Source organism: Vibrio sp. MMG023 (assembly GCF_021654215.1).
Lineage (GTDB): Bacteria > Pseudomonadota > Gammaproteobacteria > Enterobacterales > Vibrionaceae > Vibrio > Vibrio jasicida.
On record NZ_JAKFZP010000014.1, the window covers coordinates 1 to 54,210 of the forward strand.

The window sequence follows — 54,210 nt, forward strand, 5'->3', positions numbered from 1 at the left end:
AATTCAAGCGCTCACTTATCCATCAAATGCGTTATATCTGCATATTTCTTCGTCACATTTGAGACATATCACAGCAATTGGTTGGAAAAACACCAACCATATACGTAAGATCCATGTGTCTACTTTGTTAATAGACAGACAATTTCTTTATCATCTATATGTAGTAATCAAAATGACGTCTAAAAAAAATCTGACCTTGTGTGCTGGGTTAGCGGTTATCGGGGGAGTTATCTTCTCTCAATTACCGGTTCCACCAGCCTTGAGCTTTGTTATTGGTGTTGTCGCTACTGCTTTTCTGTTTTCACTTTCTAGCAAGACACCTGTTATTCAACCTTCTGATTCCGATCCTTCGACCAAAACGCTGTATGTCGGCAACTTGCCTTATAAAGCAAATGAGAGTCACGTTCGTGATTTGTTTGCGGAGTATGGGCAGGTTTATGCGGTGCGCTTAATGAAAGACAAACGCACCGGTAAAAGAAGAGGGTTTGGTTTTGTCGTGATGGCCGCGGCTGATGCCAAACCTGCTATCGCGAAACTCAATGAAAAGGAATATATGGAGCGAACTCTGAAAGTTCGAATTGCTAACGACCCTAAACATCCGGATGGCGGTAAACTTGAACAGGATTAAAACCTAGTTCTGCCAGACAGATATTCAGTGCATCTTCTTGCCAAGGAGGTGCACTGGCATAAATTTTCTTGCTCCCTTCCTCTTTACTCTCTTGCTTCATATCACTCATGAGTAACGCTTTTACTCGACGAGCAATCGCTTCACCAGAATCAACTAGCGTGACTTCTCCACCTAACGCTTGATTGATTTCATCTTTAATCAAAGGAAAGTGAGTACAGCCAAGTACTGCAACATCCACTTTATTGCGTAGCGGTAGAAGAATGCTTTCGAGTTCTACTAAAGAGATACTTTCCCCGCGCAGCTTTTCTTCCGCCATATCCACTAAGCGAGTAGAACCTAACAATTCAACAGGTTTTCCTTGAGCAAAATCACGAATTAGCTCATGAGTATACTGACGAGTGACGGTCGCTGGCGTAGCAATGAGCCCGACACCTAGAGAGGCAAGTAAAGAAGCAGGCTTTATTGCTGGGACCACTCCAACCACTGGAATGGATAGATTAGCGCGCAAGGAAGGCAGCACAATGGTACTTGCCGTATTGCACGCAATAACCACGATATCGGCTTGATGCTCTTCCACCAATGCCGCCACTAGCTGATTGACACGAGTGATCAGTACATCTTGATCGAGCTCGCCATATGGATAAGCTTCGTTGTCGAATAGATACAAGTAATCCATGTGTGGAAGAAGTCGGTGGATTTCTTGAAAGACCGATAGCCCTCCAACACCGGAGTCAAACACTAGGACTTTTTTCTTACTTGATGCTCGCACGAGTCTTACCTGCAAATTAGAGACTCGGCGATCATACTGGTTAGATTTGTTTTGGCAATGCTTTGGCTTGGTATCTTTGATGGCTGAATCGCTCCCCTATTTCCACTTCAAGCTTAGTCAATTCTATATGTCCTTGAAATGATGGCGTTGATGTCACCAATGTATGGAATTCACCATTTTCCCCGCAGGGGTCAATATGACCGGGTAATGACTCAATCAGCGCTTTGTCATACCAACGTCCACACCACTCCGACGGTAATACTTCTCCATCGGTGGTGATTAGCATGGTTTGAATACCACGCTCGACAATTTCAAATGCCAATGCCTTGCTCTCTTCCCCCAGTAATGGGAATACACATTCCCAACCGGCAGGCTCAATATAGCTACGTCGATAATCAGCTATACCATTGCAGAACATATCACCAAACGCGACAGCTTCTACATTCAGTCCACTATTTTCCAATGCATGAACGATGGTCGATTGATAAATGTCGTTACTCGGGAATACTTCAGGCAGCTCGATGGTAATGAGCGAAAGACCAAGTAAGTCCGCCTGCATTTGCACAACCTCAAGTGGCGTTGCTTGGAAAGGTACTTCTTTATCAACATAAGTTGTGTACAAGCCAACCACCTGATAATGCGGATTTTCGTTTAGACGCTCTAACGTTAACGTGGAGTCTTTACCACTCGACCAGCTAATCACAACACGTTTTGCCTTTGTCATTTACTTGCCTCGTTACCGATTTACACCAGCTTCTTTGTTCACAATAAGAAAGACCGCCGATGTGGCGGTCTTGTTGGATTCGATTAGAAGCGGTAGTCCGCCGAGACAAAGTACTGACGCCCCGGCGTCGCGTAACCTGAGTACATCTCGTAATCTTTATCGAAGGCATTACTTAGCTTCGCATTAACATCCCAGTTTTGGTTCACCGCGTAAGAAGCGGTGAAGTTCCATAGGCTGTAACTCGATAATCTTGTACTGCCATTAAAACGTTCACCTTGGTAAAGGTACTGTGAGCCCAATGTCCATTGGTCAAACGTCGCGTAAGCATTCCACTTGGCACCACGCTTGGCGCGGTATGCCAGTTGAGTATCTTCTGCACCAGATTTATCGACTGGATCTTTGTAATCTAAGTAAAACTCATGAGAAACGATATCTGTATCGAATTTCACCTCTAGTTCTACACCTTTGATTTCTGCTTCGCCGACATTTTGCATGCCCGCACCTTCCCAAATTAGCATGTTCTCAATTTGGTTGTAGTAACCCGTTACCGTCCAATCAAGGATCGATACAGCTCCCGATAGTGACAGCTCGGTATTTTCTGATTCTTCAGGTTTTAGATTTGGCATTTCGTAACCTGGATAATACAAATCAACAAAGCTCGGAGCTCGGAAAGCTGTACCGTGGCTTAGCGTTAATTCATAACCTTGATAAAACGTCCAACCCGCAGCAGTTTGCCAAGTGGTGTTGTTGCCAAATTGGTTGTTTTCATCGTTACGTACGCTCGCTTCTAACGTCCATACGTCATACGCATATTGAGCAATTGCGCTAGCACCAAAATTGGTTCTTGGGTTCTTTTCTGGGTCGTAATCTTTAGCAGGTCCCCAATCACTTGGGGCAATATAACCTTTGGTTAACTTTTCTGTGCGGTAGTCCAAACCACCACCAACGCTCAGCTCTTCGTTTACGCTGTACGAGTTCAACCAAATCGCATTGAACTGCTCAATAGCAACGTGATCGCCGGTTGATTTGCTTTGACCTGATTTATGGTCATAGTTGTCTTGTTGGCCGTAAGCCAATTTCAACTCAGATGAGTACACGTCTTTGTTGTATTCCAACGACAGATCGGCGCCGACATACTCTACTTCACCAGTTTTCTTCTCGTGCTTATCAACCGTGCCCCATGCAGGATTACCATAACTACTGTTGTCGTAGTCATATTCATTATTGTAAGCACTCAGACCAACGTAGCCTGATAAGTTATCAGAGAAGTTTTGTTGGTAGCCTAGTTTTAGGTTGAGCGTTTCAAAGCCGTGCTCATCGCCATCATTCACACCCGGCAACGGCTTCACATTGAAACCATCGGTTTTCTCGTAGCCTAATACGCCCTTAAAGTGTTTACCTTCACCGACTGGCTTAGAGACAACAAACGTTCCTTTTTTATGATTGTCCGAACCATAACCTGCGGTCACACGACTTGCATCACTATCAATGTTTGCACGAGTAATAATGTTGATTACGCCAGAAATCGCTTCTGAGCCATAAATAGAAGCACGCGCACCACGAATGTAGTCGATACGTTCAATAGAATTGATTGGAAACTGATTAAAATCGACGCCGCCCATTATCGCGCGTGGCATGCGCACACCGTCGACTAAAACAAGAACTTGGGATGAGCTACCACCTCGCACATAAATAGAGGCAGATTGACCACGTCCACCGTACTGAGCAACTTCAACACTCGGTAGTGTACGGAACACATCAAACAGACTGTTTGCTTGCAGGCGCTCAATATCTTCTTTAGTTACCGTAACGGTTTGTGCGAGAACCGCACCATCAATTTGCTGGAATCGGTTTGCGGTAACCACAACCGTTTCGTCTGCAGAGGCTTCTTGGGCCTGTAAATAAAAGGTAGGTGAAAGCAGCGATGCACACGTGATCGCAAGAAACGTTTTTCTCATTGTATTGTCCTAATTCGCGTAATTCCTACCGAGCCCTACTCGTTTTAAGTAGTCCAGTGCTGTGGCTCAGTTGCTGGCAGGTATTCGGACTCAAGAGCATGGCAGTACCACCTAATTGCTCGACTTCCCACATAAACTAATGCAGTGTCTTGATGAGCGTTCGTTCTCTTTTACCGCTGCGCGTCAGTTCTGGATTCTCACCAGATTCCCATTTCAGCCATCTAGATTGCTAGATAGCACCAGCTTGGGGCAAATACTATTAAGCTATTGATTATTTGTCCAGCCAATATTAGCCCTAACAATTGTAACGTTTTGGTTCATTTGCGTATCAACTGACACAGAACACACTATCTTTAAACCAAATAGAGTACAAAACTGGACATACTGTTGAGATTGAATAAAATCTGCGCTCTAAAATTGAATGCACCATAAAAGGTAAGATCATGGCTACTCTTGATGTAAATCCACAACGCTACCAAGAACAACTGGCTGAAAAAGTCGAACGTCTCACGGATATGTTCGCGCCATACAACGTGCCAGAGCTGGAAGTGTTTGAATCACCAGAGCAGCATTACCGTATGCGTGCTGAGTTTCGTGTTTGGCATGAAGGTGAAGACCTGTACTACATCATGTTCGATCAGGAAACTCGTGAGAAATATCGAGTAGACCAATTCCCAGCAGCTAGCCGTCTGATCAACGACCTAATGCCACTCTTAGTGGATGCGATGAAAGATAATGAATCCTTGCGTCGCAAGCTGTTCCAAGTGGATTTTCTATCGACCTTAAGTGGCGAGATTCTGGTTTCACTGCTTTACCATCGCCAACTTGATGAAGAGTGGATTGAAAACGCAAAAGCACTTAAGCAACGTTTAAATGATGAAGGCTTCAACCTAAACATCATTGGTCGTGCTCGTAAGATGAAGATTGTCTTAGACCGCGACTACGTGATCGAAAAGCTGGACGTAAACGGTCAAAGCTACATTTACCAGCAGGTTGAAAATAGCTTCACACAGCCAAACGGCAAAGTAGCAGAGAAGATGCTGGAATGGGCGGTCGACTGCACTCAAGAAAGCACTGGCGACTTACTAGAGCTTTACTGTGGTAACGGTAACTTCTCTCTGGCGCTGGCACAAAACTTCGACCGCGTTCTTGCAACTGAATTGGCGAAGCCATCTGTGGTTTCTGCGCAATACAACATCGCAGCAAATGAGATTGATAACGTACAAATCCTACGTCTATCAGCAGAAGAATTTACTCAAGCAATCGAAGGTAAACGTGAATTCCGCCGCCTACAAGATGCAGGAGTGGATCTAAAGAGCTACAACTGCAACACGATTTTTGTCGATCCACCACGCTCAGGTATGGATGTCGACACTTGTAAGATGGTGCAAGGTTACGAGCGCATCATGTACATCTCTTGTAATCCTGATACTTTGAAAGAGAACTTGGACATTCTATGTGAAACGCACAACGTGACTCGTTTTGCTCTGTTTGACCAGTTCCCTTACACACACCATATGGAAGCGGGCGTTTTACTAGAACGTAAAGCGTAATCCACCAGCGTCAAATACAAAAAAAGCGAGCTCATTGGCTCGCTTTTTATTGAATTTGTTTTGCTTATTCAGCAGAAGCTTTCTTCTCCATAAAGCCCAGCTTTTTACCAACCCAAGCCAACAGAATCATTGAAACCAGAATCGCGAAGAAGTTAGAGCCGGCTTCTGGGTATTGTGCTTTGATGAAAGCAGAGTGGCCAAATGCACCAACAAAGAAACACGCCAAACCAACTAGCGGGATATCTTCTGATACAGGGTTGTTAAGGTATTCTTGGTAAAGCGCCTGTACTGCTAGCACGAGTGCAATCAAAGGGAAGATTGAGAAAGATACTTCACTCATGGTCAACCATGACAATAAAGCATCACCACACATACCTGCAACCAGTGCCAAAATCAGCGTTTTCTTTTCAGATTTATTTCCATTCGACATTATTCTATCCCGCCTTTTAATCGGTTACGTTCACGTTCTTTGCGATACCAATAGGCCCCTTTGGCTATCATTCGCAATTGCATGATCAATCGCTCGGCGAGTTCATCGCGCTCGCGTCGATCTAAATCTAAAACTTCAGCACCAGAACTGAATACCAAAGTGACTGACGCTTCTGCTTGAGTAAACGCTTCTTCTTTGGTCATGCCAGTGCTTATTAAATACTCGGTTAATTCTGCCGCAAAATGCTGGATTTCTCGAGCGACGGCAGTACGAAATTCAGAAGAAGTGCCAGAGCGCTCACGCAACAATAAGCGGAATACGTTAGGACTACTTTCAATGAATTCCATGAAGGTTTCAACCGAAGTTCGAATCACACTGCCTTCTTTGACAATACGCTGACGCGCTTGGCGCATTAGCTGGCGTAACAACAAACCGCCTTCATCTACCATGGTTAAGCCAAGCTCATCCATGTCTTTGAAGTGACGATAAAAAGAAGTTGGCGCAATTCCAGCCTCTCGGGCGACTTCTCGCAAGCTGAGATTAGAAAAGCTGCGGTCCGCACTGAGTTGATTAAATGCCGCATCGATCAGTGATCGACGTGTTTTTTCTTTTTGCTGCGCGCGGATTCCCATCGATTTCATTCTTAAACTTGCTCTTTTTCTATCGGGTACAAGAACCTCAATATAACGCATATCGACCCCACGTATAAAGTAACGTTGTCTGCCAATAAGCGGCGAGCACGTTACTACTGGCATGCATCCAATTGCAATCCTCTCCATCCAAATAGTAGACATGCAACATACCAATTCGTTCTTTTGGTTGATTCTGCGTGATCACTTCCACTCTCTAGTCGGCATAACATGTTCCTCCTAGAGTAAATGAGTTAAAATCCCGCTACAGCAATGTTAAACAAATATAACAAGGAAGACATCATGGCGCATGCTAATCACTATGACGTGATCGTAATTGGTAGTGGCCCGGGCGGAGAAGGGGCGGCAATGGGGTTAACCAAAGCAGGCCTAAATGTTGCCATCGTAGAAAAGGAAAGCAGTGTTGGTGGCGGTTGTACGCACTGGGGAACCATACCATCTAAAGCATTGCGTCACGCCGTTAGCCGAATCATTGAATTCAATAGCAACCCGCTATTCTGTCGTAATAACACCAGCCTTCATGCAACATTTTCTGACATTTTAGGCCACGCAAAATCGGTCATCGACAAGCAAACGCGACTTCGTCAGGGCTTTTATGATCGCAACTCATGTTCGTTATTATTCGGCACTGCGCGTTTTATCGATAATTACTCCATTGCCGTGATGCAAAGTGACGGGACAGAAGAAATCTATTCGGCAGATAAGTTCGTCATCGCCACGGGCTCCCGCCCTTACCAACCGAACGACGTCGACTTCTTGCACGAACGCATCTACGACAGCGACTCCATCCTGAGTCTGAAACACGACCCTCGCCACATCATCATTTACGGTGCGGGCGTGATTGGCTGTGAATACGCATCTATTTTCCGCGGTTTAGGCGTGAAGACCGACTTGATTAACACTCGCGACCGTCTGCTCTCTTTCTTAGATAACGAAGTCTCAGATGCATTGTCTTACCACTTCTGGAACAGCGGCGTGGTAATTCGTAACGATGAAACATTCGAGAAAATTGAAGGCACCGAAGATGGCGTTATCGTACATCTTCAATCGGGTAAGAAGATGAAAGCCGATTGCCTACTGTATGCTAACGGTCGAACGGGTAACACAGACAAACTCAACTTACCTGCGGTTGGACTTGAAGGTGATTCACGCGGACAACTCAAAGTAGATGGTAACTACCGTACAGAAGTGGAACACATCTACGCAGTCGGTGATGTGATTGGCTACCCTAGCCTAGCGAGTGCAGCGTATGACCAAGGTCGTTTCGTGGCACAAGCCATCACTAAAGGACAAGCTGACGGCAATCTGATTGATGACATCCCAACAGGTATCTACACCATTCCAGAAATCAGCTCAGTGGGTAAAACCGAACAAGAACTGACTGCGGCGAAAGTGCCTTACGAAGTGGGACGATCTTCGTTCAAACATCTCGCTCGTGCACAGATTGCAGGTAAAGACATCGGCAGCTTGAAAATCCTCTTCCATCGTGAAACCAAAGAGATTCTTGGTATTCACTGCTTTGGTGAGCGCGCTGCGGAAATCATCCACATCGGTCAGGCCATCATGGAACAAAAAGGTGAAGCCAATACGATTGAATACTTCGTCAATACCACCTTTAACTACCCGACGATGGCAGAAGCCTATCGCGTAGCGGCACTGAACGGTTTGAACCGATTATTCTAATTCAATTGGGTTGCCATGATCCAAAAGCTAAAACAGCAGGTCTCGACCTGCTGTTTTTTTATGTGTAACTAGACAAGAAAGCGTCCCTTGCGCCATTGATAGAAAAAGATAGCGCCGAGTCCAACCCCTCGCATTGCCATGAAACTGGTCATCGCAAACCATAGCGCATGGTTTTGCCAGCCAGAGAACAAAAAGAATATCGCGAAGAAACAGCAAGTCGCCACAAACATACTGTTTCGCATGTCTTTACCTTTGGTGGCACCAACAAAAATGCCATCAAACAGGAAGCACCACATCGATGCCAATGGCATGACCACCAGCCATGGTAAATATACCGAAGCTTGCTGCTGCACCGCGTCAATCGAAGTGATCATGGCGATCAAGTGCGATCCCGCCAAACCAAATACCGCTGTCAAACCTAAACAGATGATCAGGCTCCAAAAGAAAGTACCAATCAGCGAAGCACTGAGTTGCGCTCGGTCTTTGGCGCCAATCGCTTTGCCAACCATGGCTTCCATGGCGTAAGCGAAACCGTCCATGCCATAGGAAATCATCATCAAGAAACTCATCAATACCGCATTAGCCGCAACTACATCATCACCAAAACTCGCACCTTGAAAAGTCATAAAGCTGAACGTGGCTTGTAAACAGAGCGAGCGTAAGAAGATATCGCGATTGAGTTTTACGAACCGCCCTAGCCCATGTTGAGTATCGGTTAGCAGGCTCTTAGGAGATGGTAACTGACGTGCACGCCATGTTTTCCACACACACATCAAGCCAAACGCCATACCTGAGTAATCAGCAATCACCGACGCTAGCGCTGCACCTTCTACTTTCCAGCCCAAGCCAATCACAAACAGTAAATCGAGCGCGATGTTGGTCACGTTGGTGATGATCACCATCCACATTGGTGCTTTGGAATTTTGTGTTCCAAGCAGCCAACCCAACAAAACAAAGTTCATCAGTGCAGCAGGTGCACTCCATACGCGGATAGAGAAATATTGCATGCCGTAGTGCTTCACTTCAGCACTGGCATCACTCCAACCAAAGATCAGGTCCGCGATTGGGTTATGAGCAATAAGAAAGACCAACGCAAACAACAATGCCATTAGTGAGCCTTGCATAAGCACCAAAGCGAGTTGTTTTCGGTCTTCACCGCCATAAGACTGCGCCGCCAACCCTGTAGTCGACATACGTAAGAAACCAAGCAACCAAAACGTCACGCTGATCATGGTGCTACCAAGCGCAACACCGCCGAGATACCAAGCGTGTTCAAGGTGACCGATCACCGCAGCGTCAACCAAGCCCAATAGTGGAACAGTAATATTCGAAAGCACCATAGGGATAGCGAGCGCTAACACTTGGCGATGTACTTGAGGATTCGATAAAGGAGAGAAGATAGAGTTTGTCACAGGCACCTCGTTGTTTAGATCAGCGAGTGTACCTGAGTACTAAGGGTCTGTTGACCTTTAGAGCTTATTTTTGCAGCTATTTGTGGGTTCTTACTATTCACTCAAAAAAAGAAAAAAGTTTGAAATACAGCAACTCAGTACAGGAGAGCCACAAAGCTGCCAAAGGGTTCGAGCTGGGCGCCCCCACTAAAAGCGCTTTACTCTTTGTTGATAGGTCATTGCTTAGAGTGACTAGGCAGCTAACCTATCGTCGCGATTAAAACGCTTTTATCTCGAACAAAATTTAACCGCAAAAGGTAAACAGACCCTCGTGCCTAGCCAATTACCACTTGATGTGAACGAGGACTGGCGTGAGGCGATGCTTTAACATTGGGATTTTATTCAGCCAACGTTGCCATGCTTTCCAACGTGAACAGAATCGGTCGAATGGTGAGAAGGCTTTTACCCATTGTGCCCATGGTAACCAATGCAAGACTTGCTCTGCCGGAGCTTCAAAACCGTGAGCATAAGTGTCCGAGCCAAGTTTTTGGCCCCATTTACTTTCAGTTAGGTCGCCGGCAAGCACCATACACACTTCTGCCGAAACGAAATGACGACCCAATGTCTGAATAAAGGTCGCAACGCGCGATTCATCGCAATCGAGTAAAGCCATCTCACACAGGATCAGTACTGGTGCTTTTTCAGGAATGCGCACCTCGTCTAACCAGCTCATGTCTTCTACGCTGCCGCAACGATGCTCGTAACGTTCGTTTTTGTGGAACAATCGCTGACGCCAAACCAGATTCTCGGTGACATCCAGTTCAATCCAATGACAACGACCATTGTCCAAACGGTAGAAGCGCGTATCTAAGCCCGCACCTACGTTGATGATCCAAGCGTCTGAGTGTTGTTGAAGAAAGTGACTGACCTGCTGATCGCACAACTGAGTTAAAGTCACGTGCAGCAGCTGCTTCTGATCGACGTCGCCACTGATGCAATCTGGTGCCATTTTGCAGCTCAAGCACGCTTTTGCAGCGATCGGATCGTACACCAAGCCGTTATCGACCAAGCTTTCGCGGCTACGCAAAAACAACGGTTTCAACAGATGATTAGGTACGTGATGTTGAGGCTTGGACATGGGCATTTCCTTGCGCCGAAAAGAAAATGGTTAAATAGAACTAGATGATAATAAATCTCAATATCACTTGCAAGTTTTAACGCAACAGCCAAACGCTCTGAATCAGTGCGAGCGTAACTATGCTTGGAAGAAAAGAAATATGCTTTGAAGAAAATCAAAATGGGAAAGAAAGCGCAGAAAACATAAAGCCCAGCAGAGCGCTGGGCTTTATTAGAATGCTTGAGGTAAGAAACCTACATCCAGTCAGTGTTACGGATGATACCCACTGCTAGACCTTCGATCGTCAAGTGTTGCGATGTTAGATCAACTTGAATTGGTGAAAACTCTTCGTTCTCTGCGTGCAGAAGTACTGTAGAGCCTTTACGCTCTAGACGCTTCACTGTCACATCATCATCAACACGCGCAACCACAACTTGACCGTCGCGTACGTCTTGAGTTTTATGCACAGCCAGCAAATCGCCGTCCATGATACCGATGTCTCTCATACTTTCGCCGTTTACGCGAAGTAAGAAGTCTGCTTTGGGTTTGAACATAGCAGGATCCACTTGGTAGTGAGACTCCACATGCTCTTGAGCCAAAATCGGCTCACCAGCAGCAACTTGACCAATCAAAGGCAGACCTTGATCGTCGTTTGCAGCATCTTCAAGTAGGATTCGGATCCCGCGAGATGCGCCTGGGATAATTTCAATCGCTTGTTTACGAGCAAGCGCTTTTAGGTGTTCTTCCGCGGCATTCGCAGAACGGAAGCCAAGCTCACGCGCAATCTCTGCACGAGTTGGTGGCATTCCGGTGTCTTCGATTTTGCTTTTAATCAAATCGAAGACTTGTTGTTGGCGTGGCGTTAACGGCTTCATATGTCACCTGTCTTTTTATACAGTTAACTGTGAGTATATCCAGTAAATGAACAAATGAAAACCCAATTGGTTGTTTTTTAATTTATTTCCGACGCTTTATGAACGCCACCACAAACCTCAAGTTAACTAGCGTTTTAAACAGCAAAGATTTCCTTAGTCTAAAGAAAGCAACAACCTATGGGTTCGACTAATTTCCACTCAATAAAATTAAAAGGTTTGACCAGTTTCTGTTATCCTTGCAGCGCTTAAAATTTATCGCCTAGGCTTATTTCTATAGCCGTACCTATTTCTTTTCCTGTTGATGAAAAGGAAGCGGACACTGAAATAAGGTTAGGCTTGTTTGAATACCTATTGAGGCTGTGAACTTTATGTCTTCTGGACAATCATTTTCACGTTCATTACTAAAACTACCTTTATCGGTAATGGTAAAGGGCACCACAATTCCATCGAACCCGATTGATGATCTCAACATCGATCTAACGAAGCCAATTGTTTATGCCTTACCATTTCGTTCGAACGTGGATTTGCTGACATTACAAAAACAAGCGATGAGTCTTGGTCTACCTGACCCACTCAGTCCGCTAGAAATTAATGGCAAAACCCTTACTCGCTACGTATTTATTGCTTCACGTCCAACAGTGATGAGCAATGATAATGATGTACCGAGCGAATCAGTCTCTCTATTTACTGAACTACTTGAGCTGCACCAGCTCGATAGTGAATTAGACGTACAAATGATCCCTGCCACCGTACTTTGGGGTCGTAAGCCTGGTAAAGAAGAAAACCACAAACCGTACCTTCAACCAATGAATGGGCCACAAAAAGCGAAAGCGGTAATGGGTGCTGGTCGTGACTGTTTGGTGCGTTTTAGCCCCGTAGTATCACTGCGCTACATGGCGGATTCTCACGGTACAGACAGCGCCATTGCGCATAAGCTGGCGCGCGTGGCTCGTATTCACTTCTCTCGTCAAAAGCTTGCCGCCTCGGGGCCGAACTTGCCACAACGCCAAGTGTTGTTCGCACGTCTAATGAAATCCCCTGCGATTGAAAAAGCGATTGAAGACGAAGCACAAAGCAAAGACATCTCGATTGAAAAAGCGCGCAAAGAAGCGCACAGCATCATGGATGAAATTGCAGCGGACTTCTCGTACGGTTTGGTGAAAAACGGCGATCGTATTCTTGGCTGGTTGTGGACGAAGCTGTACCAAGGTCTGCACATCAACAACGCTTCGACCGTTCGTCGTCTAGCGCAAGATGGCCATGAGATCGTGTATGTACCATGTCACCGCAGTCACATGGACTACCTGCTGCTTTCTTACGTTTTGTACCATGAAGGTATGGTGCCGCCGCACATTGCTGCTGGTATTAACCTGAACTTCTTCCCTGCGGGCCCAATCTTCCGTCGTGGTGGTGCGTTCTTTATTCGTCGTAGCTTTAAAGGCAACAAGCTGTACTCCACGATTTTCCGTGAGTACCTATCAGAGCTGTTTGCTAAAGGCTACTCGGTTGAGTACTTCAGTGAAGGTGGTCGTTCACGTACTGGTCGTCTGCTGCAAGCAAAAACCGGTATGTTGGCAATGACGATTCAAGCCATGCTACGCGGTCTAAACCGTCCAGTAACGTTAGTGCCTGTGTACATCGGTTACGAACACGTAATGGAAGTGGGTACTTACGCCAAAGAGCTGCGTGGTTCGCGTAAAGAGAAAGAGAACGCAGGCCTTGTGTTGCGTACTCTACGTAAGCTGCGCAACTTTGGTCTTGGTTACGTGAACTTCGGTGAGCCGATTCAGCTAAACCAATACCTGAATGAACACGCTCCTGAGTGGACGAAAGACATCGATCGCATGGGCGGCAGTAAACCACAATGGATGAACCCAGTGGTGAACGGTCTGGCAAACAAGATGATGACGCACATTAACGATGCGGCTGCGACTAACGCTCTAACTCTATGTGCGACCGCGCTGTTGGCTTCTCGTCAGCGTGCATTATCTCGTGACTCTCTGATCAACCAGATTGAATGCTACCTGAAGTTACTTAAGAACAACCCATATTCAAACACTTCAACAATTCCAACAGAAACGGCTGAAGAGTTGGTGGATCACGCTATCTCACTTGATAAGTTTGTGATTGAAACCGACACCATGGGTGACATCATTTCGCTGGATCGTAGCCAGTCGATTCTGATGACTTACTACCGCAACAACATCATTCACTTGTTCGCTCTACCTTCATTGATTGCTCAGATGATCATTCGTCAGCGCAACGTGACCGTAGAAAAGATTCAAGAGAACGTTGCTCAAATCTACCCGTTCCTGAAGAAAGAGCTGTTCTTAAGCTATAAGGAAGAGGATTTGAATGAGCTTGTGGTTAAGACGTTGAACGAGTTCATTGAGCAGAAGATGGTTTGCCAAGACGGCGATAAACTGGAAATCAACCAGTCAAACAACCAATCCTTGGTATTGTTGGGCCGTACTATCACCGAAACACTGCAACGCTACTCAATTGCAATGAACCTGCTCGTTGCAGACCAAGAACTTGGCAAATCTGACCTTGAACAGAAGAGCCAAGACATTGCACAGCGTTTGGGTCGTTTACACGGTATTAACGCGCCAGAGTTCTTCGACAAAGGTGTTTTCACTGCAATGTTCAATACATTGAAAGAACAACAGTACTTAGATTGTGATGGTAACTGTGACCTCGAAAAGACACAGCAATTTGCCAAACTGCTGTTTGTTCTACTTTATCCAGAAGTGAAGCTCACCATCGAAGAGAGCATCCACCAACTTCATGCATAAATAGCAGAACCTTGATACAAACAGAAAAGGCATCCAATTGGATGCCTTTTTCATATCAGGACTGATAACAGAGCGTTTTCTGAGCGCTTACCAAAATGCGATAAACAACCCAAGAGCGACCACCATTCCAACATAATTATTGTTGAGGAAAGCTTTAAAACATAAATCGCGATCGCGATGACGAATCAAATGCTGTTGGTAAACAAACAACGAAGCGGCCACCAAAATCATCCAATAGTAACTTTGACCAAGTTCATAGTGTTGGCCTAACAACACCAACATTGCCAGCGTAATGAGCTGTAAGATCCCAACCACCAACTTATCGTGACGACCAAACAAAATCGCCGTTGATTTGATGCCAATCTTCAAATCGTCATCGCGGTCAACCATTGCATATTGGGTATCATAAGCAATAGTCCACAGTGCGTTAATCGCAAAGACAAACCATACAATCCAAGGCAGTTCACCAGTTTGTGCTGCCCATGCCATCGGGATTGCCCAGCTAAATGCTAAGCCTAAAAATAGTTGTGGTAAGTGGGTATAACGCTTCATGAATGGGTAGATGAAGGCTAAGAAGATGCCCGCAAACGAAAGTTGAATCGTTAGTGGGTTCATGGTGAGGACGAGTAAGAAAGAACTCACACCTAATACTAAAAACAGGCCAATGGCCTCTTTTGATGTCACCTTACCTGAGGGTAATGGGCGTTGCTTGGTGCGCTTTACATGGCCGTCAACCTTACGGTCAGCAAAATCATTAATCACGCATCCTGCACTGCGCATCAGAAATACGCCCAGCACAAAAACAATCAGAACGTTCCAACTAGGCATGCCTTGAGCGGCGATGACAAGCGCCCAGACTGTTGGCCACAAGAGCAATAGTGAGCCAATTGGACGATCCATTCGCATCAGTTGCCAATATGCTTTGGCTTTTTCTGCGGACATTTACACCTTCTCCTTAGCGTAAACTGGTGAATTAGGTAAGAAAACCTCGGCAACCAACATCGGCTTGTGATTCATCCACAATCGTGAGCGACGCGCCAAAAAACGGCCATGAGGTAGATTTACCCAGCCCATCTGTAATGCGTCACGCTCGACATTGTCAGCGCTAAATACTGTTAAGCCCAGCGGGATATCACCTTGCTGAGCCAAGTCATATTGCTGATCGACCAAAGTTGTACGTGGGATAAGCGTGCGTCCAATGACCCAATCCGTATTGTCTCCACATAAAATCACCTCTCTCAATAGGCAATCTTGCTCAGACAATAGCTGGCTCTCATCCTGTTTTAACGTCTTAGCAGTGACGATCTGATTATGCAGCAATTCCACCGTTAAACGTTGGCAGTGCTGACCTAAACGACGTGACAAAGAGCCCTGTTCTTCAAGCCAATGCTTGGCGAATTCGTTAGGGAATTCAAATTCTTCGGGGTTTTGCCACTCTACTTCCAATAAAGAAGTAAGATATAGTGATATCGGCTGATTCATACTAGTATTCAATTGGTGGCTTTATGCGTACAATAAAGCAACAACTTACCGTCTTATTGAAACTGTAAGTTCCGTTATTTGTTTTAGACGGTCTATTGTACCAAGACTGAAGCGATTCGAATATCGCGATCCAGAGAAAGAAAAGTTAGAAATATGTACAAACGTTATGTAGCCCAAATTATTTTCGCGCTAAGTCTGCTTATTTCAGCACCAAGTTGGGCTGAATCAGAAGAAGCTGCACCTAAGTTAGCCTACTTCACGCTAGAACCCGATTTGACCACAAACTTCTACACCAAAGGCAATAAACTGGGTTATGTGCAAGTACGTATCGACATCATGGTCATGAGCCAACAGGACCTTGCGGTTGTAGAACATCACCAACCACTGATCCGCGATGCGGTGATTGAGCTTCTAGGCAAGCAAACAGAAGATACGATTAAGTCTTTGTCTGGCCGTGAAGATCTGCGCAAAACTCTAGTGAAAGAGCTTAACGAGACCTTGCTGCCAGAGACTGGCAAAACCATCATTGCTGATTTGCTGTTTACCAAATACCTTTATCAATAGTGTGAACAGCTAAAGCTGACGAACTCATATCGATAAATGAAAGACAGATAAACAAAAGACCGCCAATTGGCGGTCTTTTTTGTTGGTATCTATAAATCAATAACTCAGGAGGCTTGTTGGTATTTCTGCTTACCGGAATCAAACAGCGCAATCGCCATACCTGAAAGCAAACCCACCAAGTGTGCCGTATTAGCAATCGCCATAAATGGCTGAACAAAACCAAGCACTAGCCACACCAACATAAAGCCAATAATAGGTTTAGGCAGTGTTAAACCGAGATGTGGGCAACGGTAACCAAGGATCCACAAGTAACCAAGCAGCGCATAAACCACACCAGATAAACCACCGAAGTTTGCCCCTTCCACATAAAACTGCCCCGCACCAGATAGTGCCGCAGAGATAAAGAAGATTTGCAGTAACTTACCAGAACTCAAACGGCGCTCGATATCCCCGCCCAATTGCCACCACCACAAGAGGTTGAACACAATATGGGTAACAGAGAAGTGCAGCAGTGCATGACTAACCCAACGCCAGAGCTGCCATTGTTGTCCTTCGAAAGCTGGGAAATGGAGCAGAGCAAACACGCCATCACCAAAACCGAACATCTGCAAAAAGTAGATAATCGTACAAACGGCCATGATCAATAAGGTCACGGGGCCCGCTTTGGCTTTCACCATGCCCATGATGCTCGGGCTGGAATAATGGAATTTACTCTTACGAGTATCGGCAACGTCCCACGAGGCGGCGCTGTATTTCGAAGCAGAGGGATTCGCTAAAAACTGCTTTAGTTCTGCTTCGACTTCAATTTCATGCTGTGCGTCCGCCAGCCAAAGTGCAAACTGCCCTTCACCTTCTGGCATCATCTGGATATCTATCTTGCGCGATGCCATGTAATCAATGAAGGCTTGCGCCATACGTGGATTATTTAACGTTACCAATCTCTTCATTAACTTCTCACTATCGGTAGTTCTGCTCGTTGCCAGGCTTCAAAGCCACCATCCACAGAGTACACCTGTTCGAAGCCTTGGTTAACCAAATATTGCGCCGCACCTTGACTACTAATGCCGTGGTAGCACATCACTAGGATTGGTTGTTCAAATTCCACATCGTTCATGAAAGGAACGATCGAATCATTAGTCAGATGAAAAGCGGACTCGGCATGCGCCACAGCAAAAGATTGTGGGTCACGAATATCAACAAGCTTTGCTTCACCTTGTTCGAGCAATGCTTGAGCGCCTTGTACATCGATATGTTGAAACTGGTCCATTTACTTTCTCTATGTCGTTTTCGTTATTGACGCCATTGTAACCTATCCAAAGCCAAACTTAGACACAGAGATAGTCAGGGCATTAAACGCTGTACATATTCGCACCGTTTGTGGATAAATCTGTGAATTGCGTTGATAAAGTGTATTTGGATCATTTGATCCACAATATGTAGTAATGATCTTGATCTAACTGTGTGTATATTCACAACTATCCCCAAACCAAAAACCGCTTCAAAGCCTTATTTTGTCCGGCTTTCGAACAGTTGATGAATAATTACTTCACAGAGTTATACACAGGTAGCACAGATAAATTAGATCGCAAACGCTGTCTATTTTTGATCGAAAATAAAAAAGCCGAGATCACATGATCTCGGCTTTCTATGAAAATCTTACTTGAGATTAGAAGCGAAAGTTAGAACTCACCAACAGCAAGTTTCAATTTCTTCATCGCGTTCTTTTCTAGCTGGCGAATACGCTCAGCAGAAACACCAAACTCATCAGCAAGGTCTTGCAGTGTTGCTTTCTCATCGTCTAACCAACGAGAACGAACAATACGTTGACTGCGCTCATCCAGACTTGCAAGCGCATGGCCTAGACGGTTATTGGTGTGTGTTTCCCAGTTTGCTGCTTCAATGTTATCGGCAACATCAGATGATTTGTCTTCTAGGTACACCATTGGTGCTGTGTACGAATTTGAACTGTCGTCATCATCCATTGGCATATCGAACGTTGAGTCCACTGCCGCTAGACGGGATTCCATTTCTCGTACTTCTGAAGGCTCAACACCTAGCTCACGTGCTACTGTTTCTACTTCACCGTTGTTAAACCAGCCTAAGCGCTTCTTAGACTTACGTAGGTTGAAGAACAGTTTACGCTGCGCTTTGGTTGTCGCAATCTTCACGATACGCCAGTTACGTAGCACGTATTCATGGATTTCTGCTTTGATCCAGTGAACAGCGAAAGACACCAAACGCACACCCACTTCTGGGTTGAAACGCTTGACCGCTTTCATAAGACCGATGTTGCCCTCTTGAACTAGGTCTGCCATTGGCAAGCCGTAGCCTGAGTAGCCACGAGCAACGTGAACAACGAATCGTAGGTGTGACAAAATCAGGCCTTTCGCCGCATCTATCTCACCGTTGTAGTGTAATCGTTCTGCCAGCCCACGCTCTTCGTCTGGTGTCAGCATTGGGTAGCTGTTTACAGAACGAATATAGCTATCAAGGCTATCTTGCGTGACTAGAGCCATCGGATACGCTTCTTTTGTCATTCAATTCCTCATCAATCTCTGATCTGGAGCATTACATTGCAATTTAGCTTGGCCATCTTGAACTCAAAATGAACAAGTTTCAAGAAGGGCGAGTAATTATCCATAAACAAATGGTCTATACAAGGGGTAAAAATTAGCTTGTGCTAATAAATTCCAAGTATAAGACCCTTATCACCTAAACTGGTTCAATTTCTTTCAAGTGACGCTGCGCTGAAAAGCGCGCGGCGATACAACCTAGCAAGCTACCAGTGATGATCAACAGTAGAGATTCATCCCAATTCAAGCCAATCAAACGAAATTGGCTATCATATAACGATGCCAATTGCTCAACTGCGTTATTCATGACAACCGTAATCAATGCCGTCACTAACCATGCAATGGTCGCCCCAAGCACACCAAACCACATGCCAGTGTATAAGTAAGGACGAAGAATGAAACTGTCGGTCGCACCAATCAGCTTCATTGTCTGAATCTCTTCTTTGTTTGCCAACACATTAAAGCGCAATGTATTGCCGACGATTAAAAATACAGCACCCAACATCAGCACTGTCAGGGTAATGACAATAATGCCAGCAAGGGTTTTTATCGCATCAAGCCGTGCCAACCAATCTTCATCTAGTCGAACATCTGTCACGTCTTGTTGCTCACGAACTTGTTTAGCAAGCGACTGAATTGCGCTTTTTTGTTCTGAATCAGGCGTAATCACCAACACGCCAGGCAAGGCATAACCACTTAATAGGCTTAGCGCTTGGTCAAACCCTGCGTACTGGCTTAAATCAGATAGACCTTGTTGCGGAGAAATATATTCCACCTCTTTTACAGAAGGCCATGTTTCAATCTGATCTTTGAGCACCATAACGCGCGCGTCAGGCATCCCTTCGACTAAGTAGGCACTCACTTGCGATGGTGATGCAACATCTTGTGCTGCACCAGCCACATTCTTACCTAACAAATACAAACAAGCTGGCATTGCTAACGCCATGGAGATAACAGCCAAGGTCAGAATGTTACCTAAAGGACGACGCCATAATGCGCCGAAAGAAGATTTAGCTTGTTTGATATGAACAGAGAAAAAACCATCGGTATTAGCACGCTTGGCACTGCGACCTTTCCCTTTCTTTTGGGTGCGCTTGTTACCTACCATAGTCTTCTACCTCACTTAGGAAGCCTTGGTTCAATTCGAAATGACGATATTGTGGGCGAGTGTTTACTAACCCGATATCGTGCGTCGCTAGGAGAATCGTCACGCCAGCACGATTAAATTCTTCGAACAATCGCAACACACGGTTGGACAGTTCTGGATCAAGGTTACCGGTTGGTTCATCCGCCACTAGCAGCGTTGGTCGATTAACGACAGCGCGTGCAATACCTACACGTTGTTGCTCACCACCTGATAGTTGACTTGGCAAGCAACGGGCTTTATCGAGCAAGCCCGTTTTATCTAGCGCCGCAGAAACACGACGTTTGATTTCATTTTCAGAAATCGATTCAATGCGCATCGGCAGCGCGACATTATCGAACACGCTGCGATCCATCAATAAGCGATGATCTTGGAAAACAATCCCGATATTGCGGCGCAAAAACGGAATGTCTTTGTTAGAAATACGTGTGATGTCATGACCATTAAAATGGATTTTGCCATCAGTAGGACGTTCTATCGCACATATCAGTTTCAGCAAGGTACTTTTACCTGCACCGGAATGCCCGCCTAAAAAAGCCATTTCTCCGCGTCGAAGGTGAAAGTCGACTTTTTGTAATGCCTGTCGCCCACCTCGGTAAGCTTTACTTACCTGCTGAAATTTGATCACCGTTGATTTCCTCTAACTCTAATTACTCTTCACGACTAAACAGAGCGTCAATGAACTCTTGAGTTTCAAATGGACGCAAGTCTTCGATACCTTCACCAACACCAATGTAGCGAATTGGAATTTCGAACTGATCAGCAAGAGCGAAGATAACGCCACCTTTCGCTGTTCCATCCAGCTTAGTCAATGTAATCCCGGTTAGAGGGGCAACATCACTGAAAAGTTTCGCTTGGCTAATGGCATTTTGCCCGGTGCCTGCGTCTAGCGTCAGCATGATCTCATGTGGTGCAGAGTCATCAATCTTCTTCATGACACGAACAATCTTACGCAGCTCTTCCATCAGGTTAGCTTTATTTTGTAGACGACCTGCGGTATCGGCAATCACCACATCGACGCCACGCGCTTTTGCCGCTTCAATCGCATCATAGATAACCGAAGCACTGTCTGCGCCAGTGTGCTGAGCAATCACAGGAACGTTGTTACGCTCGCCCCATACTTGTAGCTGTTCAACCGCTGCAGCACGGAAGGTGTCACCCGCCGCCAGCATGACTTTCTTACCTTGGCTTTGGAACTGCTTCGCCAGCTTACCGATTGTGGTTGTTTTACCGACGCCGTTAACGCCAACCATCAAGATAACGTAAGGGGTTTTGCTGCTATCAATTTCAAGTGGCTGTTCTACTTTCGCTAGAATTTCTGCCATCTCTTCTTTTAACAGGCCGTAGAGTGCTTCGCCGTCCTTCAAATCTCCGCGTGACGCTTTTTCGGTCAAGTTATTGATAATTTTCGTCGTGGTGTTCATACCCACGTCAGCGATAAGCAGCTGTTCTTCTAATTCTTCGAAAAGGTCTTCATCGATTTTTTTACCGCTGAACAAACCGAAGAAACCCGCACCAATGTTTGCCTTCGTGCGACTTAGGCTGCGCTTAAGGCGAGCAAAAAAGCTCTCCGTTGGTTTTTCTTGTTCTTGAACACGAGGCGCAACCGGTACTTGTGGTTCTTCTGCTTCTGCTTCTGCTTCTGCTAAGACAGGTTCAACCTTCTCCGGCTCTTCTTCAAGTGTGGTTTTCTCTTCTGCTTGTTCGGCAGCCTCTTCCACCGGCAGTTGCTCACCAGCTGGCGCTTCTACTGCTTCTGCTTCTTCTTTTACTGATTCATCTGTTGTCGGTTTTTGGGTCTGTTCTTCATCACCAAAACCTAGCCACGAAAGTAATCCGCGCTTCTTTTTTTCCGTCATCTGGGGCTATCCTAGATTGTGCTCTTATCTATTAATGACTCTTTTCTGACAAGATTATTATCTTTACAGAAAAGGCTAATGACAAAGTTGTGAAAACTTTCCAATTAGGTGAATCTAATCTTATTAGTGTTACACTCTGTCATCTTGAATATTCTGGGCTATATCCAAGCTCAAAGCTTGGGCGATTGGATATAGTATCACTTTATTAGCGGTCAAAAAATCTATGGTAAGACGTCGCCAGCAAAACTCATCACAAAAAAAGCCAACAACGGGCTTTGTTCGCATTATTAGTGGTTTATGGAGAGGTCGAAAACTCCCTGTTCATGATGCAGAAGGATTACGCCCAACCACGGATCGTGTGAAAGAAACCCTATTTAACTGGTTAGCGCAAGATGTGCCGCAAGCGAAATGTCTCGACCTATTCGCAGGTTCTGGTGGTTTAGGCTTTGAGTCAGCTTCTCGCCAAGCAGACAAAGTGACGATGGTGGAACTGAACCCACAAGCGTTTCAGCAATTGCAGAAAAATGTTGCCTCGTTGAATACTAGCAACATTAAAGTCGTCAACACCGACGCACTGAGCTTTTTAAAGCAACCAGGTACACCGCATCACGTAGTATTCATTGATCCGCCGTTTCGCAAAGGCTTATTGGATGAAACCGTGACCTTGCTAGAGCAAAACGGCTGGCTTGCAGAAGATGCGATGATTTATATTGAAACTGAAAAAGAGCTAAGTATTGCTGGGCTTCCTGACAACTGGCGACTGCACCGAGAGAAAACCGCAGGCCAGGTCAGTTACCGTCTGTATGAACGCACATCAGCTTAAAGCCCCAATTTAAAAGGATAGTTAAATGAAAGCATTATTGATACTGGCTAAAGCAGCCATCGCCTTCGTCTGGTTCATATTGATCCTCAACTTCTTTATGCCCTTCCCTGGCAAAGCGGCCATTGCGTTGTACATCATGACGGCTTTTCTGTTCATCATGCATGGATTGCAAATGGCAATCTTCATTGGCGCATTTGGCGACAAGATTAAGATGAGTAGTTGGGAAAAGTACTCCATTTTGATATTCGGCATCTTTGCTCTTCTCGATATTCGTCGGAAGCACATGATGTAAAAAGACAAATAAACGAAAGCCGCTCACATGAGCGGCTTTTTTTGTATTCATCAAATTGACGGAGGTTTAGCCCATGTAGCTCTTCACGCCATCGAGGAACATCTGGGTTGAGATCATCACCAACAGTAAACCCATCAAACGCTCAATCGCTTTCAGACCGCGCTCACCAAGAATACGATGGAAGAAACTGTAGAACATCAAAATGAAGAAAGTTGCACCCCAAGCGATCAACACTGCAGCAGACAGCTCCATGATTTTGTCTGGATGCTGAGAAGACAATAAAAGCAACGCTGCGATCACTGAAGGGCCAGCAATCATAGGAATCGCCATCGGCACAATAAACGGCTCTTCACCTGCAGCAAGGCCAGTAATGCTACCTGCGCTTGGAAAAATCATCTTAATCGCGATGATGAAAAGAATGATCCCGCCAGAAATACTCAGCGTTTCCGGTTGAACATGGAGGAAGCTCATGATGCTTTGTCCCGCAAAAAGGAACAGCATCAGAATCATCAAGGCAAACAGTAATTCACGGATCAGCACCTTACGGCGGCGTTTTGCATCAAGGTGTTTGAGAATGGATAACACAATCGGAAGATTTCCGAGTGGGTCCATAATAAGAAACAGCATGGTCGCTGCTGAAAGAAGATCCATGTTCTGGCCTCGACTGAAAATTTGGCGGCCAGTATAACAAAGTGATTCAGTGAAGATATGATAGAAGACGAAATGAATACTTCGCCTCCATCAACAATTTTTAGCCGCAGCTTAGTGGTTACAAACGCGTGCCATATTCACGACAAACTTACCTTCCAGTTCGCGTACTTTTTCGCGCTTTAGCAAGAATTCTAGCAATGCATCTAAGTCTAGATCATTCAGCTTACAGGTATGGAAACGCACATCTGTACCAAAGTGAGCTGCCAGCTCATCACGATCCATTGGCGTTTCTCGAAGTAGGTTAAGTAAGTTGTGAGCATGAATCTCGGTCATCATCGACTCCAGTGATTAAGTTGAATCCGTCTAGTTTACGCAAAACCTGACCGCTTACTTTGACCTAAATTAGTAAATGATAGATGCAACGATTAATGCATGAGCCAAGAAATAACTGCCACTCACCCAAACATAGGCATGTTTCATCGGTTTACGATAACCATGTATCGCATACGCCAAGGCTGAATAGATCATAACTAAGGTGCCACTAAACCCAAGCGCATTAGCAAAACTTGGTACTTGCAACCAAACTTCCCCCGCCGCCCAAGCAAGCTGAACCAACATGATGCCCATGATCACAACAGGAAAAACCATGGAATCGAGCTGTGGTAGCAATAAGAAGAACGCCACAACACTAGCAGCCAGCAGCAATGCGAGTAACCACCAAACGATTTCCCCATTGAGCTGAACCCAAAATGATTTGCTATAAAGGATTTGAGCGAGTAAGTAGCCCGCAAAGTAGAGTGGCTTGCGAGATTTAAAGGAATGCAGTGTATCGGCAAATACAGAGACCAACAGTCCACCAGCGATCCAGTAGGTAGGTACTGCAGATGCACCTTCAGTCAACGCTAAGATCAAAAGCAACAACAGAGTAAAGATTTTAAATGCCAGAGACTGCGTTGGATTGGCTTGTCTCGCCCCCAACACGGAATATAACCCTGATAGCCCTATCGCTAACCAACTCCACATGCCGTATACACCTTTCACGTAATCTCGCCGCTAGTCTAGGTAGACCAATCTTGATGTAAAGGCATTATCAGCGAAAGTTGGATCTCGCTAGCGAATCACAACATTTTGTAAACGTAACTGGCTCAATTACTGATTATCGTTTTTCTCACAATCATTGAACTGAGCTATCTGAATCTGTTTGTTATCGATAATTTCATCAGAACTCTAACCTTCAGAAATTGAAAAACAAACCATCAATTTGTTCGCTATACAACCGTTACGGGCAAATAACCAACACAAAAGTCAGATCCACCACCTCTGACCACTCAGAAAGGCAAAAATGCCTCCTCCCAACAATACAAACCGTGATTAGCCCAATAATCTGAGAGTATAAAAGTTCAATCAAAAACACATAAGTAACTGATATAAATAAGCATAGATAAGAAAAACCATCAAAACCCAACCTTAACTAGCATGGATTATAGCTACCCCCTTATCGCATTGAGATTTTCTCATCAGATAGGAAAAGTTGAGCACAATAGACGTCTACAAGAGTGACTCTCGTTAACACAAAACATAATTTTCTCAACTTTTGAGAAATTCAGCAAAAATAGCCAACCAACATCCACACTGATACAAGAAACACTATTTCATCATAACATTACTCATATTTAACACTATAAAATCAGCAACTTAAAGACAAAAAGAAGACAAAAACAACAAGTCGAACATTTAAAGAGCAGCACAAAAAACACAGTTTTATTAGTCAATTTAGGGTAAAAACACCCTAGTTAAGTGCGTTTTTTGAAAACTTTTCCGCTTTGAAGTTGATCAAAGCTCAAAAACAGTGCTATATTATTTACATCGAGTTCATCAATGATTTTAGGGGTAGTGTTATGATTTCTTCTTCTCAAAAACAAGGGCTGGTAATGATTGCAGTGGTTGTTGGTTTAATGACACTGCCAATGATGTACTAAGTTACTGTTTCCAATAAAAAAGGGACGCTTTCGCGTCCCTTTTTTATTATTCAAATTTTGCCGTCTACAGATGCTTAACTAGTATGTCCCAATGCATGTAGTAAAAACCGAGTGCAGCAAGCGTAATCAAGGCCATTAACAAAATCGCAGCTCGCCAAATAAAGCGTGAACTTCTCGGTGTGAGTTCCTTTTCACACGCATCGCATGCAGCAAGAAAACCCTTTCTGTCATCCAGTTTATAATCCTCTTCGTGGACAACTTTGTTACGGACCGTCGCAATAAAGCGCAGTTTTGCAACGACATCATGCGGTAAGCGTTCTTCACAACTGGTAATCAGTTGATGCAACCCTTTCCCTTCCGCGTGGTATTGAGTACGCAGAAGTTTTTCGATCGTTCGGGTACGCATGACTACTTTCTCAATATCTGACATCGTAACCCTCCTTACTTGACCCTTCCTGTGTCTGTCATTTCATTCTTCTACAAATTCAGAGTTTTTTCGAGTCGTTAAGTGCAAATTTCCTTTTAAATTGTGCTCTTGCACGCATATAAAATGTGAAGTGTGCCGAATAAAACCTACATCCCTTTTACTAGATCACGAATAATTTATCTCAACTCATAGTTTAATCAGGGAGTTCTGTAAAATAGATGCCAATGAAACATTGGAGGTTATCATGCCAATCTCACTTATTTTGGCTCTATTCACCCTGATTGCTCTCGGAGCTTGGGTATTCTTTCGCTTCTACAGCAAGCACTACTTTGGCGAAGACGCGCCTGAACAAAGCGCTCAAGTCACCATACTCGATAAACAAGCGATAGAAGTACCAGAAGCAGAACCTGGACAAGACGATCAGGAATATTGGATTTACGTTCAGCGCGGCTCTATTGGCCCGAAACGCGAGTTTCAAATCGGTGTGCACTATTACCACGCCTTAAACCCTGGTGATAAAGGCACACTGACTTACTGTGGCGATAAATTCCTTCACTTCGCCTTAAAACGCTAATCTAAGGTAATAGCCAACGGGTCTTGGCTGATTTAGAGAACAAGTAACTCATCGCCAAGGCCCCAGCTCCACTCAAAACGATCCAAACTGGTATTACCCAAGCTGGGTGTCCCTGATACCAACCAAACGCTTTCATTGGCCACAAGAAGATTGGGTGCAACAAATAAATTCCTAAGCTGTGCTGACTAATAAAGCTCACCACTTTTTGCACTTTAGGTGTTAGACCTTCACCAAAGTAGCGGCACAGCATAAAGATCATAGACGCTGCGAGAATCACATTCAGTGTTTTGTATGAAAACCAACGACCTACGGTATATTTATCAGCTTCTAAACTGTTGGCCACCACCATGGTAAACGTCACCGCCAACGCCACGAGCCCAAGCCCAGTAAAAATGCTGACAGTGGTGCGATTAAGAGGCACTTTCTTAAACAGCACATAGCCGAGCGGCAAATATCCCATGTAAAGCCAGTATTGATTGCTCCAAGGGCCATCAATCTTAAATAGGAACAAAGTGCTGGTCAGCAGCCAAACAGCAAGATACGCATAGAGAACGTTATCATCGCAGTTACGCACCACCCATTGGAATAACGGAATAACAAAATAGAGCGGAATAAAGTAATAGAAGAATCCGAGGTGATAGTAAGTCGCGTGATGTGGACTGTTACTCACCACTTCTTTAACCGTTTCAAAATCGAAGCCTTGTGCTGTCCAACCCGACAAGTAGGCATAAAACATCGACCAAATAAGAAAAGGTACTAATACTTTGCCTAAACGCCGTTTAACGTAGTACTTGGCATCAAAAGGTCGTGTATCACTGAGCATTAGAGCACCAGTAATCAAAATGAATACAGGTACTGCCCAGCGAGTCACGCTGTTTACCCCGACAGCCGTCAACCATTGGTCAAACGGAATCACTCCCAACTCATTACGATATGGCGCTAGCACATGAATCGCGATCACTGCGATGGCAGCGACACAACGTAATAAGTCGAAAAATAGAACCCTTTCTCTCATACCCTTACCTACTTTGAGTGACTTCACGTTTATAGCATAGGGTAATTTTCATCCAGTTAAATAGTTAACAATCTGTTTTTGCTTATTTTTAACTCAGCGATGACGCGCCAATATCATTGATTTGCAAAATAGGTAGTCACAAATCTCATTGTACAAATGAGATCAGCAGCCCTAAGCTTTCTCGGATATGAAACAGATTTAACCGATTTATTCCATTAGGATGCTGAACAGATTATTAAGAGAGGTCTTTATGAAGAAAACATTATTAGCATCACTGGTTTGTGTAGTGGCTTTAGCTGGATGTAATCAAAAGGAAGAGACCGTGGCACCAACACAATCGCAACCGGAAGCGAACCCTATCTGCAGCGCTGAAAACCTTGCTGGCGGCTGGTCACAAGGTGAAGTAACACCTGAAGCTCAGCAAGCACTCGACTTTGTACTTGGTCAGATGAACACCGCAGCTAAGCTAAAAGAGATCTTAAGCGTACGAACTCAAGTGGTGAATGGTCTTAACTACGCCATTGAATTCGAAATGGACAATGGTGAAGTATGGAACACCATCGTTTACCGCTCACTGAAAGGTGATATGGAAATGACGCAACCTGCACAACAAGGTCGTCTTTGCCCATAAGCAAGACTTGCTGATTTGCGATACTGAATCGTAAAAATAAAAATGGCTCCTAATATGGAGCCATTTTTATTTCTAAGTCGTGAACCGATTTAAGCCGTAGCCACTTTGGCCTTTGGTAGCTTGATAGAAATTAGAGTTGTTAGCGCTAAGAAAGCAAATGACACCCACAGACATGCCGCTAAACCCGCTTCTTGGTAAATCCAACCGGATAGAACCGTACCAATCAAACGTCCCATCGCATTCGCCATATAATAGAAGCCGACATCCAATGAAACACCATCGCCCTTCGCATAACTAACGATCAGGTAAGAGTGAAGAGATGAGTTCACCGCAAATACGGCGCCGAAAATCATCAAGCCCATCACAATAACAAGCTCTGGTTGCCAACCGATTTGCACGCCATAAGCAATCGCACCAGTGATGACGGCAAGGATTCCTGCCCAAATCAGAGCCGCGCTACCATCTGGCACTCGACCTTGCGCTTTGCCAGTAATACGAGGCGCAAAACCTTGAACGAACCCGTAAGCAATCACCCAAGCCGCAAGGAAGCCGCCTACCATCAGATGATCCCAACCAAACACGCTGCCAAGATAAATCGGGAGTGCAACAACAAACCACACATCACGAGCACCAAATAGGAACATACGTGCAGCGGAAAGAATGTTCACCGATTCTGACTTAGAGAAAATTTGACGGAACTTAGGTTTGCTCTTCGCCTTCCCCATATCCGCCTCTAACCAGATCAAGCTGCATACAAACACAACAGCCAGCACACTTGCCACAATGACCATCGAAGTTTGGAAACCAAACGCCGACAACAACAAACCACCAACAAAGAAACCCGCACCTTTCAGCGCATTCTTTGAGCCCGTTAAGATCGCAACCCACTTATAAAGTGCACCTTGCTGCTCGTCTGGCACCAAAGTTTTGATCGCGCTCTTGGCACTCATCTTGTTTAAATCTTTGGCAATACCTGAAATTGCCTGCGCCGCCATTACCCAAGGAATGGTCAACCAAGCATTGGGCACTGCCAACATCAGCAAGGCAAAAATCTGCATCCCTAAGCCGACGTTCATGGTTTTGTTCAAACCAAGTCGAGCACCTAGCCAGCCACCAACCAAGTTGGTCACTACGCCAAAAAATTCATAGAAAAGGAACAGCGAAGCAATGGCTAAGCTTGAGTAGCCTAAGTCATGGAAGTAAAGCACCACCAACATACGGAGTGCACCATCCGTCACGGTGAAGTTCCAATAGTTGAACGTCACCAGCATATACTGACGGATACTTTTGCTTAGTTTTGAAATCATAACGACCTCAGATGTACAGCGTTTAGAGCATTTAGATCATGATGTTCCAAATGCTCTATGACCTGAACACCAGCATTAAGCCATCTCAATACTGGCGCTAAATTGTGAAACAAGAACTGATGAGAGATCTAAATATTATTTATTAATAAACAATAATTTAAATATAAAATCAATAAACAAGAGTCACATAAATTGGTAAGCCATTACGGCATAAAGAGAGCTTTTAGATCATGATATTCCAAAAGCTCTATAAGCTGATCAAGCGTTTTGAGCCACACGCTCGATATACTCAACTTGTACTGGTTTAGTGAAAGCACCAGGACGCAGCGCTTGCACTTCACGTACGATGTCTTCTAGCGCCCAATCTTTCTCTAGCAGTAGGTGCGCAGCGAACAAACCTGTGCGACCAGAGCCACCCATACAGTGCATTGCAACCTTGCCACCTTGAGCAAGAATCGCGTGCAGTTCAGGACTCGCTTGTGACCATTTTGCCGCGAACTCTTCGCCCGGAGCACAATCATCTTCAATCTCAATTTGGAACCATTTCATGCCCAACTGTTGAGTCAATTCGCCCAACGCAGACACGTCTTTTGCTGCTAATTCAGCATTATCCAGGGCAGTCACAATCGCTTCTACGCCTTGTGCTTTTAGTTGCTCTAACGAAGCTTGCAGTTCAACACCTTTGGTACCAGGACATGGAGTCAGTACTAAAGCGCCCGTTTCTAAATCTAATTGCCATGTAGGATGAGACATCTTAAAACTCCTTATGCCATACCAACGTTACGAACCAATTCTGCAGTACGCGTCGCGTAACCCATTTCGTTATCGTACCAAGCGTAAATCTTCACCATACGAGAGCCCACTACCATGGTTGATTGCGCATCAACGATCGTTGAACGTTGGTCGCCTTTGTAATCGATAGAAACCAATGGACGCTCTTCAAAGCCAAGGATGCCTTTTAGCTCGCCTTCAGAAGCTTCTTTCAGTAGTGCGTTAACCTCTTCTGCCGTGGTATCACGTTTCACATCAAAAATGATGTCAGTAAGTGAGGCGTTTGCTAGAGGAACACGAACCGCGTGACCGTTAATCTTGTCTTTCAACTCTGGGAAGATTTCAACAATCGCTTTTGCACTGCCCGTTGTGGTTGGGATCAGGCTCATGCCACATGCACGTGCACGACGTAGGTCTTTGTGCGGCGCATCCAGAATCGTTTGTGTGTTAGTTAAATCGTGAATCGTTGTGAATGACGATTGTTCAATGCCCAGTTTCTCGTGAATCACTTTCACGACAGGTGCAATACAGTTCGTTGTACAAGACGCTGCGGTTACGATGCGGTGCTGCGCAGGGTCGAAGATGTGGTCGTTCACGCCCACTACGATGTTAGCTACGCCGTCTTCTTTTACTGGTGCGCTAACAACAACACGTTTTACGCCTTGTTCTAGGTATTTGTTTAGGAATGAGGTTTTGCGATGAACGCCCGTTGCTTCAATCACAACATCACATTGACCCCAGTTCACAGCATCGATATCACGCTCTTGTGAAGTCGTGATGCGCTTACCGTTGATCACCATGTCTGTGCCTTCAACTTGCACTGCATGGTTCCAACGACCTTGAACTGAATCGAACTCAAGTAAGTGGCCAAGAGTCGCTGCATCACCCGCTACATCGTTGATGTGTACGAACTCTAGCTCTGGCCAATCAAACGCTGCGCGTAATGCCAAACGACCAATTCGACCGAAACCGTTAATACCTACTTTAATCGTCATAATCTTCTACCTTTAAGCTTTCGCTGGTTAACAGCACGCTGCACGAGCTTTGTCTTGCAAACGTGAAATATCGTCTTGGTACTCTTGCTTTAAGCAGTTCGAGGCCACCAAGTCATCAATCAATTTTTGCATCCATCCCGGTAATTGATCTGACAGCTCGTAGTACACCCATTGCCCCTGGCGTTTATCAACTAAAATACCATTTGATCTTAGCTGAGCCAGATGGCGAGAAATCTTTGGTTGGCTTTCTTGTAGCGCATGAGCTAAATCACCAACACAAGTTTCCCCTTCACGAACCACCAGCATTAAGCAACGCACACGAGTCTCGTCGGAAAGAAGTTTGAAGAACTGATGTGGAAGCATACTTACATACCTATATATGGATATGCGTATATGGTTATTTAAAAAGAGGATGCCGTCAAGCGATCGTGCTCGACTGTAATAAAAGTTTAATATTTGATCAGATTAGGCGCCAGAAAAGGTCTGACTCCAGCGCACAGCTTCGCCAAGTTCAGACTTCACATCATCAACAGAAAGACCAAGTTGCTGGGAGAATTGCTCCACGCCAGCCCAGTCTGCACGCTCGTAGCACTCTTCAATTGCCAGTAACGCGCCGTATTCACCTTGGCGATGCAACAAAGCTTGCTGCACGGAAGGACTTAACGGCAACTGCCCAACTAAAGATTCAACAGACAAATCGAGCATGGCATCGAGAATCGACAACAAGCCAACCATAAAGCCCTGCTCGTTGAGATGCGAAAGAGGTTGATAGCGCGACATGGCTTCGCAGAATTGAGCGCGTTGCAAAGATAAGTTGTACAACTCACGCGGCTTCTTACTGGAGATATAAGACGCCACCACCAGCGAGACAAACATTTTGAGCTTCTCTTGCCCAAGGTAAATCAAAGCTTGGCGGAATGAAGTAATGGTCACTTCTAGCGTGGTCGATTGCGTGTTCACAAAACGCAGTAACTTGTACGACAGCGTGACATCTTGAGTAATGATGTTTTCAATCCGGTCGAAGTCAGGATCGGGAACACACACTTCTCTAAATAACTTAAGCGCCAGTATTTGCTCAGGGCTCACGTATTTAGTCTGCATCACTTCCGGCTTACTGAAAAAGTAACCTTGGAAGAATTTAAAGCCCGCCTCTTTGGTCGCTTCAAACTCAGCTTCGGTTTCGACCCGCTCAGCTAAGAAGTGGTATTTGGTGCGCTTTTTGGTGTGCTTCTTAACTAAATCGCACGCATTTTTCAGCCCCATCGCCATGATGTCGAGTTTCACGATATGAACGTAAGGCAGAAAGCGACGCCATTCGTCAGTCAACGTGAAATCATCGAGCGCGATCAAGTAGCCTTCACGGTACAGTTCACGAATGGCTTCAAGCAGTTCATCGGTTGGTTGGCAGGTTTCGAGTACCTCAACCACGATTTTGTTTTTCGGCAAGCTTCTTGGCAGCCGACGCAACAAACTTTGATGAGGAAAATTGATGAAGCATCGCGAAGATGCAATCAGAGGATTGGTTCCGACAGAGAGAAAGTTCTCTACTATCAATCGGTATGTCGCCCTGTTTGAATCGATGTGTACAGGATAGGCATTACTTTCACCATCACGGAACAACAACTCATATCCCAGCGTCTGTCTTTTTCGATTAAAGATAGGCTGGCGGGCGACATACGCATTTTTCATTCGAAATTATTGTGCTTTTTATAATTTGTTACTTAGCTGCCGCTAATAATGCACCACATCCCATGAACATTGAACCGAATACTTTATTAATTTTGCCCATGATCTTATCTGAGCGAATAAAGCGTCCCATTTGAGCGGCCAAACTGGTGTAACCCAGCATCACAAACGCATCAATGGTTACTGTGGTCACACCCAATACCAATAGCTGAGTCAGTTGGTCTTTCGCTGGGTCAATAAATTGTGGAAACAGTGCCACCAAGAATACGATCGATTTCGGGTTAGTCAGGTTGATAAGAATGGCTTTGTACAACAGAGAAGTACCTGACATGGTTTGGTGACTTTCGGTCGCAACCAAGCCGGATGTATCACGCCACTTTTGAATGCCAAGCCACACAAGGTAAGCTGCACCAACCCATTTGATCACAGTAAATGCCGTTGCCGATTGCGCGACTAAAGCACCAATGCCAGCGCCAACCAAAGCAATATGAATTGCCAAACCAATCTGTAAACCAACGATAGCACCCAATGACTTACGCGTGCCGTAACTCAGACCATTACTGATCGAGTTGACGGTACCAGATCCCGGAGCCAGACTAAAAACAATTGCTGTTACCACATAGGCTAACCAAACATGGGTATCCATTGCATTTCCTCAATAATTCTTCGATGATACGTCGCGGTAACAACGTATCTTTAGGTAATCGACTAATGGCTATTAACCATTCACCTTTGACTTATACTCAAGAGACTTTATTTGAGCAAGCAATAGGTGGTCCAATCGCAGCACTTTGGCGAGAACGCCAAGAAGGCTTTGTAAAAGGGACAGAGAAAAAGAAAATCTACTGGTGCAAACTCACCAATCCTGAGCACACAAAAGCCGTGCTGATCGTTAACGGTCGCATTGAAGCTTCCTGGAAATACCAAGAACTGTTCTATGACCTATATCGACAAGGTTATGACGTGTATTCGTTTGACCATCGAGGACAAGGTTTATCAGATCGCCTAATTCCAGACTCAGACATGGGTCACGTCTATGACTTTAATGATTACATTGAAGATATGGAATTGGTGCTGCAGCAGCTTGATTTAAGCGGATACCAACAGCGTTTTATCATTGCCCACTCTATGGGCGGTGCGATCGCCACGCGCTATCTGCAAACGCATCCAGAACACAACTTTGATGGTTTGATTCTGAGTTCCCCAATGTTTGGTATCAACCTACCTTGGTATCTCAGCCCTATCGCGATTCCGGTCAGCCAAATCTTAGCGGCAGTTTCGACAAAGCCTAGCTATGCTCCGGGACATAAAGCGTATTACACAAAACCGTTTGAAGATAACCCCCTTAGCCAAAGCTACGATCGTTATCATTGGTTCCGTGGTTTATACAACGACAAGCCCGAACTGCAAGTCGGGGGGCCAAGCACTCGCTGGGTTTGGCAAGGTTTAATGGCTGCCAAGCAATGTATTTTGCTGACACGCCAAATTAAAGTTCCGGTTTTATTGGTTCAGTCAGGCAATGATCGCATCGTGAGTAACGCCGCGCAGCAACGCTTTATCGATAAGCTAAGTAAGACCAACCCCAATGCCAGCCTAGTTTCGATTGCTGGTGCAGAGCACGAAATTTTGTTCGAAAAAGACCAGTATCGTAACCAAGCTCTGGACGCTGTCTTTTCCTTTATGCGTGCTCAAAGCGCATAAAATGAATTAAAGAGGAAATACGAGGTCTGCGATTTACCCTCTTTTTCCTCCTTATTTTGGCGTAAACTTCATCATGTTCCCCGCACTCGGAGCAGTACGACCTAGTCAATCTACTGCGCTCCGTGTGCAATCAACCTGTTCTACTCTATCCGAACCGTTTACGAGGGCTTCATGAGCACATCGCTACCTTGCAAAGAGATCACTAAAATCGTTGCCTCAGATCTGGATGGCACTTTACTCGCACCAAACCACCAGCTAAGCACTTACTCGAAAGAGACGCTCAAAGCGCTGCATGAACAAGGCTACACATTTGTCTTTGCAACGGGTCGCCACCACGTAGACGTCGCAAGCATTCGTCGCACGGTAGGTATTCCGGCTTACATGATCACTTCAAACGGCGCTCGTGTGCACGACCAGAATGATCAAGAGATGTACAGCCAGAACGTACCGGAAGATTTGGTGCAGCTAGTGATCGACACGATCAAAACGGATCCTGAAATACTTATCCACATGTACCAAAACGACGACTGGTTGCTGAACAAAGACGACGAACAACTGCGTGATTTCCACGAAGAGTTCACTTACAAGTTGTACGACCAAGACAATGCGCCAACTGACGGCATTGCAAAAGTGTTCTTCACCCACCCAGCGCAAGACCATGAACACCTTGTTACCTTCGAAACGAAGCTGCGTGAACAGTTTGGCGATCGACTAAACATCGCATTCTCAACACCTTGGTGTCTGGAAGTAATGAGTGCGGGTGTTTCTAAAGGTGACGCTCTAAAAGCAGTAGCAGAATCAATTGGTTTGACACTAGAAAACACCATTGCGTTTGGTGACGGCATGAACGACGTAGAAATGCTATCGATGGCGGGTAAAGGTTTGGTGATGGGCACCTCTCACGAGAAAGTGATGAAAGCACTACCAAACAATGAAGTGATCGGCAGCAACGCCGACGATGCGGTTGCACACTACCTGCAAGAGCATCTGCTATAACCTGTATTAGTTATCAACAGCGGGTTATCGACAAAATCACAAAGGGCTGCACCATGCAGCCCTTTTTCTTTTATCGCTGACTCGGCAACTTCTCTTTTCCGAGGATTGCTTGCCACTCTTCTTCGCTCACCGGCATGATCGATAAGCGATTACCGCGTTTCACCAATGGCATGTTTTCTAGCTCTGGCATCGCCTTCATGACCGACAACGGAATCAAGCGCTCAGTCTTACGCACAAACTCGATATCCACCATAATCCAACGCGGATTTTCTGGGTCAGATTTTGGGTCATAATAATCACTCTCTAGATCAAACTGGAAATGATCGGGATACGCTTCACGAGTCACTTTGGCAATACCTGCCACACCCACGTTCTTACAAGAAGAGTGGTAAATCAGTACCAAGTCGTCCAATTTGACTTGGTCACGCATCATATTACGCGCCTGATAATTACGAACTCCCTCCCAACATGAAACCTTTTGGGTTCGAAGCGTGTCAATAGAAAAGGTATCTGGTTCTGTTTTAAATAACCAATATGCCATAATGCCATCCGATGCAGATTGAGTAATGAGGAAGATATAACATGAAGGCTTTGAAAAACCCAGTGGCATTAGCCACACTGCTGGTCCTGCAAGCATGTAGCATGCAACCACAGCAGTCCGATGCAGACGCACCAACAACTCCGCCTGCGTCCTTAGATAAGCCAGAAACCATCTTACCTCAAACCTTTATGTTGCGTGGTGAAGTCGTGATTGGGCATGAAAGCCAGTACATCACACCTTGTGGCAGCGACAAACAATATTGGCTGCAACTGTCACCACAACAAATCCAACATGCAGTGGCCATCACCAACGAACCTTATCAAACCATGTATGGTGAAGTGATTGGTCACCTCAATCCACCAGGCGTCGACGGTTTTTCTGCAGATTTCGATGCTAACTTTGTGGTTGAGCAGGTGAACCTCCTCACCACAGAAAATCCGCATCGCTGCAAACAAACCAGTAAACCCACTCGCGTATTTGGTAATGAACCTTCGTGGGCTGCCAACTTTGAAGGCAATACGCTCAAGTTCCAGCAAATGGGCAAGTCGACACAAACGCTAAAAATCGACAGCAGTAAATTGCAACCTCGTCAGCGTACTTACCAACTGGATGACGGCGAACTGCGCATGACCGAGAACTTGTGTTCAGACACCATGAGCAACTCTCTCTACGGCTGGAAAGCGACACTAGCGCATGACGATAAAACCTACCAAGGCTGCGGTATGGCGGCCAACGTAGATTCAACACTCGAGTGGGTGAACACTTACGTAGCAACGTCAACCCAGTCGCAAGGGTTTGAAGTACAAATGACACTTAACAGCGACCACAGTGCCATCACCAAATACAGCTATTCAGACGGGCAACCGCCATTGATTGAACGCGGCTACTGGCAACAACTGAGCCCATCGCAAGTGCAAGTATTGATGACTCACCACCAGCAACAACGCTTAATGACCGAGCGCCTATTTACTCGCGAAGGCAACCAGCTGAAAGCAGTCAAAGAGAAAGTGGGCAATTTGGTTTATCCCATTGCCGATGGCGGTTTAGTGCTATACCCAGCAACAGTGCGTAACTCAGGTACAGAACAACCAGCAGCCGAGCGCAACTCAGGTACAGAACAACCAGCAGCCGAGCGCAACAACGATCCAATTGGTGCAGCTGATGTGCCATCCAGTGCCGAATTTAATTCAAAAGTGGATGCGGCGGTACGTAACTACTTTTTCATTAATCAAACCAACCCAAGCAATAACCAATACCGTTGGCTGACCTACGATCTGAATGGCGATGGTGATGAAGAATTACTGGTGCAACTTGATTGGTGTGGCTCTGGCGGCTGTACTCTACTCGTCTTCGAAAACTACGAGAAAGAGTGGCGCTTCAACAGCCGTGTGACGCTCGTACAAAGTCCAATTATGCTTGGTCAACAAACCTCGCACGGCTGGCGTGACCTGATTTTCAATGTCAGCGGAGGCGGTGCAACACCGGGGCAATACGTGATGCAATACACAGGCGTAAGCTACCCAATCAACCCAAGCTTGGCGCCAAAAGCGAGCAAAGAACAAGTCAGCGGTGTGCGTCTGTTCTCAGATGGCATCAGCCCTGTTCGTGATGGAGTGCGCTTGTAATGGCACAGCCTTGTCCACATTGTGGCTTCCAGTTCAACTGCATCTGTTCACTGCTGCCCAAGTTAAGCAGTGAACACTCGCTGATGCTGTTAATGCACCCTAATGAACTGACGCGCGATACCAACACTGGCAAACTGCTCGCCCAGTGCCAACTGAATGTCACTCAAGTCGTTTGGGACCGAAAAACACCACCAGCGGAGTTATTAGAAACGCTAGCGAATCCAAGCCTACTGCCAGTACTGCTATTCCCAAGTGAAGAGAGCCTGACACTTGAACAAGTGCAGCAACAAAGTAACGAGCAAAGCAGACGACCGCTGTACATCATTCTTGATGCGACTTGGCAAGAGGCGCGCAAGATGATCAATAAAAGCCGTTGGCTAGAGGGCGTCGCTATGATGGGCTTAGCCACTCAAGCCGATTCCCAATATCAACTGCGTCGCAACCAGCAAGAAGGTAATCTATGTACCTTTGAAGTGGCTGCCCAATTGCTCGGGCAACTCGGTGAAGAGCAAAACCAGAAACAGATGCTGAACTTCTTCGAGCAATACCTTCCTCGTTTCCAAGCCGAGAAAAGTGGTCACGAGTTCAAAGCCTAACATTCTTAAGAATCAAAAAAACGCAGCTCTAACGCTGCGTTTTTTATTGGATGCTGTTTCACGTGAAACAAAACTTTAGAGCTCTTAAGCTCAATTAGAGCAAAGCTACATTAAAACAAACGTGTCGGTTCACCCAAATAATAACCTTGCAGATAGTCCACCCCCATGTCCTGCGCAATGTCGCACACCTCTTTGTTGTGCACGAACTCAGCGACAGTCTTAGCGTTAAACACCTGACACAAACGCACCAACTGCGAAGCAATCTTGCGCTGCTTTTGGTCTTTGTCGATGTAGCGAATCAAACTGCCATCGAGCTTAATGACTTCCGGCTCTAACTTGAGGATCTCATCAATATTGGAGTAACCCGAACCAAAATCATCCACAATGATGCGTGCGCCTAGGCTTCTAAAGTGGCTGCACACCTCAATCATTCGTCCGTAATCTTTGATTTGCTCTGATTCCAACACTTCTAAACCAATCCGTCTTGGGTCGTTAAGTTGGGTAATGGCATGTTCAAGCAACATCAAGGTTTTATCACTGAGTAAATCCTGAGGTGACAAGTTAATTGAGAAGTCACCATGCTGGTCTTTCATGTAGTTGAGCGTTGAACGAATCATGTGACGGCTCAAACGCGTGTACAAATGCGTATCAGAAATGATGGGTAAGAAACGCCCCGGCGCAATGATGCTGCCATCCTCTTCCATGATGCGTACCAAACACTCTTGGCTCGCAGGACGATGGTTATAAGCGTGCACAATTGGCTGACTGTAGGTGATGATGTTCTGCTTGAGGATGGCGCGGCTCACACAGCTTAGCCAACCCAACTGCTCTTTTCGCACATCTTCATTGACCTCAATATCTTTGGCATTACAGATGTGCGTATTACTGCGCACCCCTGCTCTTCGTGCTTCAATGCCTTTGAGGAGCAATTCATCCGGCGATGCCGTTGGGAAATCACGACGGCTAACCAAGCCACCGCACAATGAAATCGAAAGGTAATCAATGTCTCGTAAGCCACTTGGTTCAAAGTTGGTTTGCTCGACCGCGTCAGCAAAGCGAGTAAAGTGTTGCTTGATCGCTTCACTACTGGTGTCAGCTTTAAATAAGAACGCCCACTCACCAACACCAATGCTATAAAGTTGCAGCGCAGCCGGTTTACCAAGGCGTTTACGTAGGCGATTGCTGAAGTGCATCGACAAGTCTTTCAACAGTTGGTCGCCAACGCGATAGCCGTACTTTTCGTTGATATGGCTAAAGTTAAGCAGTTTAAGTGTCAGTAAATGCTCATCGGTATCAATGCTGATCAAACGCTCTTGCAGCGCAACGCGGTTTTGTAATCCTGTACGACTATCTCGGCGAAAGCTCTGTTCTAGCTTTTTCGCTTGGCGGTCGAGTTGATAGCCCATGTGAGTATTCATGTTGTTTAGATCGCCAATCGCATTGCGAATCAGACTAAACAAGGGAGAGATAGAAGTGCTCACTTCTTGCTGTGGCATGTTAAGCGCAGTAACTTCATCCCCTTCTCGCATCGCCAAGTAAGTCAGGCTATGGTGCAAAATTTCTTGTTGGTGATTCTCGCCGTACAACTCGCCCATGCAGTAACTGCCCGACGTGTGGGAAATGTCCGTGAAGGCGCGAACTTCATCGCTGCTATCAATAAAATCAAGTCGCGATGCGCAGTTATAAATCATCACTGCTTCAGGCTGATGCATGGAAAGCTCCACCACCCCATGGCGAACTTGCTCAAGCGTTAACGAAGGATGGTTGTAACAAAACTGCACTTCATCACCCAAACACCAAGGGCGATCAAAGCTCATGCTGCCGTCGGGATGGATTTCCGTCACGGCACACACCTCTTTGCGCCCAATGGATTCTCGATAAAGTGGGAAATTCAGCAGTTGATTAAGCGTCAGGTCGTGCCCATCAGCAAGGTAATGTTTGTACACTTCCAGCGCTTTACGCTCCCCCAAACGATACAAACGCGTCCCTTTGGCGTGAGTAACCTTGTGCGGCATGCCAATCGGGTTCCACTCGGAATACGCGCTCGTCCATGTTTTCAAGGTATCGCAGTGCAAGGCAACCGCGACAACCGCTTCGTCATAAACTTGGTCTTGATGCAGAACCCAACAGCCGTCATCGATGGTTTGAGCCAAACCGCCAGAAACCTTCGGACCGTCGGCATCAAATACGCGATACACCGGATAATCACGGCGTTCGATTTGGACAGAAAAGCTAATAATGGCTTTAGAGTTATCTTGTAGCTGTAAAGCTTGCTTGAGATCGTAGCCATCGATATCTGGCGAGAAGGAATAATGCTGAACCGCAGACGTGAGCGTGGTTTGCTCAAACTCCATCACACACACTAAGCAACCATGGTTAATGATTTCACCTTCCAAGATAACGTGACGAGTGCTGTGACCTATGATGTGCGTGTTGGGTAATCTTTCGAGTATTGCCCGTGCGAGCGAGACGGCGGAGTCGCGTGATTGGGTGGATAAGAGTTGCACCAGATAACGTTTATCTGCACAACACTGAGAAGTGACTAAAAAGTCATTAAGCTGATCCACATTTTGAACCAGTTGAGAGAATGCTCGCATTTACCCTACCACTGCCGTCATCAAGCCACACCACATGAAAATGGTTTTATTATTTTACTTTGATGAGAGTAATTTACGTGGCTTTAGGCGGCTTTTCTAGGGTCAGAATTAAGATTGAATGGATTAATGCGAAAGCGATTACAAAAGCGCGAGTAACGACTGCAAGTTATTGATTTCAATGTCAGGTAACGTTCGCGTTTTTGCCTGAGTAATGACATTTTTATTCATATCATTAAACCAGCATGCGGCAAAACCCGCGAGTTTCGCGCCTTGAACATCTGTTACTAAGTGGTCACCGACATGAAGAATATGTTCACTTGGCAAATCCAGAAACCGCTGTGCTTTACTGAACATATCCGGCGCCGGCTTCGCACGACCATCCGGCCCTGCTTTCAGTACTTGTTGGAAATAAGGCGTTAGACCAATTCGATCTAAATCCACATTGCCGTTGGTGATTGCTACCAGCGGGATTTCTTGCCCCAGTTCAGCAAGTACATCGAGGCTTTGCTGTGGTACTTCAAAACGGTTACGCCAATCTAAAGCAACCTCTACTGCGGCTTGCGCTGCGGCATGGGACGCTTCGTTATCGTAACCCACTTGGGAGAAGGCTTGCTTGAGCTGCATTAAACGCCACAAAGTGACGTCACTCTTCAGCTCAGGTTGTAGCTGCACGACACGTTGCTTGAGTGCAAACCAATCGGCTTTATCCATATGAGCGACCGCCGGATGATAGTGTTGAAGCCAAGATAATAACTCACGCTCCATACGAACTATCACTGGGTAGTTGTCATAGAGAGTGTCATCAAGGTCAAACGTCATCGCCTTTACAGGCGCAATACGGCGGTAGAATTTCATGGGATTCCTTGATTAATCCGACTTGTCGTCGTTTCTCTTACGCGCTCTTGGATGCGCCTGATCATAAGCTTGCGCTAAATGTTGGAAATCCAAGTGGGTATAGATTTGGGTGGTGGAGATGTTTTCGTGCCCCAATAACTCTTGCACCGCACGTAAGTTATTGCTCGATTCCAACATGTGGGTCGCAAACGAGTGACGCAGTTTGTGCGGGCTGATGTGGCTCGCGACAGATTGCTTCTGCCCCCACTCCGCCATGCGCTTTTGCACGCTGCGATGCGAGATTCGCGTACCCAGCTTAGACACAAACAACGCTGGCTCACCCGGCGCAGCTAAATCACCACGCACACGCAACCACTTACCGACCCATTCTGTTGCCATACCAGAGAACGGGACTTTACGTTCTTTGTCGCCTTTACCAATCACACGCAACTCTCCACTGCGCAATTGAACATGACGAACATCAATGCTGACCAACTCGGCCAAACGCAGACCAGCGCCGTACATTAGCTCCATCATGGCGCGATCGCGCACCGCTAACGGGTCGTCCTCGTTAACTTCAAGCAATTGGTTTACTTCATCCACATCGAGGTTCTTTGGTAGTGGACGTTTCTTACGCGGCGCCGAAACACCTTTGGCTGGGTTCGCTGACATTTCTCCACGTAGGATCAGGAAATCGAAAAAGCTGCGTAGAGAAGATAAGCGCGTCGCTAAGCTGCTGGCTTTCATGCCTTCACGCATGCCTTTACCTGCCAATTGACGCACCCAACCCGCATCGACTTGTGACCAATCTTTCAACCCCATCTCAGCCAAGTGGTGAGCCATGGTTTCCAATTGTTGTTTGTAGTTGCGTTGGGTGTGCAGGCTAAGCCCCTTTTCGCTTCGCAAGAATTCGTAGAAGCGTTCAAGAGGCTTTTGAAGACTATTTGGCAGAGGAGTGTTGGGAGTTGTCGTCATGGTGACTTTGCCATACCAATGTTTGAGCGAGATGTGCCACTACTAAGGATAGGTGACGCAAAAACAAGGTGTCCATATCTGGTTGGAAGTGACCGCCATCCTCGCTAGAAAATGCCAGTACGCCAAGCGTCTGCTTTTTCACGAGTGGCAACACCACATAGGAACCCATTTCTGGAACATCCATATTCCCAAACAACGCCTCGCGATCCACTTTACGTAAACGGCCTAAGTAAGCGTCTTTTCCGTTTAAGTGATTGGTAGCAAAACGTTGGTAGCTTTCCTTACTCAATTGAGTCGCAGCATCACACTGGCTCAATAGGCGCACATACGCCTTCAAACCAAGATCTTTGGCTTTGAGTTCAATGGCGTTGATGACCTGCTTGAAGTCACCGCACTTGAGGATTTGCCCTTGCAAATCCATGAATTCGTAGAAGGTGCGATCGTTATTTGCCGCCAACGACATCAGTGTCGTGATCTCTTCTTCCAGTTCTTCAATACGCTGACGCTGACGGTTCATTTGAATATGAACCAAAGAAACTGTGCCCAAATCAACATGCGGCATCGATAAACGGTCGATCAGTTCAGGACGCTGAACAAAGAAATCTGGATGGTCTTTTAAGTACTGCGCAACGACTTCCGCCGTCAGAGCATCCGCTTCAACTTCTGAGACTTGACTCTCTTGCTCTTCAACTAGCACGACAATTGACCATCAAATACGTGAGTTGCAGGTCCGGTCATAAATAATGGTTTGCCTGGGCCTTGCCAAGAGATGCGTAGGTCACCACCCGGAAGGGAAACTTTCACGTTCTCGTCCAGAAGACCTTGCAAAATGCCAACCGCAACGGCACCACAAGCCCCACTACCACAAGCTTGGGTTTCACCCGCACCACGTTCATACACACGTAAACGGATGTTGTTGCGATCCACTACCTGCATAAAGCCTGCATTCACACGCTCAGGGAAGCGTTCATGTGACTCAAGCAATGGACCAAGCGCTTCCACCTCAGCCGTATCAACATCATCAACCACCGTCACAACATGAGGATTGCCCATGCTTACGGCACCGCAGAACAAGGTTTTTTCACCTGCTCGCATGATGTAGGTTTTCTCTTTTTGCTTCGCTTTGAAAGGGATCTTGCTTGGTTCAAATTCAGGCATGCCCATATTTACCGTTACATCACCATCATCTTCAACATCAAGAATCATCTTACCTTTCTTGGTACTAACACTAATGCTGTATCGATTGGTCAGTCCTTTCAAACGCACAAAACGCGCAAAACAACGAGCGCCATTACCACACTGCTCAACTTCACTACCATCGGCATTAAAAATACGGTAGTGGAAGTCGGTTTCTGGATCATACGGCGCTTCAACCACGAGCAGTTGGTCAAAGCCAACGCCCGTGTGACGATCCGCCAAACGACGGATCAAGTCTTGGGAGAAAAACACGTTTTGGGTAATGCAGTCGACAACCATAAAGTCGTTGCCCAAACCGTGCATTTTGGAAAAGTGGAAATGCATTTGTTGTGTGTTACTCCGGTAGAATCTGTTCCAGCTGCCACAAACTGGTCAGCTCCTCACGCTGGCGAACAAGATGGCTTTGGTTACCATCCACCATTACTTCCGCCGCTCGGGTACGCGTATTGTAGTTCGAAGACATCACAAAACCATAGGCGCCTGCAGAGCGAACCGCGAGTAGATCACCTTCTTGCAGTACTAGCGCTCGATCTTTGCCCAAGAAATCGCCAGTTTCACAGATAGGCCCCACCAAATCGTAAGTTTGTGCTTCACCTGCTCGTGGTGAGACTGGCACGATATCTTGCCATGCTTGGTAAAGTGCTGGACGCATCAAGTCGTTCATTGCCGCATCAATAATGGCAAAGTTTTTGTGCTCAGTGTGTTTTAGGAATTCCACGCGCGTTAACAAAATACCCGCATTCGCTGCAATCGCACGACCTGGTTCGAAGATCAGCTCTAGCTCTTGGTGGTTCTCTAATCGGCTTAGCAACGCTTTCGCGTAATCCGAAGGCTGTGGTGGCAATTCATCACGATATACCACGCCTAGACCACCACCAACGTCCAGATGACGGATGTTGATGCCTTGTGCTTTCAGGTCATCAATCAACGCTAATAGACGATCTGTTGCATCGATAAAAGGTTCAATCTCAGTCAGCTGAGAACCAATGTGGCAGTCGATACCTTGCACATTGAGATTTGGTAAGCTCTGAGCAAATTTATATACTGCCGGAGCACGGTCAAAAGCGATGCCAAACTTGTTGTCACGCAGACCAGTCGAAATATAAGGGTGCGTTTTTGCGTCTACGTCAGGGTTAATTCGTAGAGAAATCGGTGCAACCACACCTAGCTCGCCCGCGACTTTGTTCAAGCGCTCTAGCTCAGGTTCTGATTCCACGTTGAAGCATTTAATACCCAACTCCAGTGCGCGTTTCATTTCTGCCGGCGTTTTACCAACGCCTGAGAACACAACCTTCTTCGCATCACCGCCAGCCGCGATAACACGCTCAAGCTCACCACCCGATACAATATCGAAACCTGAACCCAAACGAGCCAGTGCATTCAATACGCCAAGGTTGGAGTTTGCTTTTACTGCATAACAAACAAGATGAGGATGCTGACCCACAGCGCTATCAAACGCATTCCAGTGACGCTCTAGCGTTGCACGTGAGTAAACATAAAGAGGAGTGCCATGCTGCTCGGCAAGATCGTGGAGTGAGACGTCTTCGGCCCAAAGCTGGCCATCATCCTGATAGTTGAAGTAATCCAAAATTCGCTTCCCTTAATTAATTCGACTGCTAAACCCTGTTTTCACCCTAAGGTGTGGCTGATTATTGTGACTGCTCGTTTTGTTGAGCGTCATCTGGGATGTAAAGTGAGCCTGATTGGCCGCAACCGGCCAGTGTCGCTGCAACCATCACAAACAACACAGTAAGTAATTTTTTCATTTTGCATATCGTGATTATTAAACCAATGCCCCCTATAATCGCACCACACTCAGGAAAAGCAATAGGATAGACGGATGAACGATACTGAATTTCATCAACTGGTGGACGCACAGATGCAAATCATCGAAGAATCCATCGATGAATCAGGCGCAGACATTGATTACGAAGTCACTGGCAACGTAATGACATTAGAATTTGAAGACCGCAGCCAAATCATCATTAACCGCCAAGAGCCAATGCATGAGATTTGGTTAGCGTCGAAATCTGGTGGCTTCCATTTCAAGCTAGTCGAGAACAAATGGACTTGCTCAAAAACAGGTATGGAACTGTTTGAAATGGTGAAAGAAGAGTGTGAAAAGCACGCTGGCGAAACCATTGATTGGCCATAAGCCAAATGAGTATTTGTGACGACCAGTCACCTAAACGAAAAAAGAGCACCGAGGTGCTCTTTTTTATTATTCGTTTTACGCATTTACCGCTTTAGTTGGACGAGTTGGCGTACAGCCATCATTACGGTAAGGGATAATGTAGGTATTCCCTTCTTCCGGATGAATGATTTGGTAGTACTGCGGCAAATTAAAGTTAATAAACTTTGACGATACACGACTGTCATCTTTCACCGAGGTGTAGAAGCTGTTCACTGACGCAATCATTTCATCTTTAGAACCACTGAATTGGTGGTAAACCTCAACTTGGTTTGACTCATCTAATACGTAAATATTGAAACCATCGTCAGTGTCTTCAAAGAAGAACTGTACTAAACCTTCACTCGCAAAGCCATCTACGACTTCTGGTAGTTGGTACTCTTGCTCACGATCCAGCATCAACAGCGGCGAACCTTTCAGCTTGTTAGTTGAAATGCTGCGGTAGAAATCAACTGAGTTCTCGAGCTTCTGAACCGATACGCCACGACGCTCAAAGAACAAACCATAAGTTTGGTTGGCAAGACGTATGGCTTTAAAGCGACGGCGTTTCTCTTGCTCAACAGGCTTCAAACGTAAGTCGATACACTCAGCTAACAGTTGGTAAACCATATTACGCATCACGCCACGCATGTTCTTCGCGTAACAGAATACATCCACCGATTCTGGCGGAATCGCGTCTTGGTGCATTTTGCCAAGAATGGTCTTCAATGCATCCAACATCGCGGTTTCACCTTTGAAGTGCAGTGTACGCACTTCGTGCCATGAGTTGCGATAAACTAAATCAACACTGCCGACCAAGTTAATTTGTTCAGGACCAAAGCTGAAGATATCGGTGTTCTTCACATCCACTTTGAGTGAGCGGCCAGACAGCTCTGCCGTTGGGTCATTTTCAAAGTTGATGAACATCGCCATCTGACTAATTTCACACGGACTACCCAACGCTTGCATGGTTGGGCGACGCTTACGTAACGAGAAGGTGTTACGTAGGTCACTCACCATTTGGTAGAACTTATCGATGTCTAACTGCGCCTCACGCACCACCGCGTGCAAACGCGTTGACTCGGTAATCAAACCGTTGAAGAACGCCCAAGAAACCAACTTACTCAAATACTCATGGTGCTCAAGGCAAGGCTGACCAAGAATACGGTGTGCAATCAAAGGCTGCTTGTATAAGTACCAACCTGACTTGTTCACTCCACCTTCTTTTACTTCGATGAAACTCAAGTCTGGCTCATGAAGATCTGGAGAGATCTGCGGGTTAAGTAAGGTAACTTTGCCCGGCAGGACTTCAAATGCCGCGTACAGCTTACGCGCAAGAATGCTGATATCTTGCGGGCTGATCGCAGAGGTAATATCGTTTCGACGCGCAAACTGAATCAAGTTACGGTAGCTTTGCATTAAAGCATCCAGTAGCGAATGGTGCACTACTTTCACTTGTTCAACTTTCCAGTTACGGCGATCATCGAGCTCTGCCAGTACCGATTCATCCCAATGCCATTTCGCAATCATGTCGCTTAAGGCTTCACGGCGCCACGCTACAGAGCCTACATCAGGTTCACGAGACAGCTTTTCATGGGTTTTAAGGTAGAAACAGCGGCGAACTAAATCCAAACGTGTGTCGTCTTGGATTCGCTCTAGGTAACGCGTTACTTTCTCTAGCATCAAGTAGTACGCATCCATGCCGTACAAGTCAGGCTCGTGGGCAAAGAAACGGCGTTTAGTGTCGATGCTAAGAAGTTGTGTGTGCGGGTATTCCCACGAGTAAGCTTCAAGCAAGATCGCTTTCAACACGGACTTGTAAGGGGAATCGATACTCTTGTACAGCTGCCACAAGTTCGAGCCAAAGTACTCTTCAGCAGGAATGCGGTTAAGCTGACCAAAGTTGATCCACTCATCACAATTGATATAGCCATCTTTACAAAGCTGTGCAACGTACTCGTCGTAACACTCTTCCATTTCTGGTGGCACGATTTGCCACAACAAACGCTGTCCAGCCAGACGAACAGCAGAACGGTAGAATTCATCCAGCAATAATAAATGCTGAGAAGAACCACAGTTATCGCCAGTCATCTCTTCAGAATGGTTGCTACGAAAACGCTCTTCATCCATTAAGAAGAAGTTCGCTTCCACACCTTGGCTTTGAGCCCAGTCGGTGATCAGCAAGCATTTATTGGTCAGCAGCTCGCGTTGGTCGTTATCCATCTCCGGTGAGATACACACCCAAATATCCAAATCACTTGAAGTACTTTGACCAATAGAAGAGGTACTGCCCATAGTGTACAAACCTAAGATCGCAGGTAGCTCTGCTGTCTTAAGCGCTTGCCCAATCGTCAGTTGAGTATCATCAAGGAATCGTTGTTGGAGTTCGTTCAGCTCTAGACCAAACACACCATAAGGTACGTCAGCATCGTAGTAGCCAGGAATAACAGGATGGTTGTAGTTCAACAAGGCAGGAATCAAGTGGAAGACTTGCTGGCTTTGCGAATCCATAAGCGCCAGCGCACGGTCGATCCGTTGCTGGTTCAGGTTATCTAGTCGCTGAATAAGTTTTTGGGTGTAAGCCTGCAAGGGAAGTTCCTTGGTTGAACAATCACGAAAATCTGCTGATGTTTTAAACCAAAAAGGTCTAAAAACGTGATCAATTTAACACTTTCATCAGAGTTGGTAAAGATTTCCACCCGCAAATAGTTGTGGTTTCAAAACCCCACACTAGTCGCAAAATTGATAGCGCAGTAGTGTCGCTCGTATTCGCCTCTAACTAATAATAGTCCTTAGTCTAAATGAGAATCCAGTCACACTATTTCCATAATGCAATGTAATTCCATTCATGACACCAAGAGAAGCCTAACTAACATTAAGATTTTCACGCGTTGAGTGTTACGATTAAGCAAAACTTAAACAGCATTGAGAAGACCATGACACAATCCACGCCAATTCGCATTGCAACTCGAAAAAGCCCTCTTGCTCTATGGCAAGCACACTTTGTAAAAGACGCACTTCAAGCCGCTCATCCAGGTCTAGAGGTAGAACTCGTCACTATGGTGACCAAAGGCGACATCATTTTGGATACGCCGCTAGCAAAAGTTGGTGGTAAAGGCTTGTTCGTTAAAGAGTTAGAAGTGGCGATGCTTGAAGGTCGTGCGGACCTTGCGGTGCACTCAATGAAAGATGTACCAGTAGACTTCCCTGAAGGTCTTGGTTTGGTGACGATTTGTGAACGTGAAGACCCACGTGATGCATTCGTTTCTAACACTTACAATAACATTGATGAGCTGCCACAAGGCGCAGTTGTAGGTACTTGTAGCCTGCGTCGTCAGTGTCAGCTAAAAGAATACCGCCCAGACCTAGTTATCAAAGAATTACGTGGCAACGTAGGCACTCGCCTAGGTAAGTTAGATGCAGGGGAATACGACGCCATCATTCTTGCCGCAGCAGGTCTGAAGCGCCTTGAGCTAGAAGAGCGCATTCGTAGCTTTATCGAGCCAGAGCAATCGCTGCCGGCGGTAGGCCAAGGTGCTGTAGGTATTGAGTGTCGTGTGGATGACGAACGTCTACTTAAACTACTTGAGCCACTAAACCACCAAGATACGGCAGATCGCGTACGTTGTGAGCGTGCGATGAACCTGACCCTTGAAGGCGGTTGTCAGGTGCCAATCGGCAGTTACTCACTGCTTGACGGTGACAACATTTGGCTACGCGCACTGGTTGGCGAGCCTGATGGTAGCTTAATTGTACGTGGTGAAATTCGTGGTCACCGCAACGATGCCGAAGCACTAGGCGTTCAATTGGCTAACGAGCTACTTGAAGGCGGTGCACGCGACATACTAACCAAGCTGTACGCAGACCACGAATAATCATGGCAGTGTTGGTCACTCGGCCGGGAGAGCAAGGCATCGCGCTTTGCTCTCTGCTCGAAAGGCACGGTATTACTGCAATCCATCATCCATTGATCGACATCGTTGCCGATCTCAGCGATACGCACCTCTCCAAATACATCGAAAATGCGCAAATTATTATTGCAGTCAGTCAACATGCGGTGCGATGCGCAGAGAAAATCTTAGAGAACAACGCTAAATCATGGCCCAAGCAGGCTATATACCTTGCCGTTGGTCAAAAAACAGCACACTATTTGAGCAAATGCACGCAACAGAAAGTACACTATCCACAAGTCAGTGATAGTGAGCACTTGTTGCAGCTTCCCGAACTAAACAATGTAGAAAAACAAACAGTTCTAATCCTTCGTGGCAACGGAGGAAGGGAACTGATTAAAGATGCATTGGTGAGACGCGGAGCAAAAGTTAACTATAGTGAGACTTATAAGAGAGAATTTATCCCATTCGATCCAGTAAGCTGTGTCTCATTATGGAAAACCCAACAAATCGACCAGATAATCGTCACCAGTGGTGAACAACTGGATTATTTGTGCAACCAATTGACGTCAGAACAATTGGTTTGGCTTAATCAACAAGAGTTGTATATCCCCAGTCAGCGCATCGCTGACATCGCAATTCAAAGGGGCTTCTCTCAGGTCAGATGTACAGGAAGTGCATCCAACCAAGAATTACTGGCTGCTCTCCAGCCCTAGCTACACAGGATATAGGCATGACAAGTAAAAATAACGACCAAAAAAATAACGATAAAAACCTTTCCGAACAAACTGCATCGGCACCGCTAGCTGAAAAAGACACACCGCAACAAGAATCTGAGCCTAAAAAGGTAGACTCAAAGCCTGCTGAACCAACCAAACCAGCAGAACCAAACAAAGTTGAATTTGAAGAGAAGCAAGGCAAACGCGGCGTGAAGCTGGGTACTGTGGCTATCGTCTTATCACTTATTTTTGGTGGTGGTTTGACATACAAAATGCTCGAACAGCAATCAGAATACCAAACTCAGATCGCTCAGCTTCAGAGCCAACTAGAGCAGGCTCAATCAGCAATGAAACAAGAGCTAAACCAAGTAAAAGAAGAAACTATTGAAAAAGCGACGACAGCAACGCACAAAGCTGAAGTGGTTCTTGGTCAGCAACGAAAAAGTATTGAAAGCCTACAATTGGCAGTGGCCGACGTGAAAGGCCGTCGCCCAAACGATTGGCTGTTAGCAGAAGCTGACTATCTAGTAAAACTGGCTGGTCGTAAGCTGTTTTTAGAGCATGATGTAGAAAGTGCTACTCAATTGATGGAAAGCGCAGACCAGCGTATCGCAGCGCTAAACGATCCTAGCCTTGTAGGTTTGCGTAAAGCAATGGCAAACGACATCACTAAACTACGTGTTGTGCCACTAGTTGACCGTGATGGCCTAGTATTGCGTTTAACGGCACTACAACAGCAAGTAGACAAACTGCCTCTCGCAAATGCATTACTACCTGAAGCTGCAGCGGTTGAGAAGCAACAAGTATCAGAAGATATTGCAAACTGGCAAGATAACCTGATGACCTCACTAAAAGACTTCTCAGAGAACTTCATTACCTTCCGTACACGTGATGGCAATGTGATTCCGTTGCTCTCACCACAACAACATTTCTACTTGAAAGAGAACATCAAAGCCAAGATCGAAACAGCGATTAAATCGGTTTACCAAGAACAAGGGGAAATATACACCACCTCTTTGGAAACCGCGGACAAATGGGCAATGGCATTCTTCAACCAAGATGATAATTCAGTTAAAGAGTTCAACAAATCATTGAGCCAGTTGAGTAAACAAGACATCGAAGTTGAATACCCAGCGAAACTAGAAAGTCAAAACCAGCTATCAGATGTCATTCGCGAGCGCTTACGTCGTGAAGTAACCACAATGACAGGTACGGAGGATAAGTAATGGTTCGTCTTATTTTCCTATTTGTTGTTCTTGGTGCCGGTCTATTCGTTGGCACTCAATTCTCAGGCCAACAAGGCTATGTCCTGATCTCAATTGCCAATAAAACTATTGAGATGAGTGTCACTACCCTAGTGATTTTTGTGATTGCCGCACTGGCTGCCTTGTTCCTATTGGAGTATGTCGTCAAGAAACTGGTTTACGCAAGCTCGAGCACTTGGAACTATTTTAGCGTCCGTAAAATGCGTCGTTCTCGTCGTTACACCAACGAGGGCATCATCAAGCTACTTGAAGGGGACTGGAAAGGTGCCGAGAAGAAGGTGACACGCTGGGCAAACCATCACGACATGCCGTTGCTTTGCTACCTAGTAGCGTCAGAAGCTGCGCAGGGTCAAGGTGACAAAACAAAGCGTGACCAGTACCTAGAGCTAGCAAGCCAACAAGAGAATGCGCACTTAGCAGTAGAGTTGACTCGCGCGAAACAGTTCATTCGTGATAACGAGTTCGAGTCTGCATTCGATACGTTACAAGCACTAAAAGGCCAGTACGCGAATAACTCGATTGTTCTTAACCTGCAAAAAACTACTTACATGCAGCTTAAGCTATGGCAACCACTGATCGATCTAATACCTCAACTAAGTAAAGCCAAACTGATCACAGAAGAAGAGCAAGCAGAGCTAATTCAGAAAGCTCAATGTGGTTTGCTACACGACGTGGCTCAGCAACAAGGTAGCGAAGGTCTTATCTCACACTGGAACAGTCTGCCACGTAAGGTAAAACAAGACGCTCACCTGATCGGTTGTTTTGCTCACGAGCTCATCTCACGCAAAGCAGATGCCGAAGCCTTCACTGTGATCAAAGAAGCACTGAAGAAGAGCCCAACACCTGAACTATACCAATTACTGCCAGAGCTAAACCTACCAGATAGCCACCCAGTGATTGTTTTCCTTGAAGGTGTCTTGAAACGTGAACCAGAAAATGCAGCAGCACAAAGTGCATTGGCACACTTCTTCTTCCGCCAAGAGAAATGGCAAGAAGCACAAGAACATTTCGAAGTTGCGCTAAAGCTTCGCTCAGACGTTTCTGACTATGCTTACCTAGCAGACACACTAGAGAAGCAAAACCTAACTAAAGCGGCTCACGAAGTCTCTCGTAAAGCTCTAACGCTAGTTCAAAACAACTAAGCGGCTCAGAAAGTAGAAAGCCGACAGTTTACTGTCGGCTTTTTTATTACCTGCAATTTATCAAAACTCTTCATAGTTTCAACGCGAACGTTCCTCTACCACCTAAAAGCAACGAGACTCCATCACCGATGGCTTTTGTCACTCATAACCACGAGACTTCCTTATCTCATTGATAACCAAGTGAAGCTACTTCAATCATTTTCTGCAAAGCAGATTTGTTGAACCTCAATATCTAGGAAGACTGTTCGACACTCGCAGAACATAACTATATTGGATAGATATAGAGAATATACGAGTACATGAGCTATCTGACCTTATGTACTCAGCTCGATGGAGGAAAGCTCCATACAACGCTTAAATAACGTTTATTGTAAAAGCTAAAGCAAAGTAGTCATATTAATCAGCAGTAAGTCAGAGACCGCTTAAAAGCCCTGTATCAATAGGGGTACGACAAGCAGGCTTAACAAACTTCTATAGATATTCAGAGAGTGGTTAGATGTTCTAGAAAGGTTTATTCGGAATTGAATAATAAAAGAGTGATTAACTGTTATCGTTGTTATCGGTACTAATGTTTGGCTAAGAGGTTAATTCAAATACTTTAAGTTATTTCCAAGCA

The 54,210-nt window shown here is 45.7% G+C and carries 53 protein-coding genes, 1 pseudogene and 1 riboswitch; of the genes and pseudogenes, 18 read left to right on the plus strand and 36 right to left on the minus strand.

Annotated features, from left to right (window positions below):
- The first annotated feature begins 172 nt into the window (after positions 1-172).
- The gene (locus L1076_RS25205) at positions 173-628 is read left to right on the plus strand and encodes an RNA-binding protein (protein ID WP_038873069.1); all 456 of its coding nucleotides are present in this window, start codon (positions 173-175) and stop codon (positions 626-628) included.
- On the opposite strand, the gene murI is transcribed toward L1076_RS25205, so the two are convergent.
- From murI to L1076_RS25220, 3 genes are all read right to left on the minus strand, one after another.
- Positions 591-1,397: a glutamate racemase gene (gene murI / locus L1076_RS25210; protein ID WP_038882251.1), complete on the minus strand. Its 807-nt coding sequence runs from the start codon at positions 1,395-1,397 to the stop codon at positions 591-593. The genes L1076_RS25205 and murI overlap by 38 nt on opposite strands.
- A gap of 40 nt (positions 1,398-1,437) precedes the next feature.
- Positions 1,438-2,121, minus strand: coding sequence for an ATPase (locus L1076_RS25215; protein ID WP_038882250.1), 684 nt, complete (start codon positions 2,119-2,121; stop codon positions 1,438-1,440).
- An 83-nt stretch (positions 2,122-2,204) separates the two neighbouring features.
- Positions 2,205-4,079 (minus strand): TonB-dependent receptor, encoded by a 1,875-nt coding sequence (locus L1076_RS25220; RefSeq protein WP_237304699.1) that lies wholly within the window; start codon positions 4,077-4,079, stop codon positions 2,205-2,207.
- Between the two features lie 57 nt (positions 4,080-4,136).
- A riboswitch (cobalamin riboswitch) is annotated at positions 4,137-4,338 on the minus strand.
- Positions 4,339-4,522: 184 nt separating this feature from the next.
- Here L1076_RS25220 and trmA point away from each other — a divergent pair.
- On the plus strand, positions 4,523-5,632 hold the full coding sequence (gene trmA, locus L1076_RS25225) for a tRNA (uridine(54)-C5)-methyltransferase TrmA (RefSeq protein ID WP_038872585.1): 1,110 nt from the start codon (positions 4,523-4,525) through the stop codon (positions 5,630-5,632).
- A gap of 64 nt (positions 5,633-5,696) precedes the next feature.
- Here trmA and L1076_RS25230 read toward each other — a convergent pair whose 3' ends face one another.
- On the minus strand, positions 5,697-6,062 hold the full coding sequence (locus L1076_RS25230) for a YijD family membrane protein (RefSeq protein ID WP_038872582.1): 366 nt from the start codon (positions 6,060-6,062) through the stop codon (positions 5,697-5,699).
- Positions 6,062-6,703, minus strand: coding sequence for an HTH-type transcriptional repressor FabR (gene fabR / locus L1076_RS25235; RefSeq protein ID WP_010444457.1), 642 nt, complete (start codon positions 6,701-6,703; stop codon positions 6,062-6,064). The genes L1076_RS25230 and fabR overlap by 1 nt, the downstream gene beginning before the upstream one ends.
- 261 nt (positions 6,704-6,964) lie before the next feature.
- Between fabR and sthA the strand changes: the two genes are divergently transcribed.
- Positions 6,965-8,395: a Si-specific NAD(P)(+) transhydrogenase gene (gene sthA, locus L1076_RS25240; RefSeq protein WP_080869724.1), complete on the plus strand. Its 1,431-nt coding sequence runs from the start codon at positions 6,965-6,967 to the stop codon at positions 8,393-8,395.
- A 68-nt stretch (positions 8,396-8,463) separates the two neighbouring features.
- Here sthA and dinF read toward each other — a convergent pair whose 3' ends face one another.
- The 3 genes from dinF to lexA form a co-directional block, all read right to left on the minus strand.
- Positions 8,464-9,807 carry an MATE family efflux transporter DinF gene (gene dinF / locus L1076_RS25245; protein ID WP_237304700.1) on the minus strand — a complete coding sequence of 448 codons (1,344 nt, stop codon included), beginning with the start codon at positions 9,805-9,807 and terminating at the stop codon, positions 8,464-8,466.
- 322 nt (positions 9,808-10,129) lie between these two features.
- Positions 10,130-10,924, minus strand: coding sequence for a class I SAM-dependent methyltransferase (locus L1076_RS25250; protein ID WP_038874562.1), 795 nt, complete (start codon positions 10,922-10,924; stop codon positions 10,130-10,132).
- A gap of 233 nt (positions 10,925-11,157) precedes the next feature.
- Positions 11,158-11,778, minus strand: a complete 621-nt coding sequence (lexA, locus tag L1076_RS25255) for a transcriptional repressor LexA (protein ID WP_038872575.1) — start codon at positions 11,776-11,778, stop codon at positions 11,158-11,160.
- A gap of 368 nt (positions 11,779-12,146) precedes the next feature.
- Between lexA and plsB the strand changes: the two genes are divergently transcribed.
- Positions 12,147-14,573 carry a glycerol-3-phosphate 1-O-acyltransferase PlsB gene (gene plsB, locus L1076_RS25260; RefSeq protein WP_038874565.1) on the plus strand — a complete coding sequence of 809 codons (2,427 nt, stop codon included), beginning with the start codon at positions 12,147-12,149 and terminating at the stop codon, positions 14,571-14,573.
- 87 nt (positions 14,574-14,660) lie between these two features.
- Here the strand turns inward: plsB and ubiA are convergent, their stop codons facing one another.
- Together ubiA and L1076_RS25270 are read right to left on the minus strand one after the other, a co-directional pair.
- Positions 14,661-15,515: a 4-hydroxybenzoate octaprenyltransferase gene (gene ubiA, locus L1076_RS25265; protein WP_038872570.1), complete on the minus strand. Its 855-nt coding sequence runs from the start codon at positions 15,513-15,515 to the stop codon at positions 14,661-14,663.
- Complete coding sequence (locus L1076_RS25270; RefSeq protein ID WP_038872568.1) at positions 15,516-16,055, minus strand: chorismate lyase; 540 nt, start codon at positions 16,053-16,055, stop codon at positions 15,516-15,518. It abuts the gene before it with no gap.
- 153 nt (positions 16,056-16,208) lie between these two features.
- On the opposite strand from L1076_RS25270, the gene L1076_RS25275 reads away from it, so the two are divergent.
- Entirely contained in the window at positions 16,209-16,619 is a 411-nt protein-coding gene (locus tag L1076_RS25275; RefSeq protein ID WP_005438495.1) for a flagellar basal body-associated protein FliL, read from the plus strand.
- Positions 16,620-16,723: 104 nt separating this feature from the next.
- Here L1076_RS25275 and glpG read toward each other — a convergent pair whose 3' ends face one another.
- From glpG to ftsY, 6 genes are all read right to left on the minus strand, one after another.
- Entirely contained in the window at positions 16,724-17,566 is an 843-nt protein-coding gene (gene glpG, locus L1076_RS25280) for a rhomboid family intramembrane serine protease GlpG (RefSeq protein WP_237304701.1), read from the minus strand.
- Positions 17,566-17,886 carry a thiosulfate sulfurtransferase GlpE gene (gene glpE / locus L1076_RS25285; RefSeq protein WP_009701354.1) on the minus strand — a complete coding sequence of 107 codons (321 nt, stop codon included), beginning with the start codon at positions 17,884-17,886 and terminating at the stop codon, positions 17,566-17,568. The genes glpG and glpE overlap by 1 nt, the downstream gene beginning before the upstream one ends.
- A gap of 412 nt (positions 17,887-18,298) precedes the next feature.
- Positions 18,299-19,156: an RNA polymerase sigma factor RpoH gene (gene rpoH / locus L1076_RS25290; RefSeq protein ID WP_038872559.1), complete on the minus strand. Its 858-nt coding sequence runs from the start codon at positions 19,154-19,156 to the stop codon at positions 18,299-18,301.
- Positions 19,157-19,331: 175 nt separating this feature from the next.
- Entirely contained in the window at positions 19,332-20,300 is a 969-nt protein-coding gene (gene ftsX, locus L1076_RS25295; protein WP_038872556.1) for a permease-like cell division protein FtsX, read from the minus strand.
- Positions 20,290-20,964 (minus strand): cell division ATP-binding protein FtsE, encoded by a 675-nt coding sequence (gene ftsE, locus L1076_RS25300; RefSeq protein ID WP_005535654.1) that lies wholly within the window; start codon positions 20,962-20,964, stop codon positions 20,290-20,292. Before ftsE ends, ftsX begins: the two co-directional genes overlap by 11 nt.
- Positions 20,965-20,986: 22 nt before the next feature.
- Complete coding sequence (gene ftsY, locus L1076_RS25305; protein ID WP_237304702.1) at positions 20,987-22,195, minus strand: signal recognition particle-docking protein FtsY; 1,209 nt, start codon at positions 22,193-22,195, stop codon at positions 20,987-20,989.
- Positions 22,196-22,418: 223 nt separating this feature from the next.
- Between ftsY and rsmD the strand changes: the two genes are divergently transcribed.
- Positions 22,419-23,018 carry a 16S rRNA (guanine(966)-N(2))-methyltransferase RsmD gene (gene rsmD, locus L1076_RS25310; protein ID WP_054757201.1) on the plus strand — a complete coding sequence of 200 codons (600 nt, stop codon included), beginning with the start codon at positions 22,419-22,421 and terminating at the stop codon, positions 23,016-23,018.
- 25 nt (positions 23,019-23,043) lie between these two features.
- Positions 23,044-23,310: a DUF1145 domain-containing protein gene (locus L1076_RS25315; RefSeq protein WP_038872549.1), complete on the plus strand. Its 267-nt coding sequence runs from the start codon at positions 23,044-23,046 to the stop codon at positions 23,308-23,310.
- A gap of 66 nt (positions 23,311-23,376) precedes the next feature.
- Here the strand turns inward: L1076_RS25315 and L1076_RS25320 are convergent, their stop codons facing one another.
- The 4 genes from L1076_RS25320 to L1076_RS25335 form a co-directional block, all read right to left on the minus strand.
- Positions 23,377-23,961: a YhgN family NAAT transporter gene (locus L1076_RS25320; RefSeq protein ID WP_237304703.1), complete on the minus strand. Its 585-nt coding sequence runs from the start codon at positions 23,959-23,961 to the stop codon at positions 23,377-23,379.
- A 111-nt stretch (positions 23,962-24,072) separates the two neighbouring features.
- Entirely contained in the window at positions 24,073-24,294 is a 222-nt protein-coding gene (locus tag L1076_RS25325; protein ID WP_038872544.1) for a YecH family metal-binding protein, read from the minus strand.
- Between the two features lie 69 nt (positions 24,295-24,363).
- Positions 24,364-24,984, minus strand: coding sequence for a lysoplasmalogenase (locus tag L1076_RS25330; protein ID WP_038872542.1), 621 nt, complete (start codon positions 24,982-24,984; stop codon positions 24,364-24,366).
- Between the two features lie 1,020 nt (positions 24,985-26,004).
- Positions 26,005-26,370, minus strand: coding sequence for a hypothetical protein (locus tag L1076_RS25335; RefSeq protein WP_005430355.1), 366 nt, complete (start codon positions 26,368-26,370; stop codon positions 26,005-26,007).
- Between the two features lie 241 nt (positions 26,371-26,611).
- Here L1076_RS25335 and L1076_RS25340 point away from each other — a divergent pair, with 241 nt between their 5' ends.
- Positions 26,612-26,941: a DUF2500 domain-containing protein gene (locus tag L1076_RS25340; protein ID WP_038872539.1), complete on the plus strand. Its 330-nt coding sequence runs from the start codon at positions 26,612-26,614 to the stop codon at positions 26,939-26,941.
- A 1-nt stretch (position 26,942) separates the two neighbouring features.
- Here the strand turns inward: L1076_RS25340 and L1076_RS25345 are convergent, their stop codons facing one another.
- Positions 26,943-27,956, minus strand: coding sequence for an acyltransferase (locus tag L1076_RS25345; protein ID WP_038872536.1), 1,014 nt, complete (start codon positions 27,954-27,956; stop codon positions 26,943-26,945).
- A 250-nt stretch (positions 27,957-28,206) separates the two neighbouring features.
- Here L1076_RS25345 and L1076_RS25350 point away from each other — a divergent pair, with 250 nt between their 5' ends.
- Positions 28,207-28,587 carry a cystatin domain-containing protein gene (locus L1076_RS25350; RefSeq protein WP_038896757.1) on the plus strand — a complete coding sequence of 127 codons (381 nt, stop codon included), beginning with the start codon at positions 28,207-28,209 and terminating at the stop codon, positions 28,585-28,587.
- A gap of 89 nt (positions 28,588-28,676) precedes the next feature.
- Here the strand turns inward: L1076_RS25350 and arsJ are convergent, their stop codons facing one another.
- The 6 genes from arsJ to rhtB form a co-directional block, all read right to left on the minus strand.
- Positions 28,677-29,894, minus strand: a complete 1,218-nt coding sequence (gene arsJ, locus L1076_RS25355) for an organoarsenical effux MFS transporter ArsJ (protein ID WP_237304704.1) — start codon at positions 29,892-29,894, stop codon at positions 28,677-28,679.
- 258 nt (positions 29,895-30,152) lie between these two features.
- Positions 30,153-30,647 carry a cyclin-dependent kinase inhibitor 3 family protein gene (locus tag L1076_RS25360; RefSeq protein WP_038881516.1) on the minus strand — a complete coding sequence of 165 codons (495 nt, stop codon included), beginning with the start codon at positions 30,645-30,647 and terminating at the stop codon, positions 30,153-30,155.
- Positions 30,648-30,658: 11 nt separating this feature from the next.
- Complete coding sequence (locus L1076_RS25365; protein WP_005430364.1) at positions 30,659-31,660, minus strand: ArsJ-associated glyceraldehyde-3-phosphate dehydrogenase; 1,002 nt, start codon at positions 31,658-31,660, stop codon at positions 30,659-30,661.
- A 27-nt stretch (positions 31,661-31,687) separates the two neighbouring features.
- Complete coding sequence (locus L1076_RS25370; protein ID WP_009705162.1) at positions 31,688-32,023, minus strand: metalloregulator ArsR/SmtB family transcription factor; 336 nt, start codon at positions 32,021-32,023, stop codon at positions 31,688-31,690.
- A gap of 102 nt (positions 32,024-32,125) precedes the next feature.
- The gene (locus L1076_RS25375; protein WP_054757195.1) at positions 32,126-33,349 is read right to left on the minus strand and encodes an EAL and HDOD domain-containing protein; all 1,224 of its coding nucleotides are present in this window, start codon (positions 33,347-33,349) and stop codon (positions 32,126-32,128) included.
- A gap of 28 nt (positions 33,350-33,377) precedes the next feature.
- Positions 33,378-33,992: a homoserine/homoserine lactone efflux protein gene (gene rhtB, locus L1076_RS25380; RefSeq protein WP_005452019.1), complete on the minus strand. Its 615-nt coding sequence runs from the start codon at positions 33,990-33,992 to the stop codon at positions 33,378-33,380.
- Between the two features lie 65 nt (positions 33,993-34,057).
- Between rhtB and L1076_RS25385 the strand changes: the two genes are divergently transcribed.
- Together L1076_RS25385 and L1076_RS25390 are read left to right on the plus strand one after the other, a co-directional pair.
- The gene (locus L1076_RS25385; protein WP_237304705.1) at positions 34,058-35,047 is read left to right on the plus strand and encodes an alpha/beta fold hydrolase; all 990 of its coding nucleotides are present in this window, start codon (positions 34,058-34,060) and stop codon (positions 35,045-35,047) included.
- Between the two features lie 171 nt (positions 35,048-35,218).
- Positions 35,219-36,043, plus strand: a complete 825-nt coding sequence (locus L1076_RS25390) for a Cof-type HAD-IIB family hydrolase (RefSeq protein WP_237304706.1) — start codon at positions 35,219-35,221, stop codon at positions 36,041-36,043.
- Positions 36,044-36,113: 70 nt separating this feature from the next.
- Here L1076_RS25390 and L1076_RS25395 read toward each other — a convergent pair whose 3' ends face one another.
- Positions 36,114-36,584, minus strand: coding sequence for an EVE domain-containing protein (locus L1076_RS25395; RefSeq protein WP_039977277.1), 471 nt, complete (start codon positions 36,582-36,584; stop codon positions 36,114-36,116).
- A 41-nt stretch (positions 36,585-36,625) separates the two neighbouring features.
- Here L1076_RS25395 and L1076_RS25400 point away from each other — a divergent pair, with 41 nt between their 5' ends.
- A complete protein-coding gene (locus L1076_RS25400; RefSeq protein WP_237304707.1) occupies positions 36,626-38,209 on the plus strand; it encodes a hypothetical protein in 1,584 nt (527 codons plus the stop codon).
- Positions 38,209-38,805, plus strand: coding sequence for a tRNA-uridine aminocarboxypropyltransferase (locus tag L1076_RS25405; RefSeq protein WP_045408626.1), 597 nt, complete (start codon positions 38,209-38,211; stop codon positions 38,803-38,805). Before L1076_RS25400 ends, L1076_RS25405 begins: the two co-directional genes overlap by 1 nt.
- Positions 38,806-38,915: 110 nt before the next feature.
- Here L1076_RS25405 and L1076_RS25410 read toward each other — a convergent pair whose 3' ends face one another.
- The 7 genes and pseudogenes from L1076_RS25410 to L1076_RS25440 all read right to left on the minus strand — a co-directional run bounded on the left by L1076_RS25410 (position 38,916) and on the right by L1076_RS25440 (position 46,269).
- A complete protein-coding gene (locus L1076_RS25410; protein ID WP_045408623.1) occupies positions 38,916-41,402 on the minus strand; it encodes an EAL domain-containing protein in 2,487 nt (828 codons plus the stop codon).
- 138 nt (positions 41,403-41,540) lie between these two features.
- Positions 41,541-42,257 (minus strand): 5-amino-6-(5-phospho-D-ribitylamino)uracil phosphatase YigB, encoded by a 717-nt coding sequence (gene yigB / locus L1076_RS25415; protein WP_038872515.1) that lies wholly within the window; start codon positions 42,255-42,257, stop codon positions 41,541-41,543.
- A 12-nt stretch (positions 42,258-42,269) separates the two neighbouring features.
- Positions 42,270-43,211: a tyrosine recombinase XerC gene (xerC, locus tag L1076_RS25420; RefSeq protein ID WP_038881538.1), complete on the minus strand. Its 942-nt coding sequence runs from the start codon at positions 43,209-43,211 to the stop codon at positions 42,270-42,272.
- Complete coding sequence (locus L1076_RS25425; RefSeq protein ID WP_039977283.1) at positions 43,177-43,908, minus strand: DUF484 family protein; 732 nt, start codon at positions 43,906-43,908, stop codon at positions 43,177-43,179. Before L1076_RS25425 ends, xerC begins: the two co-directional genes overlap by 35 nt.
- A complete protein-coding gene (dapF, locus tag L1076_RS25430; RefSeq protein WP_104037810.1) occupies positions 43,902-44,732 on the minus strand; it encodes a diaminopimelate epimerase in 831 nt (276 codons plus the stop codon). The genes L1076_RS25425 and dapF overlap by 7 nt, the downstream gene beginning before the upstream one ends.
- Positions 44,733-44,742: 10 nt before the next feature.
- A complete protein-coding gene (gene lysA / locus L1076_RS25435; protein WP_038881541.1) occupies positions 44,743-45,996 on the minus strand; it encodes a diaminopimelate decarboxylase in 1,254 nt (417 codons plus the stop codon).
- Positions 45,997-46,057: 61 nt separating this feature from the next.
- Positions 46,058-46,269, minus strand: a pseudogene (locus tag L1076_RS25440) (lipoprotein).
- Between L1076_RS25440 and cyaY the strand changes: the two are divergent.
- Positions 46,249-46,563: an iron donor protein CyaY gene (cyaY, locus tag L1076_RS25445; protein WP_237304708.1), complete on the plus strand. Its 315-nt coding sequence runs from the start codon at positions 46,249-46,251 to the stop codon at positions 46,561-46,563. The pseudogene L1076_RS25440 and the gene cyaY sit on opposite strands and share 21 nt — an antisense overlap.
- A 75-nt stretch (positions 46,564-46,638) precedes the next feature.
- Here cyaY and L1076_RS25450 read toward each other — a convergent pair whose 3' ends face one another.
- Complete coding sequence (locus L1076_RS25450) at positions 46,639-49,167, minus strand: class I adenylate cyclase (RefSeq protein ID WP_038881543.1); 2,529 nt, start codon at positions 49,165-49,167, stop codon at positions 46,639-46,641.
- Positions 49,168-49,514: 347 nt separating this feature from the next.
- Between L1076_RS25450 and hemC the strand changes: the two genes are divergently transcribed.
- The 4 genes from hemC to L1076_RS25470 are packed head-to-tail and all read left to right on the plus strand — an operon-like array spanning position 49,515 to position 53,594.
- The gene (gene hemC / locus L1076_RS25455) at positions 49,515-50,453 is read left to right on the plus strand and encodes a hydroxymethylbilane synthase (protein ID WP_038872501.1); all 939 of its coding nucleotides are present in this window, start codon (positions 49,515-49,517) and stop codon (positions 50,451-50,453) included.
- Positions 50,454-50,455: 2 nt separating this feature from the next.
- A complete protein-coding gene (locus L1076_RS25460; RefSeq protein ID WP_038872498.1) occupies positions 50,456-51,184 on the plus strand; it encodes a uroporphyrinogen-III synthase in 729 nt (242 codons plus the stop codon).
- A gap of 17 nt (positions 51,185-51,201) precedes the next feature.
- Entirely contained in the window at positions 51,202-52,413 is a 1,212-nt protein-coding gene (locus L1076_RS25465; RefSeq protein WP_038872495.1) for a uroporphyrinogen-III C-methyltransferase, read from the plus strand.
- Positions 52,413-53,594: a heme biosynthesis HemY N-terminal domain-containing protein gene (locus tag L1076_RS25470; RefSeq protein ID WP_237304709.1), complete on the plus strand. Its 1,182-nt coding sequence runs from the start codon at positions 52,413-52,415 to the stop codon at positions 53,592-53,594. Before L1076_RS25465 ends, L1076_RS25470 begins: the two co-directional genes overlap by 1 nt.
- Positions 53,595-54,210 lie beyond the last annotated feature (616 nt).

Excerpts from the sequence above, each read along its gene's own strand:
- L1076_RS25205 (WP_038873069.1), top strand. The coding sequence starts at position 173 with ATGACGTCTAAAAAAAATCTGACCTTGTGTGCTGGGTTAGCGGTTATC.
- L1076_RS25215 (WP_038882250.1), bottom strand. The coding sequence starts at position 2,121 with ATGACAAAGGCAAAACGTGTTGTGATTAGCTGGTCGAGTGGTAAAGAC.
- L1076_RS25220 (WP_237304699.1), bottom strand. The coding sequence starts at position 4,079 with ATGAGAAAAACGTTTCTTGCGATCACGTGTGCATCGCTGCTTTCACCT.
- trmA (WP_038872585.1), top strand. The coding sequence starts at position 4,523 with ATGGCTACTCTTGATGTAAATCCACAACGCTACCAAGAACAACTGGCT.
- L1076_RS25230 (WP_038872582.1), bottom strand. The coding sequence starts at position 6,062 with ATGTCGAATGGAAATAAATCTGAAAAGAAAACGCTGATTTTGGCACTG.
- fabR (WP_010444457.1), bottom strand. The coding sequence starts at position 6,703 with ATGAAATCGATGGGAATCCGCGCGCAGCAAAAAGAAAAAACACGTCGA.
- sthA (WP_080869724.1), top strand. The coding sequence starts at position 6,965 with ATGTTAAACAAATATAACAAGGAAGACATCATGGCGCATGCTAATCAC.
- L1076_RS25250 (WP_038874562.1), bottom strand. The coding sequence starts at position 10,924 with ATGTCCAAGCCTCAACATCACGTACCTAATCATCTGTTGAAACCGTTG.
- lexA (WP_038872575.1), bottom strand. The coding sequence starts at position 11,778 with ATGAAGCCGTTAACGCCACGCCAACAACAAGTCTTCGATTTGATTAAA.
- plsB (WP_038874565.1), top strand. The coding sequence starts at position 12,147 with ATGTCTTCTGGACAATCATTTTCACGTTCATTACTAAAACTACCTTTA.
- ubiA (WP_038872570.1), bottom strand. The coding sequence starts at position 15,515 with ATGTCCGCAGAAAAAGCCAAAGCATATTGGCAACTGATGCGAATGGAT.
- L1076_RS25270 (WP_038872568.1), bottom strand. The coding sequence starts at position 16,055 with ATGAATCAGCCGATATCACTATATCTTACTTCTTTATTGGAAGTAGAG.
- L1076_RS25275 (WP_005438495.1), top strand. The coding sequence starts at position 16,209 with ATGTACAAACGTTATGTAGCCCAAATTATTTTCGCGCTAAGTCTGCTT.
- glpG (WP_237304701.1), bottom strand. The coding sequence starts at position 17,566 with ATGAAGAGATTGGTAACGTTAAATAATCCACGTATGGCGCAAGCCTTC.
- glpE (WP_009701354.1), bottom strand. The coding sequence starts at position 17,886 with ATGGACCAGTTTCAACATATCGATGTACAAGGCGCTCAAGCATTGCTC.
- rpoH (WP_038872559.1), bottom strand. The coding sequence starts at position 19,156 with ATGACAAAAGAAGCGTATCCGATGGCTCTAGTCACGCAAGATAGCCTT.
- ftsX (WP_038872556.1), bottom strand. The coding sequence starts at position 20,300 with ATGGTAGGTAACAAGCGCACCCAAAAGAAAGGGAAAGGTCGCAGTGCC.
- ftsY (WP_237304702.1), bottom strand. The coding sequence starts at position 22,195 with ATGACGGAAAAAAAGAAGCGCGGATTACTTTCGTGGCTAGGTTTTGGT.
- rsmD (WP_054757201.1), top strand. The coding sequence starts at position 22,419 with ATGGTAAGACGTCGCCAGCAAAACTCATCACAAAAAAAGCCAACAACG.
- L1076_RS25315 (WP_038872549.1), top strand. The coding sequence starts at position 23,044 with ATGAAAGCATTATTGATACTGGCTAAAGCAGCCATCGCCTTCGTCTGG.
- L1076_RS25320 (WP_237304703.1), bottom strand. The coding sequence starts at position 23,961 with ATGGATCTTCTTTCAGCAGCGACCATGCTGTTTCTTATTATGGACCCA.
- L1076_RS25325 (WP_038872544.1), bottom strand. The coding sequence starts at position 24,294 with ATGACCGAGATTCATGCTCACAACTTACTTAACCTACTTCGAGAAACG.
- L1076_RS25330 (WP_038872542.1), bottom strand. The coding sequence starts at position 24,984 with ATGTGGAGTTGGTTAGCGATAGGGCTATCAGGGTTATATTCCGTGTTG.
- L1076_RS25335 (WP_005430355.1), bottom strand. The coding sequence starts at position 26,370 with ATGTCAGATATTGAGAAAGTAGTCATGCGTACCCGAACGATCGAAAAA.
- L1076_RS25340 (WP_038872539.1), top strand. The coding sequence starts at position 26,612 with ATGCCAATCTCACTTATTTTGGCTCTATTCACCCTGATTGCTCTCGGA.
- L1076_RS25345 (WP_038872536.1), bottom strand. The coding sequence starts at position 27,956 with ATGAGAGAAAGGGTTCTATTTTTCGACTTATTACGTTGTGTCGCTGCC.
- L1076_RS25350 (WP_038896757.1), top strand. The coding sequence starts at position 28,207 with ATGAAGAAAACATTATTAGCATCACTGGTTTGTGTAGTGGCTTTAGCT.
- arsJ (WP_237304704.1), bottom strand. The coding sequence starts at position 29,894 with ATGATTTCAAAACTAAGCAAAAGTATCCGTCAGTATATGCTGGTGACG.
- L1076_RS25360 (WP_038881516.1), bottom strand. The coding sequence starts at position 30,647 with ATGTCTCATCCTACATGGCAATTAGATTTAGAAACGGGCGCTTTAGTA.
- L1076_RS25365 (WP_005430364.1), bottom strand. The coding sequence starts at position 31,660 with ATGACGATTAAAGTAGGTATTAACGGTTTCGGTCGAATTGGTCGTTTG.
- L1076_RS25370 (WP_009705162.1), bottom strand. The coding sequence starts at position 32,023 with ATGCTTCCACATCAGTTCTTCAAACTTCTTTCCGACGAGACTCGTGTG.
- L1076_RS25375 (WP_054757195.1), bottom strand. The coding sequence starts at position 33,349 with ATGAAAAATGCGTATGTCGCCCGCCAGCCTATCTTTAATCGAAAAAGA.
- rhtB (WP_005452019.1), bottom strand. The coding sequence starts at position 33,992 with ATGGATACCCATGTTTGGTTAGCCTATGTGGTAACAGCAATTGTTTTT.
- L1076_RS25385 (WP_237304705.1), top strand. The coding sequence starts at position 34,058 with ATGGCTATTAACCATTCACCTTTGACTTATACTCAAGAGACTTTATTT.
- L1076_RS25390 (WP_237304706.1), top strand. The coding sequence starts at position 35,219 with ATGAGCACATCGCTACCTTGCAAAGAGATCACTAAAATCGTTGCCTCA.
- L1076_RS25395 (WP_039977277.1), bottom strand. The coding sequence starts at position 36,584 with ATGGCATATTGGTTATTTAAAACAGAACCAGATACCTTTTCTATTGAC.
- L1076_RS25400 (WP_237304707.1), top strand. The coding sequence starts at position 36,626 with ATGAAGGCTTTGAAAAACCCAGTGGCATTAGCCACACTGCTGGTCCTG.
- L1076_RS25405 (WP_045408626.1), top strand. The coding sequence starts at position 38,209 with ATGGCACAGCCTTGTCCACATTGTGGCTTCCAGTTCAACTGCATCTGT.
- L1076_RS25410 (WP_045408623.1), bottom strand. The coding sequence starts at position 41,402 with ATGCGAGCATTCTCTCAACTGGTTCAAAATGTGGATCAGCTTAATGAC.
- yigB (WP_038872515.1), bottom strand. The coding sequence starts at position 42,257 with ATGAAATTCTACCGCCGTATTGCGCCTGTAAAGGCGATGACGTTTGAC.
- xerC (WP_038881538.1), bottom strand. The coding sequence starts at position 43,211 with ATGACGACAACTCCCAACACTCCTCTGCCAAATAGTCTTCAAAAGCCT.
- dapF (WP_104037810.1), bottom strand. The coding sequence starts at position 44,732 with ATGCATTTCCACTTTTCCAAAATGCACGGTTTGGGCAACGACTTTATG.
- cyaY (WP_237304708.1), top strand. The coding sequence starts at position 46,249 with ATGAACGATACTGAATTTCATCAACTGGTGGACGCACAGATGCAAATC.
- hemC (WP_038872501.1), top strand. The coding sequence starts at position 49,515 with ATGACACAATCCACGCCAATTCGCATTGCAACTCGAAAAAGCCCTCTT.
- L1076_RS25460 (WP_038872498.1), top strand. The coding sequence starts at position 50,456 with ATGGCAGTGTTGGTCACTCGGCCGGGAGAGCAAGGCATCGCGCTTTGC.
- L1076_RS25465 (WP_038872495.1), top strand. The coding sequence starts at position 51,202 with ATGACAAGTAAAAATAACGACCAAAAAAATAACGATAAAAACCTTTCC.
- L1076_RS25470 (WP_237304709.1), top strand. The coding sequence starts at position 52,413 with ATGGTTCGTCTTATTTTCCTATTTGTTGTTCTTGGTGCCGGTCTATTC.